Genomic DNA, 54,355 nt, shown 5'->3' with positions numbered 1-54,355 from the left:
CGACTCACAGCGGTTGGGCGCCGGCGCCGGACGAGCCGCCGGGGACGTGGACGAAGAACCCGGTCGGCGAGCAGACGACGACGTACGCCCGGATCCTCGTGAACGGCCACTTCAACGAGAACGAGAACGGGTTCGACACGGAGCTCGAGGCGGGCGACCGCGTCGCCCTGGTCTACCCGTTCATGTTCTGCTGTTAGCGCGACCGCCCCACTCCGCCCCGCCGTTGCCGCCGGCGTCGCCCGCCGCGGTCGCGAGCACGGGGCCGCGCGTGCGACTCCCTCCGAATCCGGCACCCGATGGCGGCGCGCCGATCCGCTGACCGAGCGGCGAGAGCAGTCGTCGAACGCAGAGACGGCTCTCGGCGACCGCTACACGGCGGGCGCGGCGGTGTCCGATCCCCCGACGGACCGCGCGCCGCCGTCGGCCCGCGCCAGTCGCAGGCAGACGACGCTGCCCTCGGGATCGTTCTCCTCGAAGCGGACCTCTCCGCCCGAGCGCGCCACGATCCAGCTGACGAGCCAGAGGCCGAGCCCGCTCGTGTGTTCGAGGTCCGTCTCGTAGCCGCGCTTCAACACCTCGATCTCGCTCTCGGCGATCCCCGGCCCGTTGTCGGCGACTCGCAGTTCGACGTAGTCGGTCCCATTCCGCGAGACGGGCTCGGTCTCGACGCGGACGCGCGGCGTCTCCTTGTCGTTGTGTTCGACCGCGTTCTCGATGACGTTCGCCAGCGCCGAGTCGATCAGCCGGTGCGCGACGACGGGCACCGTCGGCGGCAGCGAGACGTCGATCTCCGCCGACGGATTGTCGCGCCGGACTCGCTCGCAGCACGCCTCGACGGTGGGGGTGAGCTCCTGTGACTCTCGGTCGACCTCCTCCGTGGTCAGGATCTGCTCGACGCTCCGGGCCTGTTTCCCCAGTTTCACCAGATCGGTCGCCTGTTGTCGGATCGTGTCGGCCTTCTCGTCGGTGTCGACCGACTCCTCGGTCAGGAGACTCGCGTTCCCCTGAATGACGTTGGCGTTGGTACGGATGTCGTGACGGAGGACGCGGTTGAGGACGGTTAGCTGCCGGGTGAGTCGGGTCGCTCTCTCCTCCGCTCTCCGCTGCCGGATGTCGTACACGCCGACGATGAATCCGAGGAGGGCTCCGCCCGACGCGGCGTTGACGACGACGAACGCCTGCTCGTCCATCACCACGCCGTACTGCTGCTGATACAGTATCACGAGGACCCCACCGACGGCCAGGACGGCGGCTCCGACCGCGGACCAACTCCTGACTCTGAGCGCGTACTCGCCGTCCGTGTCCCGCCTCCACAGCCAGACGCCGCCGCCTACGACGCCGGCGGCGAAGAGCATGGGAGCGACGATACCCAACAGGAACGTCGCGGCGCTCTCTTCCTCGCCGATCGCGTGCCACACGTGCGTCGCGAACAACCCCCCGCCGATCCCGACGAGTAACGGCACGCCGGCGTGTTCCCGGACGGTGGGCGGAACTTCCATGTCCCCTGCTCCGACCGCCCTCACAAAACTGTGCGGGAGAGATTATCGCATCTGATAGCTTTAGGCTCGGGCGACCGCTTCCGGTCCTCCGAGGTCGGTCGTTCGGGCCGTGACGCGGGTCCCACCAGTATCGACATTCGGAATCGGGAGTGGAGATCTGCTCGCCGAGCAGGTGGACGGTGCCAGTTAATTCGCGGGCCGCTCGCGAAGTGCTCGCCCCAGGAGTGCGGGGGAAGGGATTCGAACTCCAGTCGCTCCCGTTCGCTCGCCGCGTCGCGGCTCGCTCACCTCCCGCTCCCTAGTTCGAACCGTTCCTTGTCTCCACCCGCGGCTCGCGAAGTGCTCGCCGCAGGAGTGCGGGGGAAGGGATTCGAACCCTCGAACCTCTACAGGAGCGGATCTTAAGTCCGCCGCTTTTGGCCAGGCTCAGCCACCCCCGCGCGGATTCGGCTACCGGCGGCGCGGTGAAACCCCTTTCGGAAACCGGGGCGCTACCAGTCGACCGAGAGCGTCCCGTCGCCGTGCGGGTCCGGCGCGATCTCCTCGTCCGTCCGCCGGTCGACGACGTGGATCACGCCCGCATCCTTCTTCGCGGGACACGCTTCTGCCGCGCTGACGTTCTCGGCCAGGTCCTCCTCGCCGATGTAGTACGCCTCCGGCTTCGCCATCCCGCTCGCCACGTCCATCACCCAGTTGTCCGCGACCTCGGCGCACTTCCCCGCTCCGAAGCACTTGTTCGCCTCGAAGACGATCTTGTACGGCTTCTCCTCGATCGGCGGCCCCTCGCCGCCGATGTCGCTGGCGCGGAGCACCTCGTCGCCGCCGTCGGTCTCGGCCTCGTCGCTCATGTCGCCTCCTCGGCGGCCGCGGGCCTTTCGTCTGTCGGTCGTTCCCGGTCGGTCGGGACGGGCGGACCGGACGAGTGGGTCACTCCTCGACGTGGTCCGCGAGCAGCCGCTCGGCGTGGTCGGGCGAGTCGGCGAGCTCCCACCGAACCGTCGCGGCGCCGCCGTACGCGAGCGCCTCCTTCAGCTCGTCGCGGAGGACGCCCGTGCCGAACCCGACCGTGTCGCCGTCGGCATCGCCGAGTTCGTAGAGTGCGTAGCGATCGGGCGCGCTCCCGACGGTCGAGCGGTCGAGTTCGCGCCAGGGTTTCGCGAGGCTCATCAGAAGGGTCCCGTCGGCGTCGGGGTCACCGGTGCGCGTCGAGCCCGTCCTCCGGGCCCTCGACGATCTCGTAGCTCCCCTCGGTCCAACCGTCCTCGACGAAGACGAACACGCGCCCGCCGGCGACCTCGGGATCGGCGACGACCTCGTTGCGCTTACCGTCCCGACCGACGATCACGCCGGGGAACACCTCGTCGCGATCGCCGTCCTCGACGATGACGCGACCGACGCCGGACTCCTCGAGGATCTCGTCGTCGGTCTTGTAATCGTTCACGTACGTCATCACGCCCTCCGTCTCCGTCGGGTCGGTGACGAGCACGTGCGTCTCCTTGCCGGGACCGGCGGTGACCGACCCCTTGGCGGAGTCGGGGGCGCCCCGGTAGAGGGTCGTTCGGCCGTCGAGGTACTCGACGACGACGCCCTCCTCGCGGAGGTCGACGCCGATCGAGGTCGGCGGCACGTCGCTGCGTGATGGCGCGGACATACGCGACGCTCGGGGTGCCGGCCTCAAAAGGGACGCGCTCGGCCCTCGGCCCCAACGCGTCGCTCGGCTGCCGGTCGGACCGCCGGACTGCGGGCGCGCCCTCAACAGCGAGAATCGGCGTACCACATTTAAGTTCCTGCCGCGGGGAGTGCGTGTCATGCAACGGACGCGACGGGCGCTCTTAGGCGTCGGCGCCGCCCTCGTCGGGACCGCCGGGTGCCTCGGCGTCGAGGGCGTCGAGTATCCCGACGCGCCCGAGGCCGCCGACGCGCCGGGCGACGGGGGAGACGGGGGCGACGCCGACGACCCGCCAGAGGACCCCCCCTCCGACGACCCGGCGGACGCCGACGGCGACCCGCCGGTGACGAACGCCGCGCTCGCTGACGCGACGCGCGAGGTCGTCGACGACGCGGTGTGGTTCGCGACCGAGTACCCGGACGCGGTCGCGACCTACCGCGACGCTGTCGCCGAGGCGGTCTCGACGGTCCGGTCGGTCCGGGCGACCGTCGACGAGGAGGCGGCGATCGCGACCGAACAGGTCGACGCGGTCGCCGCCGCGGGGGAGACCGCGGCGTCCCGCGCGGCCGAGGCCCTCGAACCGCACTTCTCGCCCGGGTCCCGGATCCGTGACCGAGTCGACCGCCACGTCGAGGTCTTACGCGAGTTCGCGCCCCGCGGCGACGTGGACCGCGCCCTCGAAGAACTCGACCGGTTGCGCACCGGGCTGGCGGGCATGGGAACCACCCTCTACGTCGAGGCACAGTTCTCGCGGAACCCGATCCACAACCGCCTGTTCCGGAGGCTGCTGGCGCCGCTCCCGCCGGACAATCCCGAGCGGGGTCGCGTCACGACCGGGACGCTCGTCGAACTCGCCGTCGCGAGCCGCGGCTTCTCGACGTTCGCGCACCGGCCGTACGACCGAGATGAGATCGACCGCGACCGCGTCCCGCGCATCTACGGCGACGCCCTTAGTGCCGATCGCCGGCGCGAACTGCGTGCCCGCCTCGGCCCGATCCCGCGGCCCGCCGACCGCGTCGAGGAGCTGTTCTTCTCGTTCGCCCGCCGCCCGCCAGCGGGGAATCGGCCCGAAGAGACGTTCCGCGGTTGGGCCCGCGAACTGGACGGGGTCCCGGTGTACGTCCAGCGGTACCCGGACGCGGAGACCGCCGACGCGCGGCTCTCGACCGCCCTCGACGAGGGCGCCACGGAGGGGCGCGCGCCGATCGACCCGGAGGCGACGCTCGCCGGTTCCGACTTCAGCGGGAACAGTTCGGCGACCGAGAACGGCTCGGCGACCGAGAACGGCACGGCCGCCGCCGGGGGAATTGGGGACGACGGCGGCCCGACCCCCTGGTACCGCTTCTATCACCGCGAGGCGGAGGGAGAGCGGTACGGCTTCGACGAGCACGCCGGCGTCCAGTACGGCTACCTCGTCCGAGCGGGCGAGTTCCTACTCGCCACCGGCTTCTCCGGCGACGCGTGGGAGGAGCGGACGGGCTGGCACGGCCGACTACGGCACGGGTGGGTGACCGGCGCGTGAACGCGAACGAGATCGGCCTCGTGGCCGCGGCGTTCGCCCTCGTCGGCGCCGGCGCCGGCATCGTCGGCGCGGCCGCGACGGGCTGGGCGGAGGCGGCGCTGGCGACCGCCGCGACCGGCGAGACCGCGCGCTTCGGACCCGTGTTCGTCGCCCAGTCGTACCTCGCCGTGACCGCGGCGGTCCTCGTCGGCGCGGTCCCGCTGGCCGGCGTCCTCGGCGTCCTCGTCGGGTCCCGTGCCCGCGGCGTCACCGCCGCGGCTGTGACATGCGGGCTCGGAACGGGACTCGGCGCGCTGGCGTACGGCCTGGTCGCGGTCACCATGATCGTCGTCTCGCAGGGCGACGCCGCCGCGCAGGCGCACGGGCTGGCGGACGCGTTCGTGCCGACGGTCGCGACGGCGTTCGTCGCCGCGGCCGTCGGCGCGTCGACCGGGGTCCTCGGGACGGTGATGCGATGACCCGTTCCGCGGACGGGGCGGACAGCCGGGACGCCGACCGACCCGTCCGGCGAGCGTCGCGGCGGGGCGTCGTCGCGGTCGGCGTCGCCGGGCTGCTCGCCGGCTGTCTGGTGACCTCGGAGGAGGGCGGCTCGACCCCTCGACAGACCGAGAACGGGACGACCGGCGGCTCGGACGCGAACGACGGAGGCGGGTCCGACGGCGACGAGACCGGATCCGACGGCGACGGAGGCGGGTCCGACGGCGGCGCCGAGGAAGCGACGCCCGACGAGGTCAACCCCGACGGGTCAGGGCTCGTCGTCACCGACGCGACGGTCCGCGACGTGACGCAGGGCGGCGGCTGGACGCGGGTCAGGGCCCGCTTGACCGTCGAGAACGCGGGGCGATTCGAGTACGGAACGATCGAGTTCCGGGCCGACGCGTACGCCGTCCCGCGGGGCTCAGACGAGCGCGAGGCGGTCGGGTTCGCGTCCGTCACGCGACGCTTCCCCCGCGACGACCGGTTCGACGGGACGAGATCGCGGTCGTTCGAGGTGACGATCCGGTTCGAGACCGGCGGGACGCCCGTCCGACCCGACGCCGAGCGGTACGCGGTCGACGCGGCCGTCAGGCGCGCGGAACCGCTCTGATACCCCGGAACCGGTGCGCCCGGCCTCCCTGACAGAGAGACTCGCCGTGATCGCTACCTCTTTGTCCGCGCTCGCGAGCCGTGAACCCATGGAAGGACGGGCGGCGGCGCTCGGCGCCGGGACCGTGTTGAACGCGCTCGCGACCGGCACGGGCGCCGCCTTCGGCATCGACGTCGAGACGCGCGCGGCGGTCGACCTCGACCCCGCGGCCGACGGCGTCGCGGGCGAGATCGCCGAGGACCCCGACGCCGACACCGACCTGATCGAGCGCTGCGTGAGCCTCGCGACCGACCGCTGGGGCGACGACGAGGGCGGCACCGTCCGGACCGACAGCGACGTGCCGCTTGCGGCGGGGCTGAAAAGCTCCAGCGCGGCCGCCAACGCGACCGTCCTCGCGACCTGCGACGCGCTCGGGCTCGTGGTCGGCGACGGCGGCCGCGCAAGTGGCGACGCGGTCGGCGACGACGGCCGCGCAAGTGACGACGCGGTCGGCGACGACCCGGACGACCCCGCGGTCGACGTGACCCGCCTGGAGGCCTGTCGACTTGGCGTGCGAGCGGCCCGCGAGGTCGGCGTCACGGTCACCGGCGCGTTCGACGACGCGACCGCGTCGATGCTCGGCGGCGTCACCGTCACCGACAACGACGCCGACGAACTCCGCGCCCGCGAGACAGTCGACTGGGACGTTCTCGTCTGGACGCCGCCCGAGCGCGCCTACAGCGCGGACGCCGACGTGGCGCGCTGCGAGGCCGTCGCGCCCATGGCTGACCTCGTCACCGACCTCGTGTTCGACGGCCGGTACGGCGAGGCGATGACGGTGAACGGGCTGGCGTTCTCCGCCGCGCTCGGCTTCGACGCCGACCCCGCGGTCGAGGCGATGCCGCACGCGACCGCGGTGTCGCTGTCGGGGACCGGCCCGAGCGTCGTCGCCGTCGCGGACCCGGCCGATCCCGAGACCGACCTCGACGCGGTCGCCGACGCCTGGGCCGACCGTCCCGGAACGCTGCGGCGAACGACGACGAGAGCCGACGGCGCGACCGTCGAGTGAGCGCCCGCGACAGATCACTGACCCTACTACCAATGAGCGACACACCCAACGCGGAGGACCGGAGCCTCGACGAACTGCGACACGAGATAGAGGACATCGACCGCGAGATAGTCGAGCTGATCGCCCGCCGGACGTACGTCGCCGACACCGTCGCGGCAGTGAAGGAGGAGCGCGACCTCCCGACCACCGACGAGGGGCAGGAGGAGCGCGTGATGGAGCGCGCCGGGGAGAACGCCGAGCGCTTCGACGTCGACGCGAACCTCGTGAAGGCGATCTTCCGGCTGTTGATCGAATTGAACAAGGTCGAACAGCGAGAGAATCGCTAGGGATCGATCAGGCCGAGGCCATACCTGAGCGCCTCGTCGACTTCCTTCGTTCGAGATTCCGGGACGGAACCACTGCTGTTGGTAATGCGGTGTTCGATAGGCACCGTGCGAATTTGACTACAGAGCGCGACCGAATCCTCCCGAAGCGGCGACTCCGCGACCGGAATACGCATCTCGAAGGGACACAGTTCGTCTCCCCGCGATGTCGTGATCGGAACGACGATGGTCGTCGGATCGTTCTCGTTCCCGATATCGTTCTGGACGACTACGCAGGGCCGCGTCCCTCTCTGCTCCGAGCCCTCCGTCGGATCGAACTCGACGATGACGACATCGCCGCGGCGAACGTTCCTCGATTACCACTCGGGAACCTCGTCCCGGTCAGTCGGGGCCGTCCCGAATCAGCATCACCTTCACTCGACGGACGGCGTCGAAGTCGCGGAGCCGGTACGTGAGCTGTCGGACGCGCTCGGCGTCGCCGCGGCAGAACAGCGACTCCAGACACCACTCGCCCTGGTGGGTGTGACTCGTGTTGAGGATCACGTCCTGATACTCGTGTTGCGCGCCGTGGAGCTCCCGGATGACCTCGTGGTGGCGGTAGTCGAAGCCGACGAGCGCGACCACCTCGCCGGTCGTGTCTTCGAGCCGCGAGTGCGACTCCACGAACTCGCGCATCGCCTCGCGGACCGCCCGCGACCTGTTCTCGATCCCCTCCTCCCGCCACGTCCGATCGAACTCGTCGACGAGGTCGTCCGGGACGTTGAAGCTCGTTCGCATTGTGCCGTCGTGGATCCCGCGAGTACAAGAGGTTCGTTATGACGATTCACCCGGTTCGGTACTAACAACCGCTAAACCCCGCCCGCTCGGAGCGCCGCGTATGCTCTCAAGTGAACTGTTCGGCCCGCTCGCGGGCGCGGTCCTCCTCGGCGCGGTCCACGGCGTCGAACCGGGCCACGGCTGGCCGGTCGCCGCCTCCTACGCCCTCGACCAGACCAACAAGTGGCTGTACGGGTTCGCGGCGAGCGCCATCATCGGCCTCGGCCACCTCGTGAGCAGCATCGCGATGGTCGTCGTCTTCTTCTACGCGAAGAGCTACTTCGATCTCACGCAGGTCAACGAGCCGATCACGGTGCTCGGCGGCGTCCAGATCGGTGGGCCGGTCAGCCTCGTCGCCGGCGCGCTGCTGATCGGGCTCGGTGTCCGCGAGTACGTCCACGGGCACTCTCACGGCTCTCTTGAGGCGTCGGACGATCACGACGCTCACGCCCACGGCCACGATCGCGACCACAGCCACAACCACGACCACAGCCACGACCACGATGACGACGACGGACGCCTCGCTCGATTGAAGCGGCTTCTCCCGTTCGTCGGCGGCCACTCGCACGGCGGCTTCGACGAGGGGGCCGACCGCGGCCTGCTCGGAATCGCGTGGTTCGCGTTCGTCCTCGGGTTCGCCCACGAGGAGGAGTTCGAGATCATCGCGCTCTGTGCCGGGTCGAACTACTGTCTCGAACTGATGAGCGCCTACGCGCTCACCGTCATCGCGGGTATCGTCGGACTCACGTTGCTGCTGATCGCCGGCTACCACCGCTCTCGGGAGCGCGTCGAGCGGTACACCCCGTACCTGCCCGCGTTCTCCGCGGCGGTCCTCGTCGTCATGGGCGTCGGGTTCATCGCCGGGCTGTTCTGACCCGTCGTCGCGCGCGACCACCGTCCGGCGGGGACGCCCCCGTCGGCCGATCGCTTTTTATCCGGCCCGTCGAACTCGCGGTATGACACGCGTCGCCGAACTCCTCGCGTATCCCCTGAAGTCCTGTGACGGCGTCGCCGTCGACCGCGCCGCGATCGGCCCCGAGGGCGCGCTCCGCGGCGACCGCACGTACGCGCTCGTCGAGGCCGGCGTCGACCCGGAGCGCGCCTCCGTCAGCGGTGGCGGCGGCTACGTCAACGGGAAGAGCGAGCCGGCGATCCACGGGCTCAGCGCCGAGTACGAACTCGCCGGCCCGCCCGACGCCACGCCGACGGCCGTGACGCTCTCGCGACCGGCGACGGAACGCGCCCCGGCCGACGAGCGCACCTTCGCGCTCCCCGACGAAGGCGACGCGCTGGCCGACTGGGTCGGCGAGTACCTCGGGTACGCGGTCGACCTCGTGCGAGACGACGCGGGCGGCTTCCCCGACGACCGCGCCGCGCGCGGGCCGACGGTGGTTTCGCGGGCGACGCTGGCGACCGTCGCCTCGTGGTTCGAGGACGTGGCGGACGCGACGGAGATGCGCCGGCGGCTCCGCCCGAACGTCGTGTTGGACGACTGCCCGGCGTTCTTCGAGGACAGGCTGTTCGCCGACCACGGGGAGGGCGTCTGCGTCGCGGTCGGCGACACGGCGCTGATCGGCGTCAACCCGTGTCAGCGCTGCGTCGTCCCCTCTCGCGACCCGGACACGGGGGCCGAGATCGACGGGTTCCGCGAGCGGTTCGTCCGGAAGCGCCGCGAGACGCTGCCCGAGTGGACCGCGAGCGACCGCTTCGACCACGACTTCCGGCTGATGGTCAACACCGTCGTCGAGGAGCGATCGTGGGGCGACGTCCTCGCCGTCGGCGACGAGGTCACCGTCGACGGCGTCATGACCGTCGACGAGAGCGGGACGCCCGTCGCGGGCGCGGACGCGGCGGAGTGACTCTCCGGAAGCGACGCACGAACGGTAAAAGGCGAGCGGGCGGGTCAGCGAGCGGAACCGGCGACGGTCGAGAGCGGGACCGGCGCGCGAGAGTAAAAGTGACGACCGCCGTGACGCGTCAGCGCCCGCCGTCGGTCATCGCGACCGGTTCGTCCGCGTCGGCGTCGGCCGGCTCCGCGGCGGACTCGCCGCGCGACGCGGGATCGACCGCGGTGTCCGTGACGCCGAACTGCGTCCAGAAGGTCGCGACGACGACCGCGTACGCGACCAGGTCGTAGTGGACCGCGCCCTCCAGCCCGGTGAACGCGGTGAGCGTGCTGTAGCCGTAGAGGGCGGCGACCCCCCCGACGAACGCGACCTCGTTGGTGAACTCACCGTCGCGCACCGCCGCGGCCGCGCGACGGATCGTCGGGCCGCAGGCGACGAGGAACGCGAGCCCCGAGAGCGCGCCGAGGTTGATGAAGAAGTGCGTCGTCATCTGCGAGTCGAGGATCGACTGAAGGTACTGGACGGTCACCGGGTCGTAGAACAGCCACTCGACCCGGGTCGGGTACAGCACTGCGATGTACGGCGTCGCGACCATCAGGCCGAACAGGGTCGCGACCGCGACGCGCGCCGACGCGAACTGCGAGGCGCGCCGGGACTCGAACGCCTCGTCGCCGGGCGCGACGACGAGGCCGCAGGATTCGAGCTCCCCGCGGAGCGCGTCCCGCGAGAGCGACGGGTCGTGGTGGACGCCGACGGTCCCGTTGCGCCGCGTTGCCGAGGCGGCGCTGACGCCGTCGACGTCGCGCAGGACCGTCTCCAGTAACCCCTCGCGGCGGTCGGTCTCGATCCCCTCGACAGAGAACGTGTCGTGGGTGTGGCTCTCCGGCACGCGGGCGACTCGCGGCCCCGAACCGCCGGCGTCGCCCGGACACGTCGAGTCCCCGGTCGGATCGGGCTTCCCCGCCCCGTCGGGCGCGTCGAGTCCCCGTTCGCGGACCACGGCGTCGAGCGGCGACTCGCCGCCGGGGTGGTTGCTGTCTCGCATGAGAGATACCTACGGGTACACGACTATGAAACTTCCCCCGAGCGCGCGCCGCGTCCGGCCCAAAGTCCGCGTGCGGCGCTCAGGCGTTGACGGATTCGAGGTACGAGCTCACGATCATCTGTCCCTTGCGGGTGAGCGTGGTCCCGCTGTCGCCGTCGGCGACGAGGTCCTCCTCTCGGAGCGTGTCGAGGATCATCGACGTCTGGGCGACATCGCCGGTGACGACGTCCGCGATGTTCGCCTCGCCGCCCGCGGAGTAGATAGAGACGAGGATCTCCAGCTGCTCTTCGGTCGGGTCGAAGGACTCCAAGTCCTCCATCGCCTCGTCGTACTCGATCTTGATGTACCGGCCGAGGATGTTGAGCGCGCGCTCGTTCGGCACGGTCGTGATCGACGTGACCGTCTGGTCGTCGACGACGTGTTCGAAGACGAGCGCGGGGCGCTTCTTCCCGCCGAGGGTGCGGTCCGTCCGCTCGTAGTCGATCACCGAAGAGAGGTCGACCGTGAACGGGTCCGGACAGTTGTTGAACCGTATCTCGCCCGGCGACACCGACACCGAGGCGCGGTGGTCGGTCGCGTCCGTGACGCGGCCGCCGACCTTCGCTGGGTGTCGCACCGTCACGGTGACGTTCCGCAACAGGGACGTGAACAGCAGCCTGACGAACTTGTCCATGTCGTCGGGTTCGCCTTCCACGAGCGCCGAGCGCCGCGACCCGTCGCGCTCGTACGCGACGGTGACGCTGTCGTTGAAGAACGAGCGCAGGTCGCCGGGGACGCTCCCGACGACGACGTCGAACACCCGCGAGAGGGGGATCGTCTCCTTGCCGTCGTCGGTCGCGAGGACCAGCCGTCGCTGGCTCAACAGGACGCGACCGGTCGCCGGCTCGTCGGCGGACAGGCTCGCCGCGTGAACGCGGCCCACGAAGTCGGCGACGACGGACTCCTCCATCGGTACGTTCTGCGCGTCGTACGCTATTTATTGTTACTCACCTCGTATCAGTCGCGATAACGCGCAGTCACGTGATCGGACGGAGGTCGCCGGCGGTGAGGAACCCGGCCGATCGACGACGCCCCGATCCCCGGACGAGGCGACGGAACGTGCCGAACTCGTTCGGCCGCGGAAGCGAACTCGTTCGGTCGTCGGGCTCTCGTCTCGGCGGCGGCGGACGGGGAACAGCAAAGCCTAATGAGGTGGGCACCAAACCGTCAGGTGATGCCCACAGTAGAATACCTCAACTACGAAGTGCTCGACGACCACGGCTGGTCGATGGACGACGATAATCTCTTCGAGGAGGCCGCAGACGCCGGCCTCGACGAAGAGGACTACGGCACCCTCGAAGTGAACCAGGGCGAATACATCCTCGAATCGGCCGAGGCGCAAGGCTACGACTGGCCCTTCTCGTGCCGCGCCGGCGCGTGCGCGAACTGCGCGTCCATCGTCAAGGAAGGTGACATCGAGATGGACATGCAGCAGATCCTCTCCGACGAGGAGGTCGAGGAGAAGAACGTCCGGCTCACCTGTATCGGGAGCCCGGCCACCGACGAGGTCAAGATCGTCTACAACGCGAAACACCTCGACTACCTGCAGAACCGCGTCATCTGATCGGGTTTCTCCTTCGGTAACGGCCGCTCTCACACGGGATCGCGGCGTACGCGGTCCTCGATCCTCTCGGAGCCGGGAGCGGCAGGTCTGCCGCCGTCGCTCGACTCGGACGGCGACCCCTCCGCGTTACCGTCTCGCCCGAACCCGTTCGGTCGAATTTCGCGGCCGTGGGAACGCGCGAAACCCCGTTCGGGGAACCGTCCGTACGGTGGGGTATGGTCGAGAAGACGGACCGAAGCGAGGGCGCGAACGGGCCGCGGTCGGCCGACGGTCGCCGCTTCGAGGTGTTCGTCCGCGAGGCGGAGTCGGACCCGCTCCGCCACGTCGGAACCGTCGCCGCCCCGACGCCGGACGCCGCCCACGAGGAGGCGAGCAAGCTCTTCGCGTGGTACGCCCGCGACGTGTGGGTGTGCCCGGCCGCAGAGGTTTCCCGGTTTTCCGCCGGGTCGCTCGCGGACGACGGGACGGAGGCCGGAGAGAGCGACGCTGGCGACGGGGACGCCGACGAACCGCGCGTTTACGAGGAGACGGAGGGGACGCCGACCGTCTCCTGCGGCGGCGCGCCCCCGGCCGACGCGGTCGACGCCGACGACGCGGGGGACCAGCGATGATATCCGTCAGCAAGCTGCTCTGCGGGCTCGACGCCGAGAGCGACGGGCTCCGCTACGACGCGGCCGACGGCTCGAAGAAGCCGCAGATCACCGAGGAGGTACAGCAGCGTCCGGTCGTCGTCTGGAACACCACGAAGCGGTGTAACCTCTACTGCGAGCACTGCTACGCCGGCGCCGACGAGGCGGGCGCGCCGAACGAGCTCTCCACCGCGGAGGGGAAGGCGCTCATCGACGACCTCGCCGAGTTCGGCGTCCCGGTCCTCCTCTTCTCCGGCGGCGAGCCCCTCGTCCGCGAGGACCTCACCGAGCTGGTCGCGTACGCCGACAACAGCGGAATCCGGCCGGTGCTCTCGACGAACGGCACGCTCCTCACCCGGGAGCGCGCCCGCGAACTGAAGGAGGCCGGCCTCAAGTACGCCGGCGTCTCGGTCGACGGACTCCCCGAGCGCAACGACCGCATCCGGGGCGAGGAGGGCGCGTTCGACGCCGCCGTGCGCGGGATCGAGGCCTGCCTCGACGTGGGGCTCAAGACCGGACTGCGGTACACGATCACCGAGCACAACGTCGACGACCTCGCGGGCGTCGTCGACCTGCTCGCCGACGTGGGCGTCGACCGCTTCTGCTTCTACCACCTCGATTACGGCGGCCGCGGCGCCGACATCTCCGACGTCGACCTCTCCCCGGAGGCCACCCGGAAGGCGGTCACCGACCTCTGTGACCTCACCCGCGAGTACCACGACCGGGGCGAGGAGATAGAGACCCTGCTCGTCGGCAACTACGCCGATGCGGGCCACCTGGTCGAGTACGCCGACCGCGAGATGGGGAAGGATCGCGCCCGGCTCATCTACCGGTACCTCGAACGCAACGGGGGCGACCCGACCGGCGAGCGCGTCGCCGACGTCGACCCCGTCGGCAACGTCCACCTGACGCAGTTCTGGCAGGGGTACTCGCCCGGGAACGTCCGTGACCGCTCGTTCGGCGCGATCTGGTCCGACGAGTCGAACCCGCTCCTTTCCGGGCTCCGCGAGCGGGAGGAACACCTCTCCGGGCGGTGCGCCGACTGCGCGTACCAGTCGATCTGTCGCGGCGGCTCGCGGCTCCGGGCGCTCTCCGCGCACGGCGACCCGTTCGCGCCCGACCCGAAGTGCTATCTCACGGAGTCGGAGCGCGCTGGCGAGGAGGCCTTCGCACGGATCGACGGCCCCGACCGGTCCGCGCCCGCGGACGACTGAGTCGCCGTCCGGCGGTGGGCTTTACTCCGGGCCGCCGTCCGACTCGATCCCCGTGCCGTACTTCGTCGAGAACCGCTCCGCGGGCACCTCGCCGCGCGCGACGCCGATGGCGTCGCGCACGAGTTCGACGGTGGCGTCGTCTCGGGCCGGTTCGGGAACCGGTGGCTCGTCGTCGGTCATACCCGGCCCGACGCGTCGACGCCACCTCCGCGTCCCGCTTCACGTGTGTATCCCTTCAAGAGGACCGCGCTCACCCTTCGACGCCGTCGAAGACGTCGGTCACCAGCTTCGCCTGCGCAGTGCGGAGCCGCTGTGAGAGCGCCGACTTGCTGATCCCGAGCTCGTCCGCGAGGTCGCTCAGGCGCACGTCGCGGTCGTCGTCGAAGTAGCCGCGGACGACCGCGAGTTCGAGGCCGCGGCGCTGTTTCGGCGTCAGCGCGGAGAGGTCGAAGGTGACCTGCTCGGTCGCGTCGGGGCCCTCCACGACCGCGAGCCGGACGAGCCGCACCCGGTCGACGACCTCGCGGAGCTCCTCGACCAGTCGGCGCACGGCGTCGCGGTCGTCGACGTACGCGGTCACGAGGATCGTCCCGTCCTCGACGCGCCGGAAGTGCGGGGCGTAGCCGAGCCGGGAGAAGGCGTGACAGAGGCAGTCCTCGCTCACTTCGCCTGTCCCACGGCGCACGTCGCCGTCGGGCGTCGTCACGTCGACGACGCACTCCTCGCCGACGGCGTTGACAGCTACCCCGGCGGCCTCGGTGGCTTCGGTGACGATCGGACACCCGCTGTCGTCGACGAGGTCGACGTCGAGGTCGACCCGCAGGCGGCGGTCCCCGCTGACGGCGGCGTCGGACATGACAGCCGGTACGGGCAGCGCCGGTTTTACTTTTCGGCGGATTCCCGCGGACCGGTTGGACGACCCGAGCCGGGCCGGCGGCGTAGCGCGACCGATCCCACACCGTTTATTCCTCGCGGCCGGGAGTAGGCGGACGACGTGCGAGACGCGCTCCGCGGTATCGTCGAGCTCGCGCGCCTCGGCAACTGCGTCGCCGCCGGGGGGCTCACGGCCACCGGCGCGTTCGTCGCGGGCGCGGGCGGCGCCGCCCTCCCGACCGCGCTGGCGGCCGCGACGACCGTCTTCGCGGTCGCCGCGGGCAACGCGATCAACGACTACTTCGACCGCGAGATCGACGCCGTCAACAGCCCCGGCCGGCCGATCCCCCGTGGCGCCGTCTCGCCGCGGACCGCGCTGGCGACCGCCGCGCTCTGGTTCGCGGTCGCGGTCGCGTTCGCGGTCCGACTCCCGACCCTCGCGATCGGCATCGCCGCGGTGAACCTCGTCGCGCTCGTCACCTACACGAGCGTCTTCAAGGGTACGCCCGGGCTCGGCAACGCTCTGGTCGCCTACCTCGTCGGCTCGACGTTCCTGTTCGGCGGCGCCGCGGTCGGGAACCCGCGCGCGGTCCTCGTCCTCGCCGCGCTCGCCGGTCTCTCGACGTTCACCCGCGAGGTGATCAAAGACGTCGAGGACGTGGCGGGCGACCGCGAGGAGGGGCTCGCGACGCTCCCCATCGCGGTCGGCGAGCGCCGCGCGCTGTGGATCGGCGCGGCCGCGCTCGGCGTCGCCGTGACCGTCAGCCCGCTACCGTACCTCTCCGGGACGCTCGGCGCGGCGTACCTCGCGGTCGTCGCGGTCGCCGACGCGGTCATGCTGTACGCCGCCTACGAGGGCTTCGCCGACCCGGCCGCCGCGCAGCGCCGATTTAAGTACGGAACCTTCCTCGCGGCGGTGGCGTTCGTCGTCGGCCGCGCCGCGGTAGTCGCCTGAGACGGTCCGTTCCGGCCGCGTGAGTCGACGGTGCCGTCGCTCCCGGACGCGACTCATGGTAAAAACGAGAGCCGACTGCGGTTCGAACCGACGCTCGACGGCGGACGGTCAGGTGACGGTCACGCGACGTTGAAGCCCTTGTCGCGGAGGAAGTCCTCCACGCGACCCGAGTGGTTCCCCTGGAGTTCGATGGCGCCGTCTTCGACGGTGCCCCCGCAGGCGAACTTCGACTTGAGATCCGACGAGAGGGAACTCAGGTCCACGTCCTTCGGGTCGAATCCTTCGATGACCGTTACCTCCTTACCGTACCTGCGCTCGTCGATGCGGATGCTGATCTGCTGGGACTCTTTCGCGACGTCCTCGCAGACGCAGAGTTCCTGGGGCAGTCCGCACGTCGAGCAGACTTCCGACATTACAGCCTGAGTCTACAGGATGCCCATATTAAATAGTGTCGGGAAGCCCCCCGTTCAGCGGACGAACCGCCCGACGAGCGGCAGCCGTTCGAGCGCGAGCCGGCGCACGGCTCGCCGGGCCTCGTCGGCCTCGGCGCGCGTCACCGACCCGGCGTACGCGGCGCGCTCGTACGCGGCGGCGACGGTCTCGACGCGCTCGTCCGCGCCGAGCGTCCGGACCGCGTCGACGTAGCTCCGCGGCGTCTCCCCCGGGCGCCGCTCGCGGTAGCGCCCGGCCAACAGCCGTTCGAGGTCCCCGAACGCGCGCTCGGCGTCCGCCCTCGGATCGCGCCGCCGCCGCGGGAGCGCCGGACCGATCCGACGGTGAACTCGTCCCGCGAGTCCCGTCCGGCGGACCCCCGCGACGCCGAGCCCCGCGACGAGCAGCCAGTAGAGCGCGGTCTCCGGGTCGGGGAGCGACCCGAGCGGGCCGCCGTCGCTCCCGTCCGCCTCGGATCCCCTCGCCGACCGCGTGGCCGCCGCCGGAATGGTTCCGGTCCGGGTCCCGTCGAGCCGCGCGATGTCGGTGGGACCGACCGCGCCGCCGCCGCTCGCGTTCCCGACCGTCGAGTCGTTCGTCCCCCCGCTCGGCGCGTCGTCGGTCGTCTCCGCGTCGGTCTGGTTCGGTTCGGGGTCCGGCGTCCGGTCCGGGACGGACGCGTCCGTGTCGACGTTCTCCGCCCCGTCGGCGCGCGCCTCCGCGAGCCGGGTCGCCCGCGTCTCGTCGCGCGGCCCGGACGGGGTCGGGTCGAACGCCACCCAGCCGTGGTCCGGCACGTAGATCGACACCCACGCGTGGGCGTTCTGTCCCCGGACGACGTACTCGTCGTCGCCCACCCGCTGGCCCGGGGTGTAGCCGGTCTCGAAGCGCGCCGGGATCCCCTGCGACCGGAGCATCGCCGCCATCGTCGTCGCGAAGTACACGCAGTACCCGGCGTCCATCTCGAAGAGGAACGCGTCCGCCACGTCTCCCTCGGGCTCCTCGACGGTCAGCGTGTACTCGTACTCCGAGCGGAGGTACGCCTCGACCGCGGCCGCCTGCTCGTACGGCGACTCCGCGCCCGCGGCAGCGACGATCTCCTCTGTTCGGTCGCCGACCCGCCCGGGCGTGCTCTCGGGCAGCTGCGTGTACCGCTCCTCGATGGCCGTGGGGTAGTCGTCGCTGGCGTTCCGGAGCGCCGCGGGGTCTGCGTCGAGCACGCGGCTCCGGACGACCGCCCCGTCGCCCGGTTCGAGCGGCTCCGCGAGCCGGAGGCTCCCCCGCTCGTCGACCTCGACCGCGCCGCCGCCCAGAGCCGAGACCGGCTTCCACGGCGCCGGCAGCGCGGTCGACTCGGCCTCCGAGGTGATCCGCGTCTCGACGAGGTCGCTCGCGCCCGGCGGGCCCGACAGCGAGCCGTTGACCGCTGACCGCTCGCCGCTCCGCACCCACCCATCGCCGGTGTAGGTGTCGTACGCGCCGGTGTGCCAGTTCCGCTCAACCGGGCTCTCGATCGTGTACCGCACCTCCGGCGAGAGCCGCGTCGATCCGACGACGTCCAGCTCGTCGTCGCCGCTCAGGCTCGACTCTAACGTCGTCGTCCCGCGGTCGAGCCCCAGCGGGGCCGCCGCCCCCGCCGGGATCACGGTGACGGTCGCGCTCGCGACGACCATCGCGGCGACCACCACGGCGAACGTCCCCGCGTGGCCGCGGCGCCGGCTCGGCGTCGAGAGCGTCGCGAGGCCGACGGCGAGCGCCAGGCCGACGACCCCGGCGACCGCGGCTCCCGTCTCGGCGTCGCCGGTCAACACGAGGAAGCCGAGCGTCCCTCCCGCGACCGACGCGGCCGCGACGTGTCGCCCGCGCCCGACGAAGTAGCCGACGAGGAACGTCGGCACCGGCGCCACCGCGAGCACCCAGACGTCCGCGAGCGCCAGCCGCAACACGGAGAGCCCGGTCGACAGCGCGAGGAGGTCCAAGGTGACGCTCCGCGCCGTGAACAGCGCTCGCCGGCTCTCGGGGATCGCGAGGACGTAGGCGGCGAGCCCCGCGGCGAGGAGGAGGCCGGCCAGCCACAGCGCGGTCCGCTCGCCGACGGCCCGCGCCAGCGCGACGCCGCCGAGGCCGGCGAGCGCGACGACGCCGGCGGTCCGTCCCGTCCCGCCGACGACGTTCGTTATTTGGAAGAACACGGCGAGGTACGCCGCGGTGACGACCGCGACGCCGACGACCGCCGCGTCGGCGAGCCGCCCGTCGCCGTCGGTCGGCTCGCCCGGTGAACGGGGTTCCCGGAGCGACGAACCGCGGCTCACGGCGACGCCACCTCCCCGGGGTCCGCCGCGCTCTCGGCTCGGCGCGGGCCGTGGGCTCCGGTCGGCGTGCCCTCCTCCTCGGCCTCGCGGCGCAGGTCCGCGAAGGAGACCGCCCGGTCGCCCGTGCGGAACCGGGCGCCGTCCGCCCCGGCGACGATCGTCACGTCGGCCTCGTCGTCGGCCACAGCTCCCGGGCCGGTCACCGCCGCCAGCTCCAGCACCTCTCGTCGACCGCGGCCGCCCGGTGCCGCCGAGACGCGACCGCCGGGGAGCCGCACGTCGACCGGGACCCCGTCGTCGAGCAGCGCCAGCGCGAGACTCACCGTCGCCCGGGCGAGCTCGTCGGCCGCGACCGCGCTCGCGGCCCGGTCGGTGTCGCCGTGGTCGATACCGGCAAACACCGGTCGTTCCTTCCCGCTGCCGACGTCTGTCCCGCCCGCGATCGTCACCCGGTTCCGCGCGGTCTCGGCCGCGAACTCCTTGACGACGATCTCGTCTCGCTTGGCGGTCGTCGCCCAGTGGACGTCGCGGACCGCGTCGCCACGGGTGTACTCGCGGAGCCGGTCGAACTCCTCCCGTTGCCGGCTCACGTCGACCGCGTCGGCCGCGTACAGCGCCCGCCGGAACCGCGTCGGCATCGGGTCGCGGGGCGGGTACACCGTCACGGCGTCGGTCTCGTCGACGACCAGTTCGCGCTCGAAGAGGCCGAACACGTCGGTCACAGTGAGGTCGATCGGTCCGAGGGTCCGCTCGCCGCGCTCGCGGTACGTCACGCGGTACGACACCGGCTCAGTGCCGACGGACGCTCGGATCGGCGCCGTCGGCCCGTCGAGCCCCTCGTCTACCCGGACAGACACGTCGGCGAGGAACGACGGGGAGGCGTCGCCGCCCCCGACCGCGTCGGGTCCGAACTCCAGGCGGACCTCCCGCGTCTCCCCGACGAATCCGTCGGCGGGCGCCACGTGGCGGACCGCGGGCACGTCGACCCGCAACACTTGGACGTAGCCGGCCGCGAGCGCGATGGCGACCGGGATCACGATCGCGTCTAAGGCGCGGCCGCCTGCTGCGAACGCGCTGGCGGCTGCGACGAGGCCGACGACGCCGGCGACGCGCCCTCGTCGGGTGAGCGCTGGCGTCATCGGCGCGAGGGGGGCGTCATGGGCGGGTCACTCCACGCGAATCCGGTCGAGCGCGTCGCTGACGACGTCCGCGCCGTCGGTCCCGCCCGACTCGGTCCGGACCCGATGCGAGAGCACCGTCGGCGCCTCGGTCTGAACGTCGTCCGGGATCACGTACCCGCGGCCGTCGAGCGCGGCGCGGGCCTGCGACGCGCGGATCAGCGCGAGGCTCCCGCGCGGGCTCGCCCCGAGCTTCGCGTTCCGCCGGGTGAACACCGCGAGCCGGGCCACGTACTCCCGGACCGCCTCCGAGGCCTCGACCTCGCCGACGACCCGGCGGGCCGCCCGCACGTCCGCGATCGTCGCGACCGGCTCGACCGAGTCGACCGGGTGGTCGCCGGTGAGCCGCCCGAGGATCGCGGCCTCCTCCTCGGTGTCCGGGTAGCCGAGCCGGATCTTCTTCGTGAACCGGTCGACCTCCGCGACCGGAAGCTCGTACGTCTGTCCCGGCTCCACGTCGTTCTGGGTCGCGATCACGCAGAACGGGTCCGGCAGCTCGCGGGTGGTCCCGTCGGTCGTCACCTGGTTCTCCTCCATCGCCTCCAAGAGCGCCGACTGCGTCTTCGGCGGGGCGCGGTTGATCTCGTCGCCCAGCACGACGTTCGCGAACACCGGACCGGGCTGGAAGTCGAACTCGTCAGTGCGGCGGTTGAACACGTTGACGCCGGTGACGTCGGAGGGAAGGAGGTCGGGGGTGAACTGGACGCGCTTGAACGAGCCGTCGATCGAGCGCGCGACCGACTTCGCGAGCGTCGTTTTCCCGACGCCCGGCACGTCCTCCACGAGCAGGTGGCCGCGCGCCAGCACGGTGACGAGGACGTGTTCGACCGCGCCTCGCTTGCCGACGATCACGTCCTCGACCTCCTCGACGATGCGGTCCGCGAGCGTGGCGACGTCCGCGGGGGTCTCCGGTCCGCTCCCCGCGCCGGCCCCGGTCGTCGCTCCCGCGGCCTCGGCGTCGCTCGATTCCGCGTCGGCCGACCCCGCGGGACCCGTCCCGACCGGCCCGGACTCTCCGGGGTCGGTCATGTCCGGCCGACCTCGTCCAGGTCGGGCTCCCGCCCCGAGGCGACCGTGCGAATGCTCCCCGTGGTCATCGATATACACCGGCTAAGGCGAGCAACGGCATATGCGTTCCGCCGCCCCCGATCCGCCGTCGCGGCCGATTTCGGCGTCTCGGCCGTCGATCGCCCGGACGCGCCGTTTCCGCACAGCGCTCCGCGATTCCCTTCGATTCCCCGCGATTACGACTCCCTGACGTTCCGCCCGACGGGCTCGCCGAACGACGCCGCCCCCGTCGCCGGGTCGCGTTCGTAGACGACCTCGCCGCGGACGAGCGTCACCTCGGGGAAGACCCCGCGGAGCCCCTCGAATGGGGTCCACGCGGGGGCGCTGTGGAGCGCGGCGGCCTCGATCTCGCGGGGGTCGGCGATGTCGACGAGGACGAGGTCGGCGTCGCGCCCCGCCGCGACCCGCCCCTTCCGGTCGAGGCCGAATATCTCGGCCGGGTTCGCGGCGACCACGTTCCGGACGCGTTCGAGCGACAGTTCGCCCGTCCGCGCCGACTCCAGGAGCAGGGGGTACAGCGTCTCCACGCCCGGCACGCCGCTCGGCGCGTCGACGAGTCCCCGCCGCTTCTCCTCGACCGTGTGAGGCGCGTGGTCGGTCGCGACCACGTCGACGTCGCCCGCGGCGAGCCGGGCGAACAGTGCCTCGCGGCGCTCTTCCGACCGGAGGGGCGGGTTCATCCGCCCGAACGTGCCGAGCGACCGCGCCCGCTCGCGGGAGAGGTAGAGGTGGTGCGGCGTCACCTCGCAGGTGACCAGTGCGGTGTCGGCGTCGCCCCCGTCCTCGTCGGCTCCCGACCCGCCCTCGCGGGCCTCCGTCACCGCGTCGACCGCCTCTGGCGTCGAGGTGTGCGCGACGTGGAGTTGGGCGTCGCGCTCCGCGGCCGTCGCGAGCGCGCGCTCGACCGCGGCGACCTCGGCGTCGGCCGTCCGATAGGCGGACCACGCGTTGGCGGTCGCGGCCGTGCCGACCCCGCCGAGGTCGCCGTTGAGCGCGCCGTCGTCGAACAGCGTCGCGTCCTCGGCGTGGACCGTGACCGGCACGTCGCGGGCGCTCGCCTCGTCGAGCGCGTCGGCGAACAGGTCGGCGTCGATCCCCATGTCGCCGGTCGAGTCCGCGAGGAACACCTCGCCGAGCGCGAAGAGTCGCCGATCGAACAGCTCCTCGGGGTCCCAGTCGGGGGTCACGCCGCCGTTGATCCCGTAGTCGACGAGCGAGTCGGCCGCGAGCGCGGCCTTCTCGTCGAACGCCGCGCCGTCGACCGTCGGGGGCGAGGTGTTCGGCTGGTCGACGACGGTCGTGACCCCGCCGGCGGCCGCGCTCTCGGACCCGGAGGTCCACGTCTCCTTGTGCCCCCCGCCGGGCTCCCGGAAGTGGACGTGGACATCGACAGCGCCCGGCAGGAGGTGCCTCCCGCGGGCTTCGAGGACGCGCTCGCCGCCGTCGGCGCCGAGCCCCTCGGCGACCGCGTCGATCCGTCCGTCGTCGCCGATACGCACGTCTCGCACCCGGCCGTCGGCCAGCGTCGCGCCCGTGATGAGCATCGTTGTCGGCCGGTCGCGGCGAGCGGGATAAACGCTGGTGGTTCCGGGCGGCCGCCGGCCGACCGCGACGGCGACGCCTCGCAGGTCACCACAAGAGGTTTGCCGCCCGCGGCGGCTCGTCTCGCGCATGGTCTCGCCCGTCCCCGCTCCGTCGGTTCCGCTCTCCCTCGCTCCCGCGGTCGTCGATTCGGTCGTCGGCTGGCTGTGGACGCTCGCGCTGCTGGGCTTCCCCGGGCTCGTCGCCGCGGGACTGTGCGCGCCGTTCCTCGCGGCGTCGCGCCTCCGGGCGCTGTTCGAGGCGCTTCCCCCGGCGGGGCGGGTCCTCCCCTCGTACCTTGCGGTCGCGGTCGGGCTCTCCGTCCCGTACCTCGTCGGGGTCGGCCTCACGGTGGCGCGCGCCGGCGAGGCGGGGCCCGCGTGGAGTTCGGGGTTCCTCTCAACGGCGCTTCTCGGCGGCGTCCTCGTCGGCCTCGTCGCCCCCGCGGCCGCGGTCGCCGGGCTGCCGCGGTTCGGGGTCGACTGGGACCCGACGGGATACGGCGTCGGGACGTGGCTCCTCCTCGGCGCCGCCGGCCTCTGGTACGCGGTCGTCGCCGCCGTGCCGCTCGCCGCGCTCGCCGTCGGGATGGCGTTACCGGGCGGGTACTGACGGCGACGCGCGAACCGGGCGCCCCGACTCCGCGGGACCTCCCGATTCCATAACACTTTGTTGCCTCGCGTCGAGACTCCACCGCGCATGCTCCCCGCACCATTCCGGCTGTTCTTCGTTGCCGTCCCCCTCCTCGTTAGCGCCGGCGCGCTGGCGATGGCGGCGTTCCCGCGAAAGATGACGAGCTGGCAGACCCGCTCGCCAGACGGATCGACGGGGCGGATCGAACCGAGCGACACGCGGATCCTGATGATGCGCGTGATGGGCGTCGTCGTCGCCGCGCTCGCCCTCCTGATGGCGTTCGGTACGTTCTCGTTCACCCCCTGAGGCCCGCGGTTCCGCGCCCCGGCCCGAATCCTTGTCACGCGGTGACGACGCTCCGATACGGTTTTGGGTCGCCCCGCGGAACTCCCGACAAATGCTGTCTCGACAGTTCGTCCGGGAGAACCCCGAGGTCGTCCGCGAGGCGCTCGACAACAAGGGCGTCGACGTCGACCTCGACCGGATACTCGACGTCGACGAGGAGTGGCGGAAGCTGAAACAGCGCGGCGACGACCTGCGCCACGAGCGCAACGAGGTCTCCTCGACGATCGGCGAGCTGAAAGCCGCCGGCGAGGAGGAGGCGGCCCAGGAGGCGATCGAGCGCTCCCAGGAGCTCAAGTCGGAGCTCCAGGAGGTCGAGGCGCGCGCCGACGAACTGGAGCGCGAACTGGAGGCGTCGCTGCTCGAACTGCCCCAGATCCCCCAAGACTCCGTGCCGGTCGGCGCGGACGAGTCGGAGAACGTCGAGGTGCGCCGCGAGGGGTTCGACGACCACCGCGAGGTCCCCGCCGACGTGGAGCCGCACTACGACCTCGGTGAGGACCTCGAGATCCTCGACTTCGAGCGCGGCGCGAAGGTCGCCGGCGGCGGGTTCTACGTCGCGAAGGGCGACGGCGCGCGCCTCGAACACGCCCTGATCCAGTTCATGCTCGACGTCCACCGCGAGCAGGGGTACGAGGACGTGTTCCCGCCGATCCCCGTCAACTCCGAGTCGATGCGCGGCACCGGGCAACTCCCGAAGTTCACCGAGGACGCCTACCGCGTCGAAGGGTCGAACGAGGACGACTACGACGACGACGACCTCTGGCTGCTCCCGACCGCGGAGGTGCCGGTCACGAACCTCCACCGCGACGAGATCCTCCTCGGCGAGGACCTCCCGCTGAAGTACCAGGCGTACACGCCCAACTTCCGACAGGAGGCGGGCGAACACGGCACCGAGACGCGCGGTATCGTCCGCGTCCACCAGTTCAACAAGGTGGAGATGGTGAACTTCGTCCGGCCCGAGGAGAGCGACGAGCGCTTCGAGGGGCTCGTCGACGAGGCCGAGGAGGTGCTCCGCCGCCTCGAACTGCCGTACCGTATCTTGGAGATGTGTACCGGTGACCTCGGGTTCACGCAGGCGAAAAAGTACGACGTTGAGGTGTGGGCACCCGCGGACGACATGGACGAGGGCCCGGAGCAGGGAGGCCGCTGGCTGGAGGTCTCCTCGGTCTCCAACTTCGAGGATTTTCAGGCGCGCCGCGCCGGGATCCAGTACCGCGAGGAGCACCACGAGTCGGCGGAGTACCTCCACACCCTGAACGGCTCGGGGCTCGCGGTCCCGCGGATTGTCGTCGCGATCCTAGAGTACTACCAGAACGACGACGGCACCGTCACCGTCCCGGAGGCGCTCCGCCCGTACATGGGCGGCACCGAGGTCATCGACGGTCACGACGCGGTCGGCGAGTCGAAGCTGGGCGGGGAGTAGCCGGCGCCGTCCCCTCGGTCGCGGCCGCTACTTGTTCTCTAGGGCGTCGAGGATACACGCGGCGGCGATCACCGCCTCCTTCGGCACGCCGCTCGCGTCGTCGATGGTGACCGTGTAGGCGTCGCGCATCGAGAACTGCCCCGCGATGTCGCCGACGTGGCCGCCGTCGGCGTCGAATATCTCGTACTTGTTCGGGATCAGGTTCGCGGGGCCGACGAGGTGCCGGAGCGCGGACAGCACCTTGTTTTTCGACCGGATCGTCGCCAGCGCCTCGCCGGTGTCGGGGTCGCGAATCGTCCAGTTCTCGACGAGAAGCGAGAGGTCCTCGTCCAAGACGACGACCTCCTCGCCGGTGCCCGCGTCGGTGATCGCGTAGTTGCCCGCGACGTCCATGATGCCGCCGGCCTTCACCGAGAAGGCGTCCTCGCCGTCGGCCGTGACGAACGGGAACTCCTCTTTCAGCTTGAACATCTTCTGTTTCCCGCGCAGGACGACATCGCCGGCGCTGTCGGTGACGGCGTACTTGTTGCGGACCAGCGACTGCGTGACCTCGTATCGGTCGTCGCTGAGGTCCACCGTTGAGATGTCGTACGCGCTCGACTCGGCGGGGAACGTGGAGGGGTCGACCATGGGTGTCGACGCGCGTCACCGCCGGAAAAAGCTTCCTGCTCTCTCCGCGGCGCCCGCGGCCGGTCGGTAGCTCAAGCGATCGTCGTAGCCTCCGAGACCCCTTTTGAAACGGCGCACCGTCGTGACGGTAATGTCTCGACTCGCCCTCGTCGCGGTCGCGTGTCTCGTCGTCCTCGCCGGCTGCCTGTCGGGCGGCGCTCCGGGCTGCCCCGCGATAGGACCGGACGGCGAACGGGTCGACGATCCGGTGTGTCCCGACCAGCGGACGGGCGGGCTCTCGCTGTCCCTCGATCGGGACGGGGAGACCGTCCGCGTCGTCGCCACGAACGTGGGCGACGAGCCGGTCCCGATCAATCCGGACCGGTGGGTCGTCTTCCGGAACGCCGCCGACTCGGGGGCCCCCGAGTGGCGGGCGGCGGCGAACGCGCCGGCGGGAACGTACAACCTGACCGTGATCGAACTGGCCCCCGACGAGACGCGGACGTGGGCGCTCCGCTACGACCCGACCGCGTCGGACGCGTCCGACCGGCGCGACGCGGTGCTCGACCGGCCGGGCGAGTACGTCTTCTCGCTCGGGTCGAACAACAGGACCTACGTGATCCCCTTCGAGATCGAGGCGTGAACGGCGGCGCGCGCCGCTCAGACCGCCTCTTCGCTCTCCCGCTGTCGGTGGTGACGCCGGAGGACGCCGACCTTGTTCGCGACCGCGGCCGCCAGGTCCCGGAACGCCGCCGCGGCCTCGCCGTCGCCGTCGGAGACGATCGGCTCACCGTCGTCGCCTCCCGCGCGGACGGCCGGGTCCAGCGGCAGCGATTTGAGGTACGGGACGTCGACCGACTCGGCGAGCGTCCGCCCCCCGTCCTCGCCGAATATCTCGTGTCTGTCCCCGCAGCTCGGGCAGACGAACCCGCTCATGTTCTCGACGACGCCCAACACGTTCGTCCGGTACTCCCCGAACATCTGAACGCCTCGACGGGTGTCGCCCACGGCGACGGACTGCGGCGTCGTGACGACGACTGTCCCCGTCACGGGGAGGTTCTGAAGCACCGTCAACTGGACGTCGCCCGTCCCCGGCGGCAGGTCCACCACGAGGTAGTCGAGCTGCCCCCACGACACGTCCTCGAAGAGGTCGGTGAGCGTGTTCTGCGCGACCGGTCCGAGCTGACCGACCGGCAGCGCGAAGCGGCGCGCACCGCGCACTTCGCCGGGTTCTTCGAGTGGCCCCGCGAGCACACCGGAGAGGAGGTGGCGTCGATGATGGACATCTCGCAGACGACGTTCACGCAGCACCTCCGCGCGGCCGAAAACAAGCTGTTCGCCGCGCTGTTCGACGACACTGTGACGGTGTCGTGAACGGCCCGCGGAGCGGTGACCGGTCGGCCACGGGGCGGTGATCGGTCGGCCGCGAGACGGTCGGCTGCGGTATCCCTCAACTCCGGTGCCGGTCGGCTACGGCGTCAGTCGGTCGACCGAGACCCACTCCACGTCGGCGGCGCGGACCCAGTCCGCCGCGCGCGCGCCGCGTCCGCCGCCGCCGACCGACGTCACCGCGAACACCATCTCCTTGCGGACGCCGCCGGCGAGCCGCACGTCGAGCGAGAGCTCGCGCGGCGAGAACCGGTGGTCGGCCTCGACGACGCGCACCAGGTGTTCGGAGTGGGGCAGGTCCTCGACCGTCTCCACGTCGAGGTACGTCCGGAAGTCGGCGCCGAACTTGAAGCCGGTCTTCGGCACCGCGTCGGCACCGCGGAGGCGCTCGTACACCGCGAGCCGGCGGTCGAAGCGGTCCCCCTCCACCTCGCGGCCGCGGGCAACGATCCGGGCGGCGTCGTCGCCGGCAACACCCCCCTCGTCTCCGACCGACGTGGACAGCGCCAGCCGGCCGTCCGCGACCAGCGACGCGGCCTCGACGAGAGAGAGCTGGAGCGCGCCCTCGACGTCTGCGGCCCGTCCGGTGAGCGGGCGGCCGTAGAAGCCGCGCTCGTACAACCCCTCGGGGGCGTCCCAGACGACGACGCGGTCGGCGAGGAGGACGCCGCTCAGGTCGGCGGGGGGCTCGTAGTCGGTCGCGCCGTCGACCGCGCCGCCCTCGGCCGCGAAGTAGGTGATGTCGGACTCCTCGTCGACGACCGCGAGGGTGCGGCCCGCGAGCCCCGCGGCCGCGACGGACTCCCGCTCGCCGACGACCCGAATGGGGTACTTGACCTTGCCCGTGTCGGGCGTCTCGCCGCGCTCGTAGGCGACGAAGTCGACCGCGTCTCCCGGCGCGTCGCTCCCCCCGGGCCACGGCTCGCGGGCGGGCGAGAGGTAGAAGCCGCGGTCGCGGAGGTCGGAGTAGACGAGGAACCGCACCGCGAAGCGGTCGGCGGCGGCCGCGCTCGCGACGAAGAAGCGCTCGAAGCCGACGGGGTCGCCGCCCGACACGCCCGCCGCGTCGCCCCCGAGTTCGATCCCGGAGAGGTCGCCGCGGAACAGGAGGTGGGCGGCCTCGACCCGCGAGAGCGCGATCTCGTTGCCGTCGAGCGGCCGCCCGTACCCCCGGGCGTCGTAGAAGCGCTGGCGGGCGTCCCCGCCCACGCGGACCGCGTCGCTCCGCAGGTGTCCCGTCGGTTGCATACCCGTCACGGCGGCCGGGCGAGGGAAGGGGGTTGCGGTCGGCGGTCGGGGCCGGTCACTCGTCTTGGATGAACTCGCCCGAGCAGTCGTACTCGATCAGCTCGAACCCGTTCGCGGCCACCACGCTCCCGTTGTAGGGGTCGGTCCGCTCGTACTGCTGGTGGATCGTGACGTTTTCCACGGCCGTCTCGCGGGTCCGGTTCCAGTCCTCACAGAGGTAGTTCGCGAGGTACAACCGGTGGTTCTCGTTGTCCGTCGACGCGACGTTGCCGAGGTACTTCCGCCAGCGCGCGCTCCGGTAGGTGGCCTCCGCGCGCGTCGGCCGGTCGAACTCCACGGGCGAGTCGCGCAACACGTCTCGCTCGGCGTCGGTCGGGGTATCGACGCGTCGAGCGAGGCGAGCGACTCTCCGACGGACTCGAGGCGCGCGCGCCACCGTTCGAGGGCCGCCGGCGGGCCGAACCGATCCACGGCGCGCTCCGCGGCGTCCCAGACCGGGGTCTGGAAGAACGGCACGAAGCCGACGACGACGACGATGGGGAAGAGGCCGATCGGCATCGTGACCGCCATGCCGAGGTGCATCCCGACGAACAGCGAGGCGATCGCGGCGCGCGGGATCCCCGTGAGCAGGATCAGCAGCGGGGAGGCGAACAGGAGCGCGATCCACAGGACCGTGAGACCGCGGAGCAGGCCGGTGAACTCGGCGAGGTGGTTCCCCAGCAGGTAGGTGAAGTGGTCCGCCTGCATGATGTACGCGACCGCCTCGCCGTCCATCCAGAGGTCGCTCCCGCGCTTGTGGATGCCGTTCGTCACGTACATCAACAGCACCTGTATCAGGACCGCCATCGTGGCGACGGTCGCCACGGCGGACCCGGACGGCCCGGCTGTCGCGGACTCATCGCCGTCGTCCGCCCCGGGATCTCTCTCGGAGCCGCCCGCGCCAGCGGCGGCGTCCGCGTCGGTCCCCGCGCCTGCCCGCCTGAGGGCGTCGACCGACCAGCGGGCGCCGAGCGGGAGGAAGACGCTCCAGAAGAGCAGCATGCGGAGCAGGCTGTCGCCCGAGTTCAACACCATCGGGTTCCGGGCGTGGAGCGAGAGCAGCAGCAGCCACGAGGCGAGCGCCGCGAGCCGCGTCCGATAGCCGGCGAGCAGCGCGAGGGCGAACGCGCCCGCGAGCGCGAACAGCAGGGCCACGGCCTACGGCTCACCGACGAGCGCGTGGACGGAGTACACCTCCCCGTAGTCGGCGAACAGCGCGCTCCGCGGGAGCACGCCGTCGTCCGTGTAGAAGGCGGACAGCGAGCGCGACCGCCGGATCAGGTCGGCGATCACCAGCGCATCGAGGCCGATCCGGAAGGCGGCGAGCGCGCGCAGGTCCACCGAACACCGCGCGGCGAGCGCCGCCGAAAGCCGTCGCACGACGGTCCGGAACCGCGATCGGGCGGTCGCGACGGAGGAACTTCGAGCCATGATGTCGGACTCCAACTTGTTGGAGAGGCCGAGGGACCTGTATAAGTTTTCCGTGCGCGGGACGGACCGCGTCCGCCTCGGCGCCCGCCGGGGTACCCGGCAACCGGTATCCCCCTTCTGCGCTCGCCGCAATCTTCCGCTCCGCCGCCACCGCAACCCCGGCTCCGGGTCCACCGCAATCCTGAACTGCGGCGGCGACGTAGGCTCGCGAGTGATGGACGGGGATATCCCCGACGATGAGGCCGTCATCCTCTTCGACGGCGTCTGTAACCTCTGTAGCGGGTTCGTACAGTTCGTCGTCCCCCGCGACGCGGAGGGGAAGTACCGCTTCGCCTCGCTCCAGTCCGACGTGGGACAGGCGCTGCTGGCCGAACACGACCTTGCGAGCGACGACCTCGACTCGGTCGTCCTGATCGAGGACGGCGAGAGCTACGTGAAGTCGTCGGCGATCATCGAGATCGCGTCGGGGCTCGGCGGCCGCTACCGGCTGCTCTCGCCGTTCCGCTACGTCCCGAAGTCGGTCCGCGACCGAGTCTACGACTTCGTCGCCGACAACCGATACCGGTGGTTCGGGAAGAAGGACCGGTGTATGATGCCCACCGGCGACGTGGAGTCGCGGTTCATCGAGTGAGCGAGGCGTTACCCCCGGCTCGCTCACTTCGCGTCGCGCCGATCACTCCGCGTCGCGCCGCTCGTAGGTGACGAACGCGAGGTCGTCGTCGGTCTCGCGGGCGCGCTCGACCCACGTCTCCCGGTCCCAGTCCGGAAACCGCGTGTCGCCGTCGGGGCGCTCGGGGATCTCGGTGATCTCCATCCGGTCGGCGCGGTCGAGGTACGCCTCGTACACCGTCGCGCCGCCGATGACGTACACGTCGTCGACGCCGCGGTCGGCGGCGTCCGCTCTCGCCCGCGCGAGCGCCGACTCGACGTCGTGCGCGACGACCGCGCCGTCGGGGAAGTCGCCGTCGTCGACGGGGCGGGTCGTCAACACGACGCTCGTCCGCTCGGGGAGCGGGCCGCCGACGCGCTCGGCGATGCGTTCGTACGTCTTCCGACCGACGATCACCGGGTGGCCGGTCGTGAGGCGCTTGAACCGTGCCAGGTCCGATGGGTAGTGCCACGGCATCGCGTCGCCGTCGCCGATCACGCGGTTCTCGGCGACGGCGGCGACGAGGACGAGGTCCGGGTTCGAATCCATGCCCGCCATCACTCCGCGACCGCGAACGAGATGCCGTCCGCGGAGTCGTAGTCGACGACCTCGACGTCCTCGTAGGTCAGCTCGTCCAGCGGCTTGTCCGCGATCTCGATCCGCGGGCGGTCGCGGGGCGTCCGCGACAGCTGTTCGAGCAGGCCGGGCACGTGGTCGTACCCCTCCTGCCCGTTCGGCTCGTCGGGGGCGGTGCGCTCGACCCAGCTTTTCACGTCGAGGTAGTCCTCCTTGCTCTCGACGTTCGCGAGCCGCTCCTGGACGTAGCGGAGATTGTTCGCGTACCACTTCCCGCGCTCGCCGCGGCCGCAGTAGACGTGCGCGTCGACGACCGTGTGGCCGAACTCCCCGACCTCGAAGCCGGTCCGCTGCGCGAGCGCGTTCGCAAGCAGCGCGTACGCCGCGATGTTGAACGGGACGCCGAGCGCGATGTCGCCCGACCGCTGCGTCAGGTGGAGGTTGAGCCGGCCGTCTTGGACGTTCACCACGAAGGTGTAGTGGCAGGGCGGTAGCGTCGAGACGGCGGCGTTCGCCGGGTGCCACGCGTTCACGACCATCCGGCGGGAGTGGGGGTTCTCTTCGAGCGTGTCGAGGACGTACTGAATCTGGTCGAACGTGCGCCGCCGCGTCCCGTCGTCGTCCTCCTCCACGGTGACCCAGCGGTCCGCGTCGTCGGGCCACGTCTCGCCGGGGAGTTCGGCCGCCGCCTCCGGGACGGGGTACCGCCGCCAGAACCGACCGTATGCGGTGTCGAGCTTCCCCTCCTCGTCGGCCCACGCGTCCCAGATCTTCGTCTCCTCGCGGAGGTTCCGGATGTGCTCCTCACCGGAGAGGTACCACAGCACCTCGTGGATGAGCGAGTTCCACCGGTAGCCGTCCATCTTCTTCGTCGTCAGGAGGGGGAACCCCTCCGCGAGGTCGACGGTGTACTGCCCGCTGAACGTCGCGATGGTGTCGACGCCGGTCCGGTTCGGCTTGTACGTGCCCGTCGAGAGCGCGTCGTCGACGAGATCGAGGTACTGTTGCATGGTGGGGTGGACGCGCCGGGACGGCCGTCGCCGGCGCGGGCTGATATCGGATGAAACGGGGCGGGGAACCTAATAACGTTGATCGAACCCGCCGCAGTCACCGGTACCGCTCGGGGACGTACGGGTCCAACACCGCCGGCAGCAGCGGGAAGAACACTGCGGCGGCGTCCGCGAGACGCCGGCGAAGGACCGCGTACACGGCGGCGACGATCACCGTGGCGACGACGAGCCGTCGGAGCGGCCCGTCGAGCAGGAGGTACAGCGGCACCGACATTGCGACGGAGAGCGCGAGGTCCTCCACCGCGCCGTCGTAGCGGACGCCGCGGCGCGGCGGGATCCACCGATCCCGGTGGTGGTCGTACACCGCCTTGTCGGAGTTCCCCTCCCACGGGCGGAGCTCCAGCCCGCCGCCGTACATGTCGGTGACGCTGTGGAACGCCGCCCCGAGGAGGAAGAACGCGGCGCCGACGGTGACGGGTGACGGCGCCAGCGCCGCCGCGAGCAGCGCCGGCACCGCGATCACCGGGTAGTACACCGGGTAGTGGAGCGTCCGCCGGTGACCGACGTACATGTCCAGATCCGGCGTGAGGCCGCCGAGAAAGCCGGCGACGAACCCGATCGGCGCCAGCTCCGGCGCCACGAGCGCCAGCGGGGTCGCGAGCAGCATCCCCGCCAGCACGTGGGTCGGGAGCATCATTGTGATCGTACTCAGGCGACAGAAATATATGAGTATGTCGCCCGGCCGTTTCCGTCGCCCGACCGTCTCGATCGCTCGACCGCGGCGCCGACCGTCGCGCTTCGCGCGGACGGTTTATATACGGGCGGTCAAACCGGGACGTATGCTCATGACGCCGGGGCCGACCGCGGTCCCAGAGCCCGTGCGCGACGCGATGTCCCGCGAGCTGATACACCCCGACGTAGACCCGCGGTTCCGGGAGATATACGACCGGCTCACCGACCGGCTCGCGAGGGTCTACGGCGTCGACACCGACGCATCCGGAGGGGACGCCCGCGATGTCGTCGCCCTCGGCGGCGAGGGGATCCTCGGGCTGGAGGCGGCGGTCGCGTCGCTCGTCGAGCCCGGCACAGAGGTGCTGTGTCTGTCGAACGGGCTCTACGGCGAGGGGTTCGCCGACTTCGTGGAGTCGTACGGAGGGACCCCGACCCTGGTCGCCGCCGACCACGACGAGCCGCTCCCGGTCGACGCGCTCGACGAGGCGCTGGCGGGGGACGAGGCCGACTTCGACATCGCGACGATGGTCCACTGCGAGACGCCGACCGGCGCGCTCAACGACGTTACGGCGGCGCTCGACCGGATCGAGGCCGCAGACGCGGAGGTCCTCACGGTCGTCGACGCCGTCTCGTCGCTCGGCGGCGTCTCGGTCCCGACGGACCGGATCGACGTGTGCCTCGGGGCCTCACAGAAGTGCTTCAGCGCGCCGCCCGGGCTCGCGACCGCCGCGGTGAGCGAGCGCGCGTGGGCCGCGATGGAGGAGCGGGACCCGCACTCGCTGTACGCGAACTTCCTCCCGTTCCGCGACGTGAGCGACGGGTTCCCGTACACGCACCTGACGACCGAGGTCGTCGCGCTCGACGCGGCGCTCGGGCTGCTGCTGGACGAGGGCCTCGACGCGGTCCGAGAGCGACACGAGGCGGCCGCGGCCCGGTGCCGCGAGCGCGGCGCGGAGCTGGGACTGGAGCCGGTTCCCGACCCGGAGCGCAGTTCGCCGACGGTGACCGCCTTCGAGGTCCCCGGTCGGGCCGAGGCGCTTCAGGAGCGGCTGCGCGAGGAGCACGACGTGATTCTCGCGACCGGACTGGGCGAAGACGCCGGAGACGTACTCCGCGTCGGCCACATGGGTCACAACGCGCGAGTCGAGCGCGTCGACGAGACGATGGACGCGCTGGCGGCGGTGTTATGAACGGGGGGTGAGACGGGCTCGCAAACCGCCGATATCTTCATCTCAGACGCGGCGGGCGATCCGGTTATGCCGTCACCACGCGAGGCGATCCGGGAGCACGGCTGGACGGTCGAACACGTCCCCCACGAGAGGATCGCGAAGTACAACGCCTGTTACCGCGTCGAACTCGACGGGGAGCTGATCCACCCGCCAGCGGCCGACGACCTAGGCATCCCGAGGAACGAGGTCTGGATCTCCGAGAAGTGGTCGAGGTACGACCGGTTCATCCTGTATCATGAGCTCAGAGAGATCCTCTACCGGGCGAACGGCCACGACAAGTCCACGGCGCATCGGCTCGCCGAACGCGACGAACTGTCGCTGTGGCGGGACAACCCCCGCTGGCGGGTGATGAACGCCGAGTGGGACCAGGGACGGGCGCACCTCCCGTTCCCGCACGAGGGAGGCGGCCTCAGTCGGCGGACCGCCGCAGCAACAGCGCGATCCCGGTGAGCGACACCGACATCCCGAACAGGATCACGCCGAGGTAGCCGACCGCGATCGACCCGATGTCCTGAATGTGCGAGTGGTACTCGTCGGTCACGTGCGCGTACAGCAGGAGGGTGCCGACCGCGCTGAGCAGGAGACCGACCGCGTTCACTACCAGCCCGAGCTTCGCCATGTCTCTCGTGTCGTCCACGCTCCAGGTAAAAGTGAGCAGTGGAATGGAACGTCGCGGCCTCGCCGCCTCCGGAACGCCCTTGCCCCCGCCGCGATCAGTAGCGGACAGTATGAACCACCGCGAACTCGGCGATGTCGGCGAGGTCAGCGAGGTCGGCTACGGCGCGTGGGAGATCGGGAGCGACTGGGGCGAGGTCACGGAGGACGAGGCGGTCGCGGCGGTCGAGACTGCGCGCGACGCCGGGATCGACTTCTTCGACACCGCCGACGTGTACGGCGACGGTCGCTCTGAGCGGATCCTCGGCGAGACGCTCGCCGACGAGATCGCGGCCGGCGACGTGACCGTCGCGACCAAGGCCGGTCGCCGACTCGACCCCCACGAGCCCGACGGGTACACGGAGGCGAACCTCCGCCGGTTCGTCGACCGCTCGCGGGAGAACCTCGGCGTCGAGACGCTTGACTTGGTCCAACTCCACTGCCCGCCGACGGACGTGTACTACCGGCCGGAGACGTTCGACGCGCTCGCGACGCTCGAATCCGAAGGTCGGATCGACGCCTACGGCGTCAGCGTCGAGCGCGTCGAGGAGGGGCTGAAGGCGATCGAGTATCCCGGCGTCGAGAGCGTCCAGATCGTCTTCAACCCGTTCCGGCAGCGGCCCGCGGAGCTGTTCCTCGACGAGGCCGCCGCGCGCGACGTGGGCGTGATCTGCCGGGTGCCCCTCGCCTCGGGGCTGCTGACGGGCGCGCTCTCCCGCGACGACGAGTTCCCCGAGGACGACCACCGGAACTACAACCGCGACGGCGACGCCTTCGACGTGGGCGAGACGTTCGCCGGCGTCCCCTTCGAGGCGGGCCTCGACGCGGCCGACGCGCTCGACGAGCGCCTGCCGGACGACCGGCCGCTCTCGGAGTTCGCGCTGCGCTGGATCCTCGACCACGACGCCGTCTCGACCGCGATCCCGGGCTCGACGACCCCCGACCACATCCGGGCGAACGCGGCCGCGAGCGTGGCCGCCGCGCTCTCCGACGCCGAGCGCGAGGCCGCGGCGGCGGTGTACGACGAACACGTGCGCGAACACGTCCACCAGCGCTGGTAGGTCGCGGCCGCGGGACCGCGAGTCCGGTCGGGCCGGCCGCGAAACGCGTCCCTTTTTTTGCGCGACTGCGACCGGATCGGCAGAGACGACCGTGGAGAGCGAACGCGAGGCGGCGGCGACCGAGCCCGACGACGAGCGCGAGCGCGGCGAGATCCCCGACGACGAGCGCGAGGCGTTAGAGACGATCGCGCACGGCGCCGTGCTCACCTCCGGCGGGGTCGCCGGCCAGCGCGCGCTGATCGCGGCGGCCGAGTTCGCGCTGACCCGCGGGCTCGGCCCGACCGCCTACGGCGTGTACGCGCTGGCGTGGCGGATCGCTCAGCTCTGCTCCCGGCTCGTGACGTTCGGCAGCGTCCCCGCGATCCAGCGGTACCTCCCGGAGTACGCGGACGACGCGGGCCGGCAGGGCGCCGTCGCCGGTCTCGCGTACGGGACGACGATCGGGTTCGGGGTCGCGATCGCGGTCGGCGTCTGGCTCGCGGCGCCGGAGATAAACGCCGGCACCGTCACCGAGCCGGCGTTCACGGGAACGATGCGCGCGTTCGGCGGCCTCGTCGGGCTGCTCGGGGTCGTGATGGTCGCGTCCGCGCTCTTCCGCGCGGTGGGGTCCGCCCGCGGCGAGGTCCTGTTCAACAAGCTGTTGCGCCCGGGCGTCCGGCTGGTCGGCGCCGTCGGCGCGCTCGCGCTCGGCTACTCGGTCGTCGGCGTCGCCGGCGCCATCGTCGCCGCGACGGGACTGCTGGCCGCGGCCGCCGTCCCCCTCTCGGCGTCCGTCACCGGTGTTCGCCCGACGCTCCGCGGTGCTCGCGCGGAGGCGCGCCGCTTCTACGACCACGCCGCGCCCGTCGCGATGAGCAGCCTCGGGAAGGTGTTCCAGAACCGCGTCGACGTGCTGCTCGTCGGCGCGCTGCTGACGGCGACCGCGGCGGGCGTGTACAACGTCGTCCTCGTGGTGATCGCGGTCGCGTGGATCCCGCTCTTATCATTCAACCAACTGCTCCCGCCGGTCGCCTCGGAGCTGTACGCGGACGACCGGACGGCGACGCTCAACGAGGTGTACGGCTCCGTCACGCGGCAGATCGTCACAGCCGTCGTCCCGATACTCGCCGCGCTCGTGGTGTACGGCCGGGAGATACTCGGCCTGTTCGGCGAGGCGTACGTCGCCGGGTACCTCCCGCTCGTCGTCTACCTCGGCGGCGTCTTCGTCGGGAGCGCGGTCGGCGCGACCGGTTGGCTGCTGATGATGACGGACCACCAGTACGCGCGGATGGCGCTCGACTGGCTGCTCGCGGTCCTCAACGTCGGCCTGACGTACGCGTTCGTCGTCCGCTACGGGCTCGTCGGCGCCGCGCTCGGCACGTCGCTCGCCATCGCGGTCCAGAACGGGATCCAGGTCGTCCTCCTCCGCCGCTTCGAGGGGCTGTGGCCGTTCGACCGGACGTTCCTCACCCCGCTCGCGGCCGGCGGCGTCGCGGCCGCCGCGATGTTCGCGGTCCGGGCGCTGCTGACCGGTCTCCCGGCGGTCCTCGCGGGGAGCGTGATCGGGCTCGCGGCGTACGCGGCCGCGCTCCGACTCCTCGGCGTGGACCCCCGCGACCGGTTCGTCGCGCGGCGGCTGGCGCGCCGGTACCGGGCCGCGATCGCGGAGCGGTTCGACCGCTGAGGATCCCCGCGCGCGGATCGCGACGATTTATTGGCCGACCGCGTCGTACCCACGGTATGCAAACGATCGACCGCGGGTCGGCGGGGTCGGCCCGCGTCGCGATCGTCGGCGGAATCCACGGCGACGAGCCCGCCGGCGTCCGGATAGTGGAGCGGCTCGCCGAGGAACTCCCACCCCTCGACCCGAACGACGACCGCGTGGAGTCCGACGGACTCGTCCGGCTGATACTCGCCAACGAACCGGCGATCGCGGCCGAGACGCGCTACACGGACGCGGACCTGAACCGGGCCTTCCCGGGCGACGCCGACAGCGACGAGTACGAGCGGGCGCTGGCGCCGCGGCTCGCCGCCGAGTTGGAGGAGTTCGACGCCGTGCTCGCGCTCCACACCTCCCACAGCGCCCCGCCGCCGTTCGCCATCTTCAGCGACCTCACGGAGTCCGTCCGCCGCACCGTCACCGGGCTCCCGGTCGACCACGTCGTCGACGCGAGCGGCCTGCGGTCGACGACGCTCGACTCCACGATCCCGCACACCGTCTCGATCGAGGTGGGCCGACAGGGGAGCGAGGCGGCCGTCGAGTTCGGCCACGAGGCGTGTCGAGCGTTCCTCCGCGTTCACGGCGCGATCGCGGACGAGCCGCCGACGTTCTCGGAGACGGTCGTGGTGAAAGGCGACGAGGAGGTGCCGAAGGGCGGCGGCGAGCCGCGCGTCCACTTCGCGAACTTCGAGGCGATCCCGGAGGGCGCCGTGTTCGCGGAGGACGACGTGTACACCCACCGCGTCGAGGAGCCGGGGCTGGTCCCGATCCTCGCGAGCGAGGAGGGGTACGACGACATCTTCGGCATGTACGGCCGCGTCACGGGCGCGTTGAGGCCGCCGGGCGAGGGCGACCTGCGGGTGTACCCGCGCGACGACTCGGAGGGCACGGGAGAAAGCGACGGAGCGCGGAACGGCGCGGACCGGTAAGAACGGTCGGACTGCGTGTTAGCCGGAGCTCACTTCGCGGTCGGCGTGATGTCGCCGACCGCGTCCATCACCTGAACCGCCGCGCTGGCGGCGAGGCCGCGGGCGACCTCGTCGGTGTCGGACTCGGCGATGCCGGCGTCTAAGTCCTCCGGGTCGGGGGTGAAGCCAGCCGAGACGGGGTGGCCGGCCGGGGGGTTGACGGCGACCGTCGCCTGCGGACCGTTCGCGCCGACGGACAGCTCGGAGCCGACGGCGTAGCTGTCGGGCAGATACGATTCCGTGCGCGATACGATTCCGGCGACCGCGCGCCGGAGCTGCCGTTCCTGGTCCGGAGAGAGGTCGACGGCCGCGGGCGAGCCCGCGTCCGTCACACCCGGTGCCCCGGCGTACGGGTTGTTGCCGTTCATTCGAAGACACGACAAGTACGCGGAGCCGAGTCAAAAAGGCGTCGGCGGCGGCGACCGCGGTTTCGACCCGACGCCGGACCGCTCGCGCCGGCTACAGGATGGGCTCGGACTCGCCGTACGCCGCGACCACGACCGCGGTCGCGTACCGGTCCGGCTCGGCGGCGACCGTCTCGACGCGCGTCTCGCGGTCCGGGAGGTCCCAGTCGCGGAGGTCGCCCCCGGCGTCGAGCCCCGCGTGGATCCGGTCGCGGACGCCCTCGGGATCTTCCCCCGTCACCTCGTAGAAGAGTCCCGGTCCCGGGCCGGTCGCCCAGCCCAGCCCCGCGACCGCGTCGGGATGTCGGCGGGGCGCGCGCTTCGACTCGGCGCCCTCGGCGCCCGCGCGACCGCCCTCGCGGAAGTCGACCTCGTCCCCGGGACCGATCGTCCGGCGCGCCTCGACGACCGTGAGCCGGTTTCCAGCGGGACCCAGATCCGGCGCCTCCGACACCGCTTCGACGGTCGCCTCGGCGGGGACGACCGAGGAGACCGCCACGAGGTTGTAGTTGTGGAGGTTCGCGTCCGCGAGCGCGGCGTCGTAGGAGGCCATCGCCGTGTCGGCGACGCCGACGCCGCCGGCGACGTGGATGGTGTTCATTACCGGCGAATCGGCGGCGAGCGCGGTAAGGGGTTACGAACCCGCCCGCCGGCGCGGAGAGTATAAAAATCATTAAAAAGGCGGTGGCGCGTGCCTGCGAGCGGCCGGTAGGCCGCGAGCAGCACGCGCGAGGGAGTCGCGAGCGCAGCGAGCGACGAGGTTGGGGAGGCGTGAGGTGCGGTGCTGCGCGGTGCGGGCGGGACTCAAAGGGGCAGCCGTGAGGCGGGCGCAGGCGATGTAAGCACCGCAGCGAGTGAGCGGAGCGCAACGAGCGAGGAGCGCAACGAGCGTGCGCCCGCCTCACGGCTGGGGCTTTGGCGGTGGTCGCCGCCGATCCACAGTCAACTATTTATAAACGAACCGCTGGAATTTCAGCCGAAGAAACGGGCGCAACAGCACCTCGCAAAAACCGAACTTCAATCACGTAGTCGCAGTCGCCTCAGTACTGGTAGTTGATGACCTGCTCGTCCTCTGTATCCGCGTCCTGAAGCTTATCGCGGGCCTGCTCGAAGTCCGCCTGCGTCACCTCGGTGCGGCCGTCGCGAATGGCAAACATCCCGGCCTCGGTCGCCAGCGAGGCGATGTCCGCGCCGCTGTACCCGTCGAGGTCGCGGGCGACGACGCCGAGATCGACGCCGTCGGCGACGTTCATGTCCGCGGTGTGGATTTCGAGGATGCGCTCGCGGCCCTCCGGACCGGGCTCGGGCACCTCGATGAGGCGGTCGAAACGGCCGGGACGCAGGATCGCCTCGTCGAGCATGTCGAAGCGGTTGGTCGCGGCCATGATCCGGACCTCGCCGCGGTCGTCGAAGCCGTCCATCTCGGAGAGCAGCTGCATCATCGTGCGCTGGACCTCGGCGTCGCCCGAGGTCTTCGAGTCCGTCCGCTTGGCGGCGACCGCGTCGATCTCGTCGATGAAGATGACGGCGGGCTCGCGCTCGGCGGCGAGCTCGAAGAGGTCGCGGACGAGCCGCGCGCCCTCGCCGATGAACTTCCGGACGAGCTCGGAGCCGGCCATCTTGATGAACGTCGCGTCGGACTCGTTGGCGACCGCCTTCGCGAGCATCGTCTTCCCGGTGCCCGGCGGGCCGTGGAGCAGGACGCCGCTCGGGGGTTCGACGCCCACCGTCTCGAACTGCTCGGGGTTCTCGAGGGGGTCCTCGACGGCCTCGCGAACCTCCCGGATCTGGTCGTCGATGCCGCCGATGTCGGCGTACTCGACCTCCGGGGACTCGGTGACCTCCATCGCCTGCGCCCGGGAGTCGGTCTCGTCGTCGAGCACCTGCTGGACCGCGAACGAGTCGTTGATCGCGACGCGGTCGCCGGGACGGAGGTCCTCGTCGAGCCGCGTCGCGGCCTGCGTGAGGACCTCCTGGTTGTTGCCGTGCTGTTTGATCACGACGCCGTCGTCGGTGATCTCTTCGACGGAGGCGATGTACAGCGAGGAGGTCTTCAGGACCTCGTTCTCGCGTTTCAGCTGCTCGACGTCGTCCTTCAGCTCGCCGCGGCGCCCTTCTGCGTCGGCGAGCCGATCTTCCAGTTCATCGTTCACCTGAACGATCCGCCGGTAGTGCTGGCGGATCGCCTCCAGCCGCTCCGCGTCGCTCATCTCGGGGTCGAGCTCCAACCGCGGGCGGTCGGGGAGTGACGGGCTGTGAGACATTCGTTATCCGGAATAGGATGCGGGCGTAAATGTGCCTTTGGGTCACGGAGAGACCGTTGGATCGGCGAGACGAGCGCGACCGCCGGGCCCCCGGAGCGGGGGTGAACGCCCTCAGCCTCCTGCGGTATCAAATACGATAATTGGGAGTCAACGTTTTAGACGGAGGTGAGATAACATCCGCTCATGGACGCACGAACGGCGGGTAGACGCGCCGGTCCGGCGCTCGCGAACCGCGAGGGACGGACCGGGAGGTCCCGCCAATGACGGGCGATCCGGACGCGACCGTCCTCGCGGTCGACGACGAGCCGGACCTCGCGGAACTGTATCGGGTGTACCTCGACCCGTCCTACGACGTTCGGATTGCGACCGGCGGCGAGGAGGCGCTCGACGCGATGGACGACGCGGTTGACGTGGTCCTCCTAGACCGACGGATGCCCGACATGTCGGGCCATGAGGTGTTAGACGCGATCCGCGACGAGGGGTACGACGCCCGCGTGGCGATGCTGACCGCCGTCGAGCCGGACGTCGACATCGTCGAGATGCCGTTCGACGACTACAAGACGAAGCCGGTGACCAAGGAGGACTTGGTCACGCTCGTCGAGGTGCTGCTCCACCGCGCCGCGTTCGACGAGCGCAGTCAGGAGTTCTTCGCGCTCGCCTCCAAGAAGGCGGCGCTGGAGGCCGCGGGCACGACGAACTCCGACGAGTACGAGGAACTCCTCGACCGGATGGAGTCGGTCCGCGTCGAGGTCGACGACACGCTCGATCACCTCTCCGCACGCGACGCGTTCGTCGAGGTCCCCGGCGAAGTCCCGTAGCGCGACACGCGCGACGCGGTCGATATACGAACGGCGGGCGGTCGACGGCGAACGGGGGACTGCCGGGGCGAACGAGACGCGCCCTTCTCGTCGCCGACCCCGGAACAGTCCGACTACTCGATCTCTAGCTCACCGTCCGCGCTCTCCTCGCCGCCGTTCTCGTCCCACTCCAGCTCGAACTCGACGCTCAGCTCGCCCGGCCCTTCCGCGGCCCCCTCGCGCTCCGCCTTCACCTCGAAGGTCGGTCTCGCGGGCGGGTCCAGCGTCGTCGACTCCTCGCCGCGTCTGAGCGTGATCGCGCTCCCGTCGTCGAGCGAGTCCGCGACCGTCCGCAGGTACGCGGCAATCTCCTCGCGGCTCCGCCGGCTCTCGGACTCGAAGATGACTTCCTCGGGCATACCGGTCCGTACGCGTCCTCGCGATATAAATGTCGCCGCGGTGTCCGCGGGAACGCGCGGGCGGCGGGACGCCCCGGACCGTTTTGTGCCACCCGCCCGAACGCTCACGCCATGTCCGTCCCCGACCCGCTCCGCAGGGCCGTCGCCGTCGTCGTCTACTGGACGGCGATCGCGCTCGGCGGGAGCGTTCTTCTCCCCGACCCGACCGGCCCGCTCGTCGCGCTCCCGGTCCTCGGCGGCGGCGCGGTCGTCGCGCACGCGGCACGCACGGACCGACTGGTCCCGCTCGGGTACGCCGTCGGAACGATGTGGCTCGCCGTGCTCGCGCTGTCGGTTGGCACCGGCGTCGTCGACGTGTTCGGGACGCCTGAGGGGGAGATCGCGCCGCTCGCCGACTACCCGGTCCCCGCCGCGCTCGGCACCGTCGGGCTGTTCGGCGTCCTCCTCGTCGCGTACGCGGCGTTCGGTCGCCGGAGCGCGGAGCGAGCCGCCGAGTCGACGTGAGCGGCGCGCGCGGCGACGGCGCTCGATACGCCGGCCGCCTCAGAACCCGTCCTCGAAGACGAACGTCCCGTTCCGCTGGACGACCTCGCCGTCGACCTCGATAACCGAGTCCTCGCTCATGTCGACGATCATGTCGACGTGTTCGGCGGACTCGTTGACCGCGTTCTCCTCGCCGACCGTCTCCGGGTAAGCCGACCCGACCGCCATGTGGACCGTGTCGCCCATCTTCTCGTCGAACAGCATGTTGTAGGTGAACCGGTCGATCTGGCGGTTCATCCCGATGCCGAGCTCGCCGAGGCGACGCGAGCCCTCGTCGGTGTCGAGGATGCCGGAGAGGAGATCCTCGTTGCGCTCGGCGGAGTGGGAGACGACCTCGCCGTCCTCGAACCGGAGCCGGACCCCGTCGATCTCGCGGCCGTAGCGGTAGAGGGGCAGGTCGAAGTGGACCTCGCCGTCGACGCCGTCGCGCGTCGGCGCGGTGAACACCTCGCCGCCGGGGAGGTTCGCCTCGCCGTAGTCGTTGAGCGTGGAGTTCCCCGACACGTCGAGCGTGAGGTCGGTCTCCTCGCCGGACACGATCCGAACCTCGTCGGCCTCGTCCAGGATCTCGACCATGTTCGACTGGAACTCGCGCTGTTCGTCCCAGTCGAGCGAGACGGCGTCCCACACGAAGTTCTCGTACGCCTCGGTGCTCATCCCGGCGAGCTGGGCGTGGCTCGCGGTCGGGTACTGCGTGAGACACCACGTCTTCGAGAGGCGGGTCCGCTTGACGTCCTCCATCGCGCGGTTGTACGCGGCGTTGGTCTCGGGGTCGATGTCGGCGTCCTCGGTGGCGTTCGCGCCGCCGCGCGCGATGACGAACACGTCGGCCTCCTCGTAGAGCGCCCGGCGGTGACTCGGCTCGGTGAACTCCTCCGAGGAGCGCTTGAAGGCGCGCTGGGCGCGCTTCGAGTAGTTGAGGTAGATCGGGTTCGCCCCGCGGTCGCCGCAGACCTCGTGGAGCGCGACGGCGAGGTCCTCGGCCTCCTTGGGCATCTGGATGACCACGTCGTCGCCCGACTCGATGCCGGTGGCGTGGTCGGCGATTATCTCGGCGTGCTCGCGGACGCGTGCGTCCATGACAGCCGGTTTCGCCGCCGGGGAATTACCGCTTTTCCTTCCGGCGTGGCGGGTGGGTGAGGTCGGGACGCCGAGAGCGCGGGCGGCGAGCCGTCGCGACGCGGCGCCGGCGACCGCCGCGACCGCCCCGGCCGCAACGCGTTTGCCCCGCCGTCGCGTAGCTCCGGCCATGTCTCGGCTCGCGTTCCGCGCGGCCGCGGCGGTCGTCGGCGTCGCCCTGCTCGCCGTCTACCTGACCGCGGCGCTGTTCGTCGCCGACCTGCTGCGCGCGGTCTGGGCCGCCCGCCCTGAGCTCCCGGTCCTCCTCGCGCTGCTGGCGGCCGCCGCGCTCGGGTCGGCGTACCTCAGCTACCGGCTCGGTACCGCGCAGATCCTCGCGAACCTGGAGGGGGACCGCGTCCCCCGGGAGCGGGCGCCGGACCTCCACCGCCGGGTCGACTCGCTCGCGGCGCGGATGGACGTCGCGCGCCCGAAGCTGTACGTCACCGACGCGCGCGCGCCGAACGCGTTCGCGGTCGGGGGCGGGGCGGACGGCGGCGCGCTGGTGATCGACCGGTCACTGTTCCGGCTGCTCGCCCCCCGCGAGATCGAGGCAATCTTCGCGCACGAGCTGGCGCACTTGGAGGGGAACGACGGCTTCGCGATCGCGATGGCCGACGGGATCGGGCGCTCGCTGGTCGGGATCGCCACCGTGGTGGCCCTCCCGGCGCTGCTCGCGCTGTCGGGGCTCGCCGCCGCGTCGGCGTGGATCCGCGGGCGACCGGGCGACCGGTCCGGCCCCTTCGCGCGGCTCCACCGGGCGCTCGCGGGCGCGCTGTTCGCCGGATTCGTCCTCGCGACGCTCGTCGCTCGCTCGCGGTCGCGCAAGCGGGAGTTCGCGGCCGACGACCGCGCGGCCGAGGTGACCGGCGACCCGGTGGCGCTCGCGCGGGCGCTCCGCCGGATCGAGCGCGCGACCGATCCGACGTGGTCGTTCGCCCCGTTCTCGACGCACAAGCGGACCGACGGGGCGGCCGAGCGCTGGCTATCGACGCACCCGTCGACCGACGAGCGCGTCGAGCGCCTGCGAGAGAGGGCGGAGGCACAGGGGCCGACGCGCCGGATCCCGGCGGGGCCGTCGCGGACGACCGCCGGGCGCGGGCGGGCGCGGCGGTGAGAGGCGTGGGACACGAGGCCGGAGGATATTGCGGTGGTCGTCACCGCTCGGCCAGCAGTCACCTATCGGCGAGCGACCGGGGCTCTGCCGGTGCGTGCCGTCGGTCCGCCGGCAGCAATAGCGAGGCGATCGACCGCGGCGACGGACGCTCCGACTTACAGCCCGTACTGTTCGCGCGTCACGTCGCCGAGGCCGGACTCCTCCAGCACGTCCGCGGGCACGAGCATGTCGAGCTGGACGACGCCCGGCAGCCGGCCGATCTGGACGCCCCCAGTGAACGTACATCGGGCGCGGACCTCGCCCTCGCTCATGCCGAGCAGCGTCCCGGCGCGGTCGAAGGCGTTCTGCGTGGCGTCGTTGGCGGTCGCGCCCGAGCCGATCACCTGTATCGGGGCGGCGTCGGTGTCGATGTCGACGCCGTGTTCGTCTCCGAGGTCGTCGCCCGCCTCGATCTCCTCGTCGCTGTAGGGCGCGCTGATGAAGGGGAGGTCCTCCTCGTTCGGCAGGAGGACGGGGCCGTCGAGGTCGACGTCCTCGATCACCTCCACGTCCATCGTGACGGTCCCGCTCACGTCGGTGGTATGGAGGGAGAGCTCGCCGTCACCCTGGTTCGCGTGGAGGTCGCCGACGTAGACCCCGCCGCCGTCGACGACGACGGGGCAGATCAGCGTGGCGCCCGCGCGGACCTCGGGCACGTCCATGTGGCCGTCGGTGCGCAGGTCGAGGTCGTCCTCTGTCTCGACGCCGTAGTCGTGGTCGGCGCCGATCAGGTTCTGCCCGAAGTCGCCGGCGTTGTGCGAGTCGGGCATGGTGACCGGCGGCGTGGTGCCGATGTTCCCGATGAACGGGCGGAGGCGACCCAGCGTTCCGGGCATCCCGTCCGGCTCGTACAGCAGGATCGGGTGTTGGCGGGCGTTCTCGGGAATGTCCATCACGCGCTCCGCGTCGGTCGCGAGCTCGTGGGCCCCGTCCTTGTCGAGGGTGATCCCGACCGCGTTCTCGTGGTCGAACGCGACGGTGTACCCGTACTCGAAGCCGAACGAGGAGGCGTTGGCGCCGCACTCCGCGCAGCGGATCGCGTCCTCGCCGGTGCCCTCGACGACGGAGTCGGGCCACGTCGTCCCGCACTCGGGACAGCGGTGGTCGACGAAGGGGTCGTCGCCGAACGCCTCGTCCCGCTCCGCCATCGAGCCCGTGCTGGTCGCCATGCTCGTCACCTCCACGTCGCGGATGTGGATCGCGACCGCGTCGCCGACCTCGGCGCCCTCGACGCGGATCGGGCGCGTCACCTCGTGGCCGCCGCGGAACGACGGCGTCACCATCGGCCCCCAACAGCCCGGCGGCGTGTACGTCGTCACCCGGCCGCCGTCGGCGACCGTCCCGGCCCACTCCTGGTCGGGCCCGACGAGGCCGAGCGTGTACTGGTCGACGTACAGTTCCTCTTTGACCTCTGTTTGCGCCATACCGTATAGTGGTACGGTATGACACGTCATAACCGTAAGGGAGGCGGCACTCGCGCGGCGAATCCCGAGGGCCGCGAATCCCGGGAATCACGAGGCGCGCTCGCTCGGCGGATCGCCCGCGGCGGGGAGCTCCTACCGCACTCGGGGTCTGTCGGGCTCGCGGCCCCCGGGGAGTGGTCACCGGCCCGCGCTCCCGAGATCGCTGGCGAGACCGCCCGATCTGTTTGAAAATAGCGCACCTGAACGAACTCAAAGAGCTTGTAATCAGTCGAACAAGATTATTGAAGACAAAATCTTTTCACTATACGAGTATGTGAGAAAGTACGCGACGAAAATACACTATGCCAGCAATGGAAACCGCTGAGTTCGATACCGAACTCAGTCTCTTCAAGTACGATAATCTCGAACAGCTTCCGCCTGAATACCGCGACTTCGACGAGGCCGAGCGAACGCGACGGATCGAGGGGGCGCTGGACGCGCTCGGCGACGACGTGGTAATCCTCGGCCACAACTACCAGCGACGCGAGATCGTCGAGCACGCGGACTTCGTCGGCGACTCCTACCAGCTGAGCAAGGAGGCCGCCGCGGCCGACGCGGAGTACGTCGTCTTCGGCGGGGTCACGTTCATGGCCGAGTCCGCCGACATCATCACCGACGACGACCAGACGGTCGTCCTCCCGAGCATGGAGGCGTCGTGCCCGATGGCGGGGATGGCCGAGGCGCTCCAGGTCGACGCGGCCTGGGCGGAGCTGACGGCCGCGACCGACGCGGACGTCGTACCGGTCACCTACATGAACAGCTACGCCGACCTCAAGGCGTTCTGCGCCGAGCACGGCGGCTTGGTGTGTACCTCCTCGAACGCCCACCGCGCCTTCGAGTACGCCCTCGACGAGGGCGACAAAGTGCTGTTCCTCCCCGACAAGCACCTGGGGGAGAACACCGCCCACCGGCTCGGGCTCGAAGAGGAGATCGCCGAGTGGGACCCGTGGGACGCCGCCTCCGCCGACGCGGCGGCGGTCGTCGACAACGACGTGATCCTCTGGGACGGCTACTGTCAGGTTCACGAGCGGTTCAGCCCGTCACACGTCGAGCAGGTCCGGGTGGACCACGAGGACGCGCGAGTCGTCGTCCACCCCGAGTGCCGCCGGGAGGTCGTCGAGGCGGCGGACGTGGTCGGCTCCACCGCGACGATCCGCGAGACCGTCGCCGAGGCCGACCCCGGCGAGACGTGGGCGATCGGCACCGAGGTCCACCTGACCCGCCACCTCCAGCGGTGGCACCCGGAGGTGAACGTCGTCCCGCTGTGCGGCGAGGCGTGTATGGACTGTAACGCGATGCGCCAGATCGACCCGAACTACCTCGCGTGGGTGCTCGAAGAGCTGGCCGCCGGGCGCGAGCGCAACGTCGTCGAGGTCGCGCCCGAGGAGAAGGAGCTCGCGCGCGTCGCGCTCGACCGCATGCTGGAGGTGTGAGATGACGGGCCACGAGACCGCAGACGTGCTGGTCGTCGGCTCGGGGATCGCCGGCCTGACGGCCGCGCTCGCCGCAGCGCGCGAGGGGCGCGAAGTGACGGTGGCGACGAAGGCCACGCGCCCCGCGGACGCCGCGTCGTGGTGGGCGCAGGGCGGGATCGCCGTCGCCCGCGACCGACCGGAGCGGTTCAAGCGCGACGTGCTGGCGGCCTCGGACGGGACGGCCGACCCGGACGCGGTCGACGTGCTCGTCGAGAACGCCGACGGCGCCGTCCGGGACGTGCTCGTCGACACGCTCGGCGTCGAGTTCGACCGCGAGGCGGGCGCCGACGCGTTCGACTACGGCCGCGAGGCCGCCCACAGCGAGGACCGGATCCTCCACGTGGGCGCGGCGACGGGCGAGCACGTCCACGTCCCGCTGTTGAACCACCTCGACGGACGCGACGGCGTCGAGGTCGTCGGCGACGCGGCCGCGCTGGAGTTGATCACGCGCGAGGGGCGGGTCCACGGGGCCGTCGTGGCGTCGGACGACGGTCGCGTCCCGATGTACGCGAACGCGACCGTGCTCGCGACCGGCGGAGTCGGCGACCTGTTCCCGCGCTCGACGAACCCGCGCGGCGCCACCGGCGACGGGGTCGCGATGGCCGCGCTCGCGGGCGCCGACGTGACCGACATGGAGTTCGTCCAGTTCCACCCGACGGCGTACGACGCGGGCCCGGACGAGGAGGGGTTCCTGGTCAGCGAGGCGGTCCGCGGCGAGGGCGCGCTGCTGCGCAACGGCGACGGCGAGCGGTTCATGCCGGAGTACCACGAGGACGCCGAACTCGCGCCGCGCGACGTGGTCTCGCGGGCCGTGGCCGCCGAGCGCGACGCCACGGGCGAGGTTCGCCTCGACGTGGGGCCGCTCGACTTCGCGGGCGAGTTCCCCGGCCTCGCCGACAAGTGCGACGACCGGGGCGTCGACCCGACCGACGGAATCCCCGTCGCGCCCGCCGAACACTTCCTCTGCGGCGGCGTCGCCGTCGACGACCGCGGGCGGACGACCCTCGACCGGCTCTACGCCGTCGGCGAGTGCGCGCGGACCGGCGTCCACGGCGCGAACCGGCTCGCCTCCACGAGCCTCCTCGAAGGGCTCGTCTGGGGGCTCCGGGCGGGCGCCGACGCGGCCGAGACGGCAGGTTCCGACGGGGCGCCGGCGGACCCAGAGCGGGTCGCGCCCCCGGACCTACTGGACCGCGACCCCGACCTCCCGTCAGCGTTCGCCCGCGAGAAGTTCCGCCGACTCCGCCGAGTGATGGGAGAGCACGTCGGGATCGAGCGCGACCCCGCCGACCTCCGACGGGCGCTCAACGTCCTGCGGCGGCTCAAGGGCGAGGTCGACGCCTACGTCCGGACGCGGACCTCGCGCTCGCTGTACGAGCTCCGCAACGCGACCGTGACGGCGCTGTTGGTGACGCGACAGGCGCTGGCGAACGACGAGAGCGTCGGGACGCACTACGTCGCGGACGACGCCGAGCCCGCCGAACCCGGGCCGGCGGCCGACGACTGATGCTCACCGACGCCGACGTGGAGCGCTGGCTCCGCGAGGACGTGGGGCACCACGACGTGACGAACGACGTGCCGGGCGAGACGAGCGGCCGGCTCGTCGCGAAAGAGTCCGGCGTCGCGGCCGGCGTCGACGCCGCGAGCGCCGTGTTCGACTACCTCGACGCGACCGTGACCGAGCGCGTCGCGGACGGGACCGCGGTCGAGCCCGGCGACGCGCTGCTGCGGGTCGCGGGACCGGCACAGGCGGTCCTCCGCGGCGAGCGCGTCGCCGTGAACGTCGCGGCCCACGCCTCGGGAGTGGCGACGCGGACCGACGCCGCGGTCGCGGCCGCCCGCGAGGTCGACGACGACGTTCGGGTCGCGGCGACCCGCAAGACAACGCCCGGGCTCCGCGGCGTCGAGAAGCGCGCCGTCGCGGCCGCCGGCGGCGACACCCACCGCCTTGACCTCTCGCACATGGTCATGGTCAAGGACAACCACGTCGCGGAGCTGGGGCTGACGGAGGCGATCGAGCGCTTCCGCGAGCGCGCCTCCTTCGCGACGGGCGTCGAGGTCGAGGTCGAGGGCCCGGACGCCGCCGCGCGCGCCGCCGCGGTCGGCGCCGACGTCGTCCTACTCGACAACATGGCGCCCTCGGAGACGACGGCGGCGGCTGAGCGCGTGGCCGCCGCGGACGGAGACGCGCTGACCGAAGCGTCGGGCGGGATCACGGTCGAGACCGTCCCGGACTACGCCGCGACCGGGGTGGACGTGATCTCGATGGGCGGGCTCACCCACTCCGCGCCGGCGCTCGACCTGTCGTTCCGGACGGGAAGCGACGGGTAGCTCGCCGGCGGCGAGACGGGCGCCGGCGGCGAGGTCGGCTCCGTTCGCGACCGCTCGCGTCGCGGAGTGATCTGGTGGTTTTTATGAATCCCACACCCACGGTCAGGGTATGCAGACCCACGTCGTGCCCGTCGGGTTCGACTACGACCGGATGATCGCCCCCCTCATCCGGGACCAGTTCGACGTCGACCGGGTGATCCTCTTGGAGGGGACGGTCGGCAGCGAGGCCAACGTCGAGTACTCGCGCAACATCGCGCGCAAACTGGAACAGGACTTCCAGAACCTGCTCGGCGCGGAGACGGTCCGCGAGCAGTTGGACGACGTGTACGACTACGACGCCGCCTTCGAGCGCGCCTTCGACCTGATCAACGCTGAACTCGATCGCGAGGAGGGAGTCGACGAGTCCGACGAGCGCGAGGTGTGGGTGAACCTCTGTTCGATGCCCCGGCCCGTCTCCTTCGCGTTCGCGACCGCGGCCCACTCGATAATGGTCGAGCGGCAGGCGGACCGCGACCGCATCCACACCTACTACACCGCCCCCGAGAAGTACCTCGAAACCGAGTTGGCGGAGGAACTCCGCGCGACCCGCGACCTCCTGCGCGACCTCGACCAGGGGAGCGACGCCGACGCGCTCGCGGACGCGGGCGTCGATCCCGACCGCGTCGCCGATCGGCTCGCGAGCACCACGGACCTCCTCGCGGAGTTCGACGAGCGCGGCACCACCATCGGCGCGAAGCGGATCGGCGACCGCCACGTGATCGAGCTGCCGGTCGCCTCCTTCCAGAACGTCAAGCCGTTCGAGGAGCTGGTGCTGTTCACGCTCGGCGAGCACGGCGAGTTCGAGTCCGTCTCCGAGCTGGCGGAGACGCTCGCGGCCGAGCTCAACGAGGAGTACACGGACTCGTTCCGCTCGAAGGTGATCTACAACGTCGACCGGCTCGGTCCCGGCGGGAAGGGGTACATCGAACGCGAGGAGCACGGGAAGTCCTACCGGACGAGCCTCTCGCGGATCGGGGAGCTGTGGGTCCGCTCGCACGCCGACGAGGATCGGGACGTGGCGTGAACAGCTGGGACATGAGGTAAACGCTCGGGACGCGGAGCGAACGACCGGGACGTGACGCGAGCGGCGGCGAGCGAGATGCCGCCCATCGAAGGGTAGTTACCCTCCGGGCGGCACGCTGCGGTATGGAGACGGCACTCGTTATCCTCGACGGCTGGGGGCTCGGCGACCACGACCGCCGCGACGCCGTGAAGGCGGCCGACACGCCGACGTTCGACGCGGCGACGGAGCGCGGGGCCGACGGCCGCCTCGTGGTTCACGGGCGGCGCGTTGGGCTCCCGGAGGGACAGATGGGCAACTCCGAGGTCGGCCACCTCAACATCGGCGCGGGGCGGGTGGTCAAGCAGGCGTACACCCGGATCACGGACGCGCTGGGGGAGGGGTCGCTCTCGGACAACGACGCGGTCGCGGCCGCGCTCGACCACGCGGACTCGACCGGCGGCCGCGTCCACTTCATGGGGCTCGTCTCCGACGGCGGCGTCCACTCGGACGTGGAACACCTGCTCGCGCTGATCGACGCCGCGGCCGACGCGGGCGTGCCCGCCACGAGCCACGCGTTCACCGACGGCCGCGACACGGCCCCGGAGATCGCCGACGAGTTCCTCGCCGACGTGACCGCGAAGGCCGACGAGCGCGGCACCGGTCACGTCGCGACCGTGACGGGGCGCTACCACGCGATGGACCGCGACGAGAACTGGGGGCGGACGAAGAAGGCGTACGACGCCATCGTCGGTCGCGAGGCCCCGAACGAGGCCGAGAGCGCGGTTGCGGCCGCCCGAGAGGCACACGCCCGCGGGGAGACGGACGAGTTTGTCGAGCCGACGCTCGTCGCCGACGAGCCCGCCCTCGCCGACGGCGACGCGGTGATATTCTTCAACTTCCGCGCCGACCGCGCCCGACAGCTGGTCCGGATGCTGACCGACACGCGGCCCGAGTGGGAGTTCGACCTCGGCCAGCCCGAGGTCCGCATGACGACGATGACCGAGTACGACGAGACGTTTGAGTTCCCGGTTGCGTTCCCGCCGGAGATCCCCGCGAACACGATCGGCGAGGTCGTCGCGGACGCCGGCGGCACGCAGCTCCGGATCGCGGAGTCGGAGAAGTACCCTCACGTCACCTACTTCCTCAACGGCGGCCGAGAGGTGGAGTTCCCGGGCGAGATCCGGACGATCGTCGAGAGCCCGGACGTGCCGACGTACGATCAGCAACCGGAGATGTCCGCGCCCGAGGTGACCGACGAGGCCGTCGAGACCATCGCGTCGGACGACCCCGACCTGCTCGTGTTGAACTACGCGAACCCCGACATGGTTGGCCACACCGGCGACTTCGAGGCGGCCGTCGAGGCGGTCGAGGCCGTCGACGCCCAGCTCGACCGCCTGCTCTCCGCGGTCGCCGACGCCGGCGCGCACGCGGTCGTCACCGCGGACCACGGCAACGCCGACGACATGGGTACCGCGGACGACCCCCACACCGCCCACACGTACAACCCGGTCCCGTTCGTCTACCTGACGCCCGACGGCGACGACGGCGCGAAGCGGGTCCGCGAGGCCGGGTCGCTGTGCGACATCGCCCCGACGCTGCTCGACCTGATGGAGCGCGACCGCCCCGATGAGATGACCGGCGAGAGCCTGCTGGAGCGTAAACGATAAACTTCGGATCGATTCTCGCTCGTTCCACGGCGTTTTAATACGTCGTCGGGCTTGTGATCGTTCATGACAGACGAGACCACGCCCGTGATCGCGGCCGCCTACCGAACACCGCAGGGGAAAGACGGCGGCGTCTACGAGGACGTCCGCAGCGAGGACCTCTCGACGACGCTCATCGACCATGCGCTCGACGAGACGGGGCTGACGAGCGACCACGTCGACGACCTGATGTGGGGGGTCGCACAGCAGCGCACCGAGCAGGACAACAACGTCGCGCGCGTCATCGCCCTCCTCTCGGAGCTGGGTGAGTCGGTGCCCGCCACCTCGATCAACCGCTGGTGCGCCTCCTCGATGCAGGCGATCATCTCGGCGTCGGACGCCATCGCCGCCGGGAACCGCGAGTGTATCATCGCGGGCGGGGTCGAGAACATGAGCCGCGTCCCGATGGACGGCGACTCCTACGAACACCTCCACCCGGAGCTGTCTGAACAGTACAACATCTTCCAGCTCCAGATGGGGATGACCGCAGAGAAGGTCGCCGAGGAGTACGAGGTGAGCCGCGAGGCCCAAGACGAGTACGCCGCCCGTAGCCACCAGCGCGCCGCCGAGGCGACCGAGTCGGGCCGCTTCGACGACGAGATCGTCCCCGTCGAGACGGACGACGGGCTCGTCGAGGCGGACGAGGGGATCCGCCCGGACACGACCGCCGAGAAGCTCGCCGACCTGCCGCCCGCCTTCACCGGCGACGGCAGCGTCACCGCGGGGAACTCCTCGCAGATCTCTGACGGCGCGTCGCTGACCGTCGTCACGAGCAGGGCGTTCGCGGAGGAGCACGGGCTCGACGTGCTCGCCGAGGTCGGCACGAACGCGGTCGCCGGCGTCGACCCCACCGTGATGGGGATCGGCCCGGTGCCCGCCACCCGGAGCCTGCTCGACCGCGCGGGCACGGACATCGACGACTACGACCTCGTCGAACTCAACGAAGCGTTCGCCTCCCAGTGCGAGTACTCGCGGCGCGAGCTCGGCATCGACGAGGACCAGTACAACGTCAACGGCGGGGCCATCGCCATCGGCCACCCGCTCGGCGCCTCGGGCGCGCGCCTCCCCGTGACGCTGCTCCACGAGATGCAAAAACAGGACGCCGACCGCGGGCTCGCGACGCTTTGCGTCGGCTTCGGGCAGGGCGCCGCGATCGAGTTCCTGCGATAGGCGACGCAGACCTCGAAAATCTTCTGCGGTGGCGCGTGCCGACGAGCGGCCGTCATCGGCGGCCGCGAGACAG

General features: G+C 71.3%; 58 protein-coding genes, 1 tRNA gene and 3 pseudogenes (1 of these 62 cut by a window edge). 32 read left to right on the top strand and 30 right to left on the bottom strand.

What is annotated here, in order from left to right:
- Positions 1–197: the 3' portion of a MoaD/ThiS family protein gene (locus Z052_RS06410; protein WP_094521302.1), read on the top strand. Its footprint begins 256 nt before the window's first position; the window shows 197 of its 453 coding nt (coding positions 257–453); its start codon lies off the left edge, out of view; the stop codon is at positions 195–197.
- A gap of 171 nt (positions 198–368) precedes the next feature.
- On the opposite strand, the gene Z052_RS06405 is transcribed toward Z052_RS06410, so the two are convergent.
- From Z052_RS06405 to Z052_RS06385, 5 genes are all read right to left on the bottom strand, one after another.
- Entirely contained in the window at positions 369–1,499 is a 1,131-nt protein-coding gene (locus Z052_RS06405; protein WP_099288913.1) for an ATP-binding protein, read from the bottom strand.
- 355 nt (positions 1,500–1,854) lie between these two features.
- Positions 1,855–1,939, bottom strand: a tRNA-Leu gene (locus Z052_RS06400).
- Positions 1,940–1,990: 51 nt separating this feature from the next.
- A complete protein-coding gene (locus Z052_RS06395) occupies positions 1,991–2,347 on the bottom strand; it encodes a ferredoxin (RefSeq protein WP_086215433.1) in 357 nt (118 codons plus the stop codon).
- Between the two features lie 79 nt (positions 2,348–2,426).
- Entirely contained in the window at positions 2,427–2,666 is a 240-nt protein-coding gene (locus Z052_RS06390; protein ID WP_094521313.1) for a hypothetical protein, read from the bottom strand.
- 25 nt (positions 2,667–2,691) lie between these two features.
- Positions 2,692–3,150 (bottom strand): DUF5796 family protein, encoded by a 459-nt coding sequence (locus Z052_RS06385; protein WP_094519831.1) that lies wholly within the window; start codon positions 3,148–3,150, stop codon positions 2,692–2,694.
- A 157-nt stretch (positions 3,151–3,307) separates the two neighbouring features.
- Here Z052_RS06385 and Z052_RS06380 point away from each other — a divergent pair, with 157 nt between their 5' ends.
- The 5 genes from Z052_RS06380 (at position 3,308) to Z052_RS06360 (ending at position 7,151) form a co-directional block, all read left to right on the top strand.
- Positions 3,308–4,690 carry a hypothetical protein gene (locus Z052_RS06380; RefSeq protein WP_094519832.1) on the top strand — a complete coding sequence of 461 codons (1,383 nt, stop codon included), beginning with the start codon at positions 3,308–3,310 and terminating at the stop codon, positions 4,688–4,690.
- A complete protein-coding gene (locus Z052_RS06375; RefSeq protein WP_049931614.1) occupies positions 4,687–5,148 on the top strand; it encodes a hypothetical protein in 462 nt (153 codons plus the stop codon). The genes Z052_RS06380 and Z052_RS06375 overlap by 4 nt, the downstream gene beginning before the upstream one ends.
- Entirely contained in the window at positions 5,145–5,777 is a 633-nt protein-coding gene (locus tag Z052_RS06370) for a hypothetical protein (protein ID WP_094519833.1), read from the top strand. Before Z052_RS06375 ends, Z052_RS06370 begins: the two co-directional genes overlap by 4 nt.
- A gap of 88 nt (positions 5,778–5,865) precedes the next feature.
- Positions 5,866–6,825, top strand: a complete 960-nt coding sequence (locus Z052_RS06365) for a shikimate kinase (RefSeq protein WP_094519834.1) — start codon at positions 5,866–5,868, stop codon at positions 6,823–6,825.
- A gap of 32 nt (positions 6,826–6,857) precedes the next feature.
- Positions 6,858–7,151, top strand: coding sequence for a chorismate mutase (locus tag Z052_RS06360; protein ID WP_049931610.1), 294 nt, complete (start codon positions 6,858–6,860; stop codon positions 7,149–7,151).
- Here Z052_RS06360 and Z052_RS06355 read toward each other — a convergent pair.
- Both Z052_RS06355 and Z052_RS06350 read right to left on the bottom strand, forming a co-directional pair.
- Positions 7,148–7,498, bottom strand: a pseudogene (locus Z052_RS06355) (type II toxin-antitoxin system PemK/MazF family toxin); the annotation flags it as partial. The gene Z052_RS06360 and the pseudogene Z052_RS06355 sit on opposite strands and share 4 nt — an antisense overlap.
- 31 nt (positions 7,499–7,529) lie before the next feature.
- Complete coding sequence (locus tag Z052_RS06350; protein WP_049931609.1) at positions 7,530–7,925, bottom strand: CopG family ribbon-helix-helix protein; 396 nt, start codon at positions 7,923–7,925, stop codon at positions 7,530–7,532.
- Positions 7,926–8,025: 100 nt separating this feature from the next.
- Here Z052_RS06350 and Z052_RS06345 point away from each other — a divergent pair, with 100 nt between their 5' ends.
- The gene (locus tag Z052_RS06345) at positions 8,026–8,838 is read left to right on the top strand and encodes a hypothetical protein (RefSeq protein WP_094519835.1); all 813 of its coding nucleotides are present in this window, start codon (positions 8,026–8,028) and stop codon (positions 8,836–8,838) included.
- Between the two features lie 82 nt (positions 8,839–8,920).
- Positions 8,921–9,823, top strand: coding sequence for an MOSC domain-containing protein (locus Z052_RS06340; protein ID WP_094519836.1), 903 nt, complete (start codon positions 8,921–8,923; stop codon positions 9,821–9,823).
- A 118-nt stretch (positions 9,824–9,941) separates the two neighbouring features.
- On the opposite strand, the gene Z052_RS06335 is transcribed toward Z052_RS06340, so the two are convergent.
- A complete protein-coding gene (locus Z052_RS06335; RefSeq protein ID WP_049931606.1) occupies positions 9,942–10,856 on the bottom strand; it encodes a hypothetical protein in 915 nt (304 codons plus the stop codon).
- 79 nt (positions 10,857–10,935) lie between these two features.
- Positions 10,936–11,805 carry a CheF family chemotaxis protein gene (locus Z052_RS06330; RefSeq protein ID WP_049931605.1) on the bottom strand — a complete coding sequence of 290 codons (870 nt, stop codon included), beginning with the start codon at positions 11,803–11,805 and terminating at the stop codon, positions 10,936–10,938.
- 264 nt (positions 11,806–12,069) lie between these two features.
- On the opposite strand from Z052_RS06330, the gene fer reads away from it, so the two are divergent.
- The 3 genes from fer (at position 12,070) to Z052_RS06315 (ending at position 14,302) form a co-directional block, all read left to right on the top strand.
- Positions 12,070–12,459, top strand: coding sequence for a ferredoxin Fer (gene fer, locus Z052_RS06325; RefSeq protein WP_049931604.1), 390 nt, complete (start codon positions 12,070–12,072; stop codon positions 12,457–12,459).
- Between the two features lie 215 nt (positions 12,460–12,674).
- The gene (locus tag Z052_RS06320) at positions 12,675–13,070 is read left to right on the top strand and encodes an Htur_1727 family rSAM-partnered candidate RiPP (RefSeq protein WP_094495534.1); all 396 of its coding nucleotides are present in this window, start codon (positions 12,675–12,677) and stop codon (positions 13,068–13,070) included.
- Positions 13,067–14,302, top strand: coding sequence for a TIGR04347 family pseudo-SAM/SPASM protein (locus Z052_RS06315; RefSeq protein ID WP_094519837.1), 1,236 nt, complete (start codon positions 13,067–13,069; stop codon positions 14,300–14,302). The genes Z052_RS06320 and Z052_RS06315 overlap by 4 nt, the downstream gene beginning before the upstream one ends.
- A 21-nt stretch (positions 14,303–14,323) precedes the next feature.
- On the opposite strand, the gene Z052_RS20160 is transcribed toward Z052_RS06315, so the two are convergent.
- A complete protein-coding gene (locus Z052_RS20160; RefSeq protein ID WP_155120037.1) occupies positions 14,324–14,482 on the bottom strand; it encodes a hypothetical protein in 159 nt (52 codons plus the stop codon).
- 70 nt (positions 14,483–14,552) lie between these two features.
- Complete coding sequence (locus tag Z052_RS06310; protein WP_049931600.1) at positions 14,553–15,158, bottom strand: helix-turn-helix domain-containing protein; 606 nt, start codon at positions 15,156–15,158, stop codon at positions 14,553–14,555.
- Positions 15,159–15,296: 138 nt separating this feature from the next.
- Here Z052_RS06310 and Z052_RS06305 point away from each other — a divergent pair, with 138 nt between their 5' ends.
- The gene (locus Z052_RS06305; protein WP_049931599.1) at positions 15,297–16,130 is read left to right on the top strand and encodes a geranylgeranylglycerol-phosphate geranylgeranyltransferase; all 834 of its coding nucleotides are present in this window, start codon (positions 15,297–15,299) and stop codon (positions 16,128–16,130) included.
- A 119-nt stretch (positions 16,131–16,249) separates the two neighbouring features.
- Here the strand turns inward: Z052_RS06305 and yciH are convergent, their stop codons facing one another.
- The 5 genes from yciH to Z052_RS06280 all read right to left on the bottom strand — a co-directional run bounded on the left by yciH (position 16,250) and on the right by Z052_RS06280 (position 22,664).
- Positions 16,250–16,543 carry a stress response translation initiation inhibitor YciH gene (gene yciH / locus Z052_RS06300; protein WP_004596695.1) on the bottom strand — a complete coding sequence of 98 codons (294 nt, stop codon included), beginning with the start codon at positions 16,541–16,543 and terminating at the stop codon, positions 16,250–16,252.
- Between the two features lie 54 nt (positions 16,544–16,597).
- The gene (locus Z052_RS06295) at positions 16,598–18,874 is read right to left on the bottom strand and encodes a transglutaminase domain-containing protein (protein WP_094519838.1); all 2,277 of its coding nucleotides are present in this window, start codon (positions 18,872–18,874) and stop codon (positions 16,598–16,600) included.
- Positions 18,871–20,013: a DUF58 domain-containing protein gene (locus Z052_RS06290; protein ID WP_094519839.1), complete on the bottom strand. Its 1,143-nt coding sequence runs from the start codon at positions 20,011–20,013 to the stop codon at positions 18,871–18,873. Before Z052_RS06290 ends, Z052_RS06295 begins: the two co-directional genes overlap by 4 nt.
- Positions 20,014–20,040: 27 nt before the next feature.
- Positions 20,041–21,081: a MoxR family ATPase gene (locus Z052_RS06285; protein ID WP_086215419.1), complete on the bottom strand. Its 1,041-nt coding sequence runs from the start codon at positions 21,079–21,081 to the stop codon at positions 20,041–20,043.
- Positions 21,082–21,296: 215 nt separating this feature from the next.
- A complete protein-coding gene (locus Z052_RS06280; RefSeq protein ID WP_086220436.1) occupies positions 21,297–22,664 on the bottom strand; it encodes a dihydroorotase in 1,368 nt (455 codons plus the stop codon).
- A gap of 127 nt (positions 22,665–22,791) precedes the next feature.
- Here Z052_RS06280 and Z052_RS06275 point away from each other — a divergent pair, with 127 nt between their 5' ends.
- The 3 genes from Z052_RS06275 to serS all read left to right on the top strand — a co-directional run bounded on the left by Z052_RS06275 (position 22,792) and on the right by serS (position 25,102).
- Complete coding sequence (locus Z052_RS06275; RefSeq protein ID WP_094519840.1) at positions 22,792–23,313, top strand: hypothetical protein; 522 nt, start codon at positions 22,792–22,794, stop codon at positions 23,311–23,313.
- A gap of 87 nt (positions 23,314–23,400) precedes the next feature.
- Positions 23,401–23,640, top strand: coding sequence for a hypothetical protein (locus Z052_RS06270; protein ID WP_094519841.1), 240 nt, complete (start codon positions 23,401–23,403; stop codon positions 23,638–23,640).
- A 91-nt stretch (positions 23,641–23,731) separates the two neighbouring features.
- Complete coding sequence (gene serS, locus Z052_RS06265; RefSeq protein WP_089308137.1) at positions 23,732–25,102, top strand: serine--tRNA ligase; 1,371 nt, start codon at positions 23,732–23,734, stop codon at positions 25,100–25,102.
- Between the two features lie 27 nt (positions 25,103–25,129).
- On the opposite strand, the gene Z052_RS06260 is transcribed toward serS, so the two are convergent.
- On the bottom strand, positions 25,130–25,732 hold the full coding sequence (locus Z052_RS06260; protein WP_086215414.1) for a hypothetical protein: 603 nt from the start codon (positions 25,730–25,732) through the stop codon (positions 25,130–25,132).
- 130 nt (positions 25,733–25,862) lie between these two features.
- Here Z052_RS06260 and Z052_RS06255 point away from each other — a divergent pair, with 130 nt between their 5' ends.
- A complete protein-coding gene (locus Z052_RS06255; RefSeq protein WP_086215413.1) occupies positions 25,863–26,354 on the top strand; it encodes a hypothetical protein in 492 nt (163 codons plus the stop codon).
- A 17-nt stretch (positions 26,355–26,371) separates the two neighbouring features.
- Here the strand turns inward: Z052_RS06255 and Z052_RS06250 are convergent.
- Positions 26,372–26,905 (bottom strand): annotated as a pseudogene (locus tag Z052_RS06250) (P-loop NTPase); the annotation flags it as partial.
- Here Z052_RS06250 and Z052_RS21375 point away from each other — a divergent pair.
- Positions 26,786–27,085 (top strand): helix-turn-helix domain-containing protein, encoded by a 300-nt coding sequence (locus Z052_RS21375; protein ID WP_394296313.1) that lies wholly within the window; start codon positions 26,786–26,788, stop codon positions 27,083–27,085. The pseudogene Z052_RS06250 and the gene Z052_RS21375 overlap by 120 nt on opposite strands.
- A gap of 96 nt (positions 27,086–27,181) precedes the next feature.
- Here Z052_RS21375 and endA read toward each other — a convergent pair whose 3' ends face one another.
- Both endA and Z052_RS06235 read right to left on the bottom strand, forming a co-directional pair.
- On the bottom strand, positions 27,182–28,348 hold the full coding sequence (gene endA, locus Z052_RS06240; protein ID WP_094519842.1) for a tRNA-intron lyase: 1,167 nt from the start codon (positions 28,346–28,348) through the stop codon (positions 27,182–27,184).
- 55 nt (positions 28,349–28,403) lie between these two features.
- Positions 28,404–29,818: pseudogene (locus Z052_RS06235) on the bottom strand (HTTM domain-containing protein).
- Between the two features lie 214 nt (positions 29,819–30,032).
- On the opposite strand from Z052_RS06235, the gene Z052_RS06230 reads away from it, so the two are divergent.
- On the top strand, positions 30,033–30,449 hold the full coding sequence (locus Z052_RS06230; protein WP_086215411.1) for a thiol-disulfide oxidoreductase DCC family protein: 417 nt from the start codon (positions 30,033–30,035) through the stop codon (positions 30,447–30,449).
- Between the two features lie 42 nt (positions 30,450–30,491).
- Here Z052_RS06230 and Z052_RS06225 read toward each other — a convergent pair whose 3' ends face one another.
- From Z052_RS06225 to Z052_RS06215, 3 genes are all read right to left on the bottom strand, one after another.
- Positions 30,492–31,025: a dihydrofolate reductase gene (locus Z052_RS06225; protein ID WP_086220069.1), complete on the bottom strand. Its 534-nt coding sequence runs from the start codon at positions 31,023–31,025 to the stop codon at positions 30,492–30,494.
- Positions 31,025–32,053, bottom strand: a complete 1,029-nt coding sequence (gene thyA / locus Z052_RS06220) for a thymidylate synthase (RefSeq protein WP_049931586.1) — start codon at positions 32,051–32,053, stop codon at positions 31,025–31,027. The genes Z052_RS06225 and thyA overlap by 1 nt, the downstream gene beginning before the upstream one ends.
- A gap of 97 nt (positions 32,054–32,150) precedes the next feature.
- Positions 32,151–32,747: a metal-dependent hydrolase gene (locus tag Z052_RS06215; protein ID WP_176450665.1), complete on the bottom strand. Its 597-nt coding sequence runs from the start codon at positions 32,745–32,747 to the stop codon at positions 32,151–32,153.
- Between the two features lie 145 nt (positions 32,748–32,892).
- On the opposite strand from Z052_RS06215, the gene Z052_RS06210 reads away from it, so the two are divergent.
- Together Z052_RS06210 and Z052_RS06205 are read left to right on the top strand one after the other, a co-directional pair.
- On the top strand, positions 32,893–33,975 hold the full coding sequence (locus Z052_RS06210; RefSeq protein WP_094519843.1) for an alanine--glyoxylate aminotransferase family protein: 1,083 nt from the start codon (positions 32,893–32,895) through the stop codon (positions 33,973–33,975).
- 66 nt (positions 33,976–34,041) lie between these two features.
- On the top strand, positions 34,042–34,464 hold the full coding sequence (locus tag Z052_RS06205) for a hypothetical protein (RefSeq protein WP_086220071.1): 423 nt from the start codon (positions 34,042–34,044) through the stop codon (positions 34,462–34,464).
- Here Z052_RS06205 and Z052_RS06200 read toward each other — a convergent pair.
- The gene (locus tag Z052_RS06200) at positions 34,424–34,651 is read right to left on the bottom strand and encodes a hypothetical protein (protein ID WP_233127177.1); all 228 of its coding nucleotides are present in this window, start codon (positions 34,649–34,651) and stop codon (positions 34,424–34,426) included. The two genes, Z052_RS06205 and Z052_RS06200, sit on opposite strands and share 41 nt — an antisense overlap.
- 91 nt (positions 34,652–34,742) lie before the next feature.
- Here Z052_RS06200 and Z052_RS06195 point away from each other — a divergent pair, with 91 nt between their 5' ends.
- The 3 genes from Z052_RS06195 (at position 34,743) to Z052_RS06185 (ending at position 38,357) form a co-directional block, all read left to right on the top strand.
- Positions 34,743–35,729 (top strand): aldo/keto reductase, encoded by a 987-nt coding sequence (locus Z052_RS06195; protein ID WP_086220072.1) that lies wholly within the window; start codon positions 34,743–34,745, stop codon positions 35,727–35,729.
- A gap of 91 nt (positions 35,730–35,820) precedes the next feature.
- Complete coding sequence (locus tag Z052_RS06190) at positions 35,821–37,392, top strand: lipopolysaccharide biosynthesis protein (RefSeq protein ID WP_094519844.1); 1,572 nt, start codon at positions 35,821–35,823, stop codon at positions 37,390–37,392.
- Positions 37,393–37,448: 56 nt separating this feature from the next.
- Positions 37,449–38,357, top strand: coding sequence for a succinylglutamate desuccinylase/aspartoacylase family protein (locus Z052_RS06185; RefSeq protein WP_049931580.1), 909 nt, complete (start codon positions 37,449–37,451; stop codon positions 38,355–38,357).
- A gap of 29 nt (positions 38,358–38,386) precedes the next feature.
- Here Z052_RS06185 and Z052_RS06180 read toward each other — a convergent pair whose 3' ends face one another.
- From Z052_RS06180 to Z052_RS06170, 3 genes are all read right to left on the bottom strand, one after another.
- Complete coding sequence (locus Z052_RS06180; RefSeq protein WP_006628157.1) at positions 38,387–38,764, bottom strand: DUF5811 family protein; 378 nt, start codon at positions 38,762–38,764, stop codon at positions 38,387–38,389.
- A 91-nt stretch (positions 38,765–38,855) separates the two neighbouring features.
- Positions 38,856–39,401 carry a pyruvoyl-dependent arginine decarboxylase gene (locus Z052_RS06175; protein ID WP_049931579.1) on the bottom strand — a complete coding sequence of 182 codons (546 nt, stop codon included), beginning with the start codon at positions 39,399–39,401 and terminating at the stop codon, positions 38,856–38,858.
- Positions 39,402–39,840: 439 nt separating this feature from the next.
- A complete protein-coding gene (locus tag Z052_RS06170; RefSeq protein WP_049931578.1) occupies positions 39,841–41,064 on the bottom strand; it encodes a proteasome-activating nucleotidase in 1,224 nt (407 codons plus the stop codon).
- A gap of 260 nt (positions 41,065–41,324) precedes the next feature.
- Between Z052_RS06170 and Z052_RS06165 the strand changes: the two genes are divergently transcribed.
- On the top strand, positions 41,325–41,882 hold the full coding sequence (locus tag Z052_RS06165; RefSeq protein ID WP_049931577.1) for a response regulator: 558 nt from the start codon (positions 41,325–41,327) through the stop codon (positions 41,880–41,882).
- 113 nt (positions 41,883–41,995) lie between these two features.
- On the opposite strand, the gene Z052_RS06160 is transcribed toward Z052_RS06165, so the two are convergent.
- Positions 41,996–42,280: an amphi-Trp domain-containing protein gene (locus tag Z052_RS06160; RefSeq protein WP_049931576.1), complete on the bottom strand. Its 285-nt coding sequence runs from the start codon at positions 42,278–42,280 to the stop codon at positions 41,996–41,998.
- Between the two features lie 111 nt (positions 42,281–42,391).
- On the opposite strand from Z052_RS06160, the gene Z052_RS06155 reads away from it, so the two are divergent.
- Positions 42,392–42,784 carry a hypothetical protein gene (locus tag Z052_RS06155; RefSeq protein WP_099288912.1) on the top strand — a complete coding sequence of 131 codons (393 nt, stop codon included), beginning with the start codon at positions 42,392–42,394 and terminating at the stop codon, positions 42,782–42,784.
- Positions 42,785–42,823: 39 nt separating this feature from the next.
- Here Z052_RS06155 and Z052_RS06150 read toward each other — a convergent pair whose 3' ends face one another.
- Positions 42,824–43,903: an aminopeptidase gene (locus tag Z052_RS06150; RefSeq protein ID WP_049931574.1), complete on the bottom strand. Its 1,080-nt coding sequence runs from the start codon at positions 43,901–43,903 to the stop codon at positions 42,824–42,826.
- A 169-nt stretch (positions 43,904–44,072) separates the two neighbouring features.
- On the opposite strand from Z052_RS06150, the gene Z052_RS06145 reads away from it, so the two are divergent.
- Positions 44,073–45,059, top strand: a complete 987-nt coding sequence (locus Z052_RS06145; RefSeq protein WP_094519845.1) for a M48 family metallopeptidase — start codon at positions 44,073–44,075, stop codon at positions 45,057–45,059.
- Between the two features lie 155 nt (positions 45,060–45,214).
- Here the strand turns inward: Z052_RS06145 and Z052_RS06140 are convergent, their stop codons facing one another.
- Positions 45,215–46,522: an acetamidase/formamidase family protein gene (locus Z052_RS06140; RefSeq protein ID WP_086220271.1), complete on the bottom strand. Its 1,308-nt coding sequence runs from the start codon at positions 46,520–46,522 to the stop codon at positions 45,215–45,217.
- A gap of 341 nt (positions 46,523–46,863) precedes the next feature.
- Between Z052_RS06140 and nadA the strand changes: the two genes are divergently transcribed.
- The 6 genes from nadA (at position 46,864) to Z052_RS06110 (ending at position 54,282) form a co-directional block, all read left to right on the top strand.
- On the top strand, positions 46,864–47,994 hold the full coding sequence (gene nadA / locus Z052_RS06135) for a quinolinate synthase NadA (protein WP_094519846.1): 1,131 nt from the start codon (positions 46,864–46,866) through the stop codon (positions 47,992–47,994).
- A gap of 1 nt (position 47,995) precedes the next feature.
- A complete protein-coding gene (locus Z052_RS06130) occupies positions 47,996–49,543 on the top strand; it encodes an L-aspartate oxidase (protein WP_094519847.1) in 1,548 nt (515 codons plus the stop codon).
- Positions 49,543–50,367, top strand: coding sequence for a carboxylating nicotinate-nucleotide diphosphorylase (nadC, locus tag Z052_RS06125; RefSeq protein ID WP_094519848.1), 825 nt, complete (start codon positions 49,543–49,545; stop codon positions 50,365–50,367). The genes Z052_RS06130 and nadC overlap by 1 nt, the downstream gene beginning before the upstream one ends.
- Positions 50,368–50,476: 109 nt before the next feature.
- Positions 50,477–51,430, top strand: coding sequence for a DUF6293 family protein (locus tag Z052_RS06120; RefSeq protein WP_049931568.1), 954 nt, complete (start codon positions 50,477–50,479; stop codon positions 51,428–51,430).
- Positions 51,431–51,552: 122 nt separating this feature from the next.
- On the top strand, positions 51,553–53,076 hold the full coding sequence (gene gpmI, locus Z052_RS06115; protein WP_094579775.1) for a 2,3-bisphosphoglycerate-independent phosphoglycerate mutase: 1,524 nt from the start codon (positions 51,553–51,555) through the stop codon (positions 53,074–53,076).
- Between the two features lie 63 nt (positions 53,077–53,139).
- Positions 53,140–54,282 carry a thiolase family protein gene (locus Z052_RS06110; protein WP_086216589.1) on the top strand — a complete coding sequence of 381 codons (1,143 nt, stop codon included), beginning with the start codon at positions 53,140–53,142 and terminating at the stop codon, positions 54,280–54,282.
- Positions 54,283–54,355: the final 73 nt, after the last annotated feature.

It is taken from the genome of Halorubrum sp. C191, from assembly GCF_002727095.1.
GTDB lineage: Archaea > Halobacteriota > Halobacteria > Halobacteriales > Haloferacaceae > Halorubrum > Halorubrum ezzemoulense.
The sequence above is the reverse complement of the archived record's forward strand: the minus strand, read 5'-3'. Positions and strand labels throughout refer to the sequence as shown.

Bases quoted from the DNA above. Each gene is read 5' to 3' on its own strand.
- Z052_RS06330 (WP_049931605.1), bottom strand. From the start codon at position 11,805: ATGGAGGAGTCCGTCGTCGCCGACTTCGTGGGCCGCGTTCACGCGGCG.
- Z052_RS06185 (WP_049931580.1), top strand. From the start codon at position 37,449: ATGCAAACGATCGACCGCGGGTCGGCGGGGTCGGCCCGCGTCGCGATC.
- serS (WP_089308137.1), top strand. From the start codon at position 23,732: ATGCTGTCTCGACAGTTCGTCCGGGAGAACCCCGAGGTCGTCCGCGAG.
- nadA (WP_094519846.1), top strand. From the start codon at position 46,864: ATGCCAGCAATGGAAACCGCTGAGTTCGATACCGAACTCAGTCTCTTC.
- Z052_RS06345 (WP_094519835.1), top strand. From the start codon at position 8,026: ATGCTCTCAAGTGAACTGTTCGGCCCGCTCGCGGGCGCGGTCCTCCTC.
- Z052_RS06380 (WP_094519832.1), top strand. From the start codon at position 3,308: ATGCAACGGACGCGACGGGCGCTCTTAGGCGTCGGCGCCGCCCTCGTC.
- fer (WP_049931604.1), top strand. From the start codon at position 12,070: ATGCCCACAGTAGAATACCTCAACTACGAAGTGCTCGACGACCACGGC.
- gpmI (WP_094579775.1), top strand. From the start codon at position 51,553: ATGGAGACGGCACTCGTTATCCTCGACGGCTGGGGGCTCGGCGACCAC.
- Z052_RS06360 (WP_049931610.1), top strand. From the start codon at position 6,858: ATGAGCGACACACCCAACGCGGAGGACCGGAGCCTCGACGAACTGCGA.
- Z052_RS06405 (WP_099288913.1), bottom strand. From the start codon at position 1,499: ATGGAAGTTCCGCCCACCGTCCGGGAACACGCCGGCGTGCCGTTACTC.
- Z052_RS06270 (WP_094519841.1), top strand. From the start codon at position 23,401: ATGCTCCCCGCACCATTCCGGCTGTTCTTCGTTGCCGTCCCCCTCCTC.
- Z052_RS06140 (WP_086220271.1), bottom strand. From the start codon at position 46,522: ATGGCGCAAACAGAGGTCAAAGAGGAACTGTACGTCGACCAGTACACG.
- Z052_RS06335 (WP_049931606.1), bottom strand. From the start codon at position 10,856: ATGCGAGACAGCAACCACCCCGGCGGCGAGTCGCCGCTCGACGCCGTG.
- Z052_RS06210 (WP_094519843.1), top strand. From the start codon at position 32,893: ATGCTCATGACGCCGGGGCCGACCGCGGTCCCAGAGCCCGTGCGCGAC.
- Z052_RS06165 (WP_049931577.1), top strand. From the start codon at position 41,325: ATGACGGGCGATCCGGACGCGACCGTCCTCGCGGTCGACGACGAGCCG.
- Z052_RS06370 (WP_094519833.1), top strand. From the start codon at position 5,145: ATGACCCGTTCCGCGGACGGGGCGGACAGCCGGGACGCCGACCGACCC.
- Z052_RS06205 (WP_086220071.1), top strand. From the start codon at position 34,042: ATGCCGTCACCACGCGAGGCGATCCGGGAGCACGGCTGGACGGTCGAA.
- Z052_RS06225 (WP_086220069.1), bottom strand. From the start codon at position 31,025: ATGGCGGGCATGGATTCGAACCCGGACCTCGTCCTCGTCGCCGCCGTC.
- Z052_RS06290 (WP_094519839.1), bottom strand. From the start codon at position 20,013: ATGACGCCAGCGCTCACCCGACGAGGGCGCGTCGCCGGCGTCGTCGGC.
- Z052_RS06195 (WP_086220072.1), top strand. From the start codon at position 34,743: ATGAACCACCGCGAACTCGGCGATGTCGGCGAGGTCAGCGAGGTCGGC.
- Z052_RS06110 (WP_086216589.1), top strand. From the start codon at position 53,140: ATGACAGACGAGACCACGCCCGTGATCGCGGCCGCCTACCGAACACCG.
- Z052_RS06385 (WP_094519831.1), bottom strand. From the start codon at position 3,150: ATGTCCGCGCCATCACGCAGCGACGTGCCGCCGACCTCGATCGGCGTC.
- Z052_RS06120 (WP_049931568.1), top strand. From the start codon at position 50,477: ATGCAGACCCACGTCGTGCCCGTCGGGTTCGACTACGACCGGATGATC.
- yciH (WP_004596695.1), bottom strand. From the start codon at position 16,543: ATGTCGGAAGTCTGCTCGACGTGCGGACTGCCCCAGGAACTCTGCGTC.
- Z052_RS06145 (WP_094519845.1), top strand. From the start codon at position 44,073: ATGTCTCGGCTCGCGTTCCGCGCGGCCGCGGCGGTCGTCGGCGTCGCC.
- nadC (WP_094519848.1), top strand. From the start codon at position 49,543: ATGCTCACCGACGCCGACGTGGAGCGCTGGCTCCGCGAGGACGTGGGG.
- Z052_RS06130 (WP_094519847.1), top strand. From the start codon at position 47,996: ATGACGGGCCACGAGACCGCAGACGTGCTGGTCGTCGGCTCGGGGATC.
- Z052_RS06315 (WP_094519837.1), top strand. From the start codon at position 13,067: ATGATATCCGTCAGCAAGCTGCTCTGCGGGCTCGACGCCGAGAGCGAC.
- Z052_RS06170 (WP_049931578.1), bottom strand. From the start codon at position 41,064: ATGTCTCACAGCCCGTCACTCCCCGACCGCCCGCGGTTGGAGCTCGAC.
- Z052_RS06365 (WP_094519834.1), top strand. From the start codon at position 5,866: ATGGAAGGACGGGCGGCGGCGCTCGGCGCCGGGACCGTGTTGAACGCG.
- thyA (WP_049931586.1), bottom strand. From the start codon at position 32,053: ATGCAACAGTACCTCGATCTCGTCGACGACGCGCTCTCGACGGGCACG.
- Z052_RS06255 (WP_086215413.1), top strand. From the start codon at position 25,863: ATGTCTCGACTCGCCCTCGTCGCGGTCGCGTGTCTCGTCGTCCTCGCC.
- Z052_RS06230 (WP_086215411.1), top strand. From the start codon at position 30,033: ATGGACGGGGATATCCCCGACGATGAGGCCGTCATCCTCTTCGACGGC.
- Z052_RS06150 (WP_049931574.1), bottom strand. From the start codon at position 43,903: ATGGACGCACGCGTCCGCGAGCACGCCGAGATAATCGCCGACCACGCC.
- Z052_RS06275 (WP_094519840.1), top strand. From the start codon at position 22,792: ATGGTCTCGCCCGTCCCCGCTCCGTCGGTTCCGCTCTCCCTCGCTCCC.
- Z052_RS06280 (WP_086220436.1), bottom strand. From the start codon at position 22,664: ATGCTCATCACGGGCGCGACGCTGGCCGACGGCCGGGTGCGAGACGTG.
- endA (WP_094519842.1), bottom strand. From the start codon at position 28,348: ATGCAACCGACGGGACACCTGCGGAGCGACGCGGTCCGCGTGGGCGGG.
- Z052_RS06340 (WP_094519836.1), top strand. From the start codon at position 8,921: ATGACACGCGTCGCCGAACTCCTCGCGTATCCCCTGAAGTCCTGTGAC.
- Z052_RS06180 (WP_006628157.1), bottom strand. From the start codon at position 38,764: ATGAACGGCAACAACCCGTACGCCGGGGCACCGGGTGTGACGGACGCG.
- Z052_RS06155 (WP_099288912.1), top strand. From the start codon at position 42,392: ATGTCCGTCCCCGACCCGCTCCGCAGGGCCGTCGCCGTCGTCGTCTAC.
- Z052_RS06390 (WP_094521313.1), bottom strand. From the start codon at position 2,666: ATGAGCCTCGCGAAACCCTGGCGCGAACTCGACCGCTCGACCGTCGGG.
- Z052_RS06320 (WP_094495534.1), top strand. From the start codon at position 12,675: ATGGTCGAGAAGACGGACCGAAGCGAGGGCGCGAACGGGCCGCGGTCG.
- Z052_RS06395 (WP_086215433.1), bottom strand. From the start codon at position 2,347: ATGAGCGACGAGGCCGAGACCGACGGCGGCGACGAGGTGCTCCGCGCC.
- Z052_RS06215 (WP_176450665.1), bottom strand. From the start codon at position 32,747: ATGCTCCCGACCCACGTGCTGGCGGGGATGCTGCTCGCGACCCCGCTG.
- Z052_RS06310 (WP_049931600.1), bottom strand. From the start codon at position 15,158: ATGTCCGACGCCGCCGTCAGCGGGGACCGCCGCCTGCGGGTCGACCTC.
- Z052_RS06260 (WP_086215414.1), bottom strand. From the start codon at position 25,732: ATGGTCGACCCCTCCACGTTCCCCGCCGAGTCGAGCGCGTACGACATC.
- Z052_RS06285 (WP_086215419.1), bottom strand. From the start codon at position 21,081: ATGACCGACCCCGGAGAGTCCGGGCCGGTCGGGACGGGTCCCGCGGGG.
- Z052_RS20160 (WP_155120037.1), bottom strand. From the start codon at position 14,482: ATGACCGACGACGAGCCACCGGTTCCCGAACCGGCCCGAGACGACGCC.
- Z052_RS06160 (WP_049931576.1), bottom strand. From the start codon at position 42,280: ATGCCCGAGGAAGTCATCTTCGAGTCCGAGAGCCGGCGGAGCCGCGAG.
- Z052_RS06350 (WP_049931609.1), bottom strand. From the start codon at position 7,925: ATGCGAACGAGCTTCAACGTCCCGGACGACCTCGTCGACGAGTTCGAT.
- Z052_RS06175 (WP_049931579.1), bottom strand. From the start codon at position 39,401: ATGAACACCATCCACGTCGCCGGCGGCGTCGGCGTCGCCGACACGGCG.